Annotated in this window: 51 protein-coding genes, 3 tRNA genes and 1 other annotated feature (2 of these 55 cut by a window edge); of the genes, 30 read left to right on the forward strand and 24 right to left on the reverse strand. The window is 56.1% G+C overall.

The features are described 5' to 3' along the window. Positions 1–868: the 5' portion of a diguanylate cyclase domain-containing protein gene (locus AC6I8W_RS03095; RefSeq protein WP_497836934.1), read on the reverse strand. 227 nt of this gene lie to the left of the window's left edge; 868 of the gene's 1,095 nt are visible here — the first part of the coding sequence; the start codon lies at positions 866–868; its stop codon lies off the left edge, out of view. A gap of 231 nt (positions 869–1,099) precedes the next feature. Between AC6I8W_RS03095 and AC6I8W_RS03100 the strand changes: the two genes are divergently transcribed. Next, complete coding sequence (locus tag AC6I8W_RS03100; RefSeq protein WP_497836935.1) at positions 1,100–1,384, forward strand: DUF1435 domain-containing protein; 285 nt, start codon at positions 1,100–1,102, stop codon at positions 1,382–1,384. An 85-nt stretch (positions 1,385–1,469) separates the two neighbouring features. On the opposite strand, the gene AC6I8W_RS03105 is transcribed toward AC6I8W_RS03100, so the two are convergent. From AC6I8W_RS03105 to rsmC, 4 genes are all read right to left on the reverse strand, one after another. Beyond that, positions 1,470–1,556, reverse strand: a tRNA-Leu gene (locus AC6I8W_RS03105). Between the two features lie 28 nt (positions 1,557–1,584). Next, positions 1,585–1,671 (reverse strand) — tRNA-Leu (locus AC6I8W_RS03110). Between the two features lie 32 nt (positions 1,672–1,703). Then, positions 1,704–1,790: transfer RNA gene (locus AC6I8W_RS03115), tRNA-Leu, on the reverse strand. 142 nt (positions 1,791–1,932) lie between these two features. Beyond that, entirely contained in the window at positions 1,933–2,964 is a 1,032-nt protein-coding gene (gene rsmC, locus AC6I8W_RS03120; RefSeq protein WP_497836936.1) for a 16S rRNA (guanine(1207)-N(2))-methyltransferase RsmC, read from the reverse strand. Between the two features lie 106 nt (positions 2,965–3,070). On the opposite strand from rsmC, the gene AC6I8W_RS03125 reads away from it, so the two are divergent. The 4 genes from AC6I8W_RS03125 (at position 3,071) to yjjJ (ending at position 6,031) form a co-directional block, all read left to right on the forward strand. Next, positions 3,071–3,481, forward strand: a complete 411-nt coding sequence (locus AC6I8W_RS03125) for a DNA polymerase III subunit psi (protein WP_497836937.1) — start codon at positions 3,071–3,073, stop codon at positions 3,479–3,481. Beyond that, positions 3,453–3,893 (forward strand): ribosomal protein S18-alanine N-acetyltransferase, encoded by a 441-nt coding sequence (gene rimI, locus AC6I8W_RS03130; RefSeq protein ID WP_497836938.1) that lies wholly within the window; start codon positions 3,453–3,455, stop codon positions 3,891–3,893. The genes AC6I8W_RS03125 and rimI overlap by 29 nt, the downstream gene beginning before the upstream one ends. A gap of 20 nt (positions 3,894–3,913) precedes the next feature. Next, positions 3,914–4,597, forward strand: a complete 684-nt coding sequence (yjjG, locus tag AC6I8W_RS03135; protein ID WP_497836939.1) for a pyrimidine 5'-nucleotidase — start codon at positions 3,914–3,916, stop codon at positions 4,595–4,597. Between the two features lie 105 nt (positions 4,598–4,702). Then, on the forward strand, positions 4,703–6,031 hold the full coding sequence (gene yjjJ / locus AC6I8W_RS03140; RefSeq protein ID WP_497836940.1) for a type II toxin-antitoxin system HipA family toxin YjjJ: 1,329 nt from the start codon (positions 4,703–4,705) through the stop codon (positions 6,029–6,031). A 76-nt stretch (positions 6,032–6,107) separates the two neighbouring features. On the opposite strand, the gene AC6I8W_RS03145 is transcribed toward yjjJ, so the two are convergent. Then, positions 6,108–6,761 (reverse strand): YtjB family periplasmic protein, encoded by a 654-nt coding sequence (locus AC6I8W_RS03145; protein ID WP_497836941.1) that lies wholly within the window; start codon positions 6,759–6,761, stop codon positions 6,108–6,110. Between the two features lie 107 nt (positions 6,762–6,868). Between AC6I8W_RS03145 and serB the strand changes: the two genes are divergently transcribed. From serB to nadR, 3 genes are all read left to right on the forward strand, one after another. Continuing rightward, complete coding sequence (gene serB, locus AC6I8W_RS03150) at positions 6,869–7,846, forward strand: phosphoserine phosphatase (RefSeq protein WP_497836942.1); 978 nt, start codon at positions 6,869–6,871, stop codon at positions 7,844–7,846. Between the two features lie 13 nt (positions 7,847–7,859). Further along, on the forward strand, positions 7,860–9,242 hold the full coding sequence (gene radA, locus AC6I8W_RS03155; protein WP_480368096.1) for a DNA repair protein RadA: 1,383 nt from the start codon (positions 7,860–7,862) through the stop codon (positions 9,240–9,242). An 81-nt stretch (positions 9,243–9,323) separates the two neighbouring features. Continuing rightward, a complete protein-coding gene (gene nadR / locus AC6I8W_RS03160; protein ID WP_497836943.1) occupies positions 9,324–10,565 on the forward strand; it encodes a multifunctional transcriptional regulator/nicotinamide-nucleotide adenylyltransferase/ribosylnicotinamide kinase NadR in 1,242 nt (413 codons plus the stop codon). A gap of 61 nt (positions 10,566–10,626) precedes the next feature. On the opposite strand, the gene AC6I8W_RS03165 is transcribed toward nadR, so the two are convergent. The 3 genes from AC6I8W_RS03165 to ettA form a co-directional block, all read right to left on the reverse strand. Further along, positions 10,627–11,913, reverse strand: a complete 1,287-nt coding sequence (locus AC6I8W_RS03165; RefSeq protein ID WP_497836944.1) for an MFS transporter — start codon at positions 11,911–11,913, stop codon at positions 10,627–10,629. Next, entirely contained in the window at positions 11,906–13,060 is a 1,155-nt protein-coding gene (locus tag AC6I8W_RS03170; RefSeq protein ID WP_497836945.1) for a mandelate racemase/muconate lactonizing enzyme family protein, read from the reverse strand. Before AC6I8W_RS03170 ends, AC6I8W_RS03165 begins: the two co-directional genes overlap by 8 nt. A 365-nt stretch (positions 13,061–13,425) precedes the next feature. After that, a complete protein-coding gene (gene ettA, locus AC6I8W_RS03175; RefSeq protein WP_497836946.1) occupies positions 13,426–15,093 on the reverse strand; it encodes an energy-dependent translational throttle protein EttA in 1,668 nt (555 codons plus the stop codon). Between the two features lie 186 nt (positions 15,094–15,279). Between ettA and AC6I8W_RS03180 the strand changes: the two genes are divergently transcribed. Further along, the gene (locus AC6I8W_RS03180; protein WP_497836947.1) at positions 15,280–16,227 is read left to right on the forward strand and encodes a 2-hydroxyacid dehydrogenase; all 948 of its coding nucleotides are present in this window, start codon (positions 15,280–15,282) and stop codon (positions 16,225–16,227) included. Here AC6I8W_RS03180 and deoR read toward each other — a convergent pair. The 9 genes from deoR to atzF form a co-directional block, all read right to left on the reverse strand. Next, positions 16,224–16,988, reverse strand: coding sequence for a DNA-binding transcriptional repressor DeoR (deoR, locus tag AC6I8W_RS03185; protein WP_497836948.1), 765 nt, complete (start codon positions 16,986–16,988; stop codon positions 16,224–16,226). The two genes, AC6I8W_RS03180 and deoR, sit on opposite strands and share 4 nt — an antisense overlap. A gap of 50 nt (positions 16,989–17,038) precedes the next feature. Then, positions 17,039–17,737, reverse strand: a complete 699-nt coding sequence (gene urtE / locus AC6I8W_RS03190; RefSeq protein WP_497836949.1) for an urea ABC transporter ATP-binding subunit UrtE — start codon at positions 17,735–17,737, stop codon at positions 17,039–17,041. A gap of 1 nt (position 17,738) precedes the next feature. Then, entirely contained in the window at positions 17,739–18,530 is a 792-nt protein-coding gene (urtD, locus tag AC6I8W_RS03195) for an urea ABC transporter ATP-binding protein UrtD (RefSeq protein ID WP_497836950.1), read from the reverse strand. Beyond that, on the reverse strand, positions 18,523–19,599 hold the full coding sequence (urtC, locus tag AC6I8W_RS03200; RefSeq protein ID WP_497836951.1) for an urea ABC transporter permease subunit UrtC: 1,077 nt from the start codon (positions 19,597–19,599) through the stop codon (positions 18,523–18,525). Before urtC ends, urtD begins: the two co-directional genes overlap by 8 nt. Further along, positions 19,599–21,164: an urea ABC transporter permease subunit UrtB gene (urtB, locus tag AC6I8W_RS03205; RefSeq protein WP_497836952.1), complete on the reverse strand. Its 1,566-nt coding sequence runs from the start codon at positions 21,162–21,164 to the stop codon at positions 19,599–19,601. The genes urtC and urtB overlap by 1 nt, the downstream gene beginning before the upstream one ends. Before the next feature lie 62 nt (positions 21,165–21,226). After that, the gene (gene urtA / locus AC6I8W_RS03210) at positions 21,227–22,495 is read right to left on the reverse strand and encodes an urea ABC transporter substrate-binding protein (RefSeq protein WP_497836953.1); all 1,269 of its coding nucleotides are present in this window, start codon (positions 22,493–22,495) and stop codon (positions 21,227–21,229) included. A gap of 30 nt (positions 22,496–22,525) precedes the next feature. After that, a complete protein-coding gene (locus AC6I8W_RS03215; RefSeq protein WP_497836954.1) occupies positions 22,526–23,227 on the reverse strand; it encodes a GntR family transcriptional regulator in 702 nt (233 codons plus the stop codon). 9 nt (positions 23,228–23,236) lie between these two features. Next, positions 23,237–26,854 (reverse strand): urea carboxylase, encoded by a 3,618-nt coding sequence (gene uca / locus AC6I8W_RS03220; RefSeq protein ID WP_497836955.1) that lies wholly within the window; start codon positions 26,852–26,854, stop codon positions 23,237–23,239. A 2-nt stretch (positions 26,855–26,856) separates the two neighbouring features. Next, positions 26,857–28,653, reverse strand: coding sequence for an allophanate hydrolase (atzF, locus tag AC6I8W_RS03225; protein WP_497836956.1), 1,797 nt, complete (start codon positions 28,651–28,653; stop codon positions 26,857–26,859). A gap of 258 nt (positions 28,654–28,911) precedes the next feature. Between atzF and sltY the strand changes: the two genes are divergently transcribed. After that, positions 28,912–30,831 (forward strand): murein transglycosylase, encoded by a 1,920-nt coding sequence (sltY, locus tag AC6I8W_RS03230; protein WP_497836957.1) that lies wholly within the window; start codon positions 28,912–28,914, stop codon positions 30,829–30,831. Between the two features lie 44 nt (positions 30,832–30,875). Beyond that, positions 30,876–31,184, forward strand: coding sequence for a trp operon repressor (trpR, locus tag AC6I8W_RS03235; protein WP_013507794.1), 309 nt, complete (start codon positions 30,876–30,878; stop codon positions 31,182–31,184). On the opposite strand, the gene yjjX is transcribed toward trpR, so the two are convergent. Then, the gene (gene yjjX / locus AC6I8W_RS03240; protein ID WP_497836958.1) at positions 31,185–31,703 is read right to left on the reverse strand and encodes an inosine/xanthosine triphosphatase; all 519 of its coding nucleotides are present in this window, start codon (positions 31,701–31,703) and stop codon (positions 31,185–31,187) included. A gap of 51 nt (positions 31,704–31,754) precedes the next feature. Between yjjX and gpmB the strand changes: the two genes are divergently transcribed. Continuing rightward, positions 31,755–32,402, forward strand: coding sequence for a 2,3-diphosphoglycerate-dependent phosphoglycerate mutase GpmB (gene gpmB, locus AC6I8W_RS03245; RefSeq protein ID WP_497836959.1), 648 nt, complete (start codon positions 31,755–31,757; stop codon positions 32,400–32,402). A gap of 42 nt (positions 32,403–32,444) precedes the next feature. Here the strand turns inward: gpmB and robA are convergent, their stop codons facing one another. Beyond that, positions 32,445–33,326 (reverse strand): MDR efflux pump AcrAB transcriptional activator RobA, encoded by an 882-nt coding sequence (gene robA / locus AC6I8W_RS03250; protein ID WP_497836960.1) that lies wholly within the window; start codon positions 33,324–33,326, stop codon positions 32,445–32,447. A gap of 195 nt (positions 33,327–33,521) precedes the next feature. Here robA and creA point away from each other — a divergent pair, with 195 nt between their 5' ends. Continuing rightward, a complete protein-coding gene (gene creA, locus AC6I8W_RS03255; RefSeq protein ID WP_497836961.1) occupies positions 33,522–33,995 on the forward strand; it encodes a protein CreA in 474 nt (157 codons plus the stop codon). 125 nt (positions 33,996–34,120) lie between these two features. Here creA and arcA read toward each other — a convergent pair whose 3' ends face one another. Then, positions 34,121–34,837: a two-component system response regulator ArcA gene (gene arcA / locus AC6I8W_RS03260; RefSeq protein ID WP_013507799.1), complete on the reverse strand. Its 717-nt coding sequence runs from the start codon at positions 34,835–34,837 to the stop codon at positions 34,121–34,123. Between the two features lie 609 nt (positions 34,838–35,446). On the opposite strand from arcA, the gene AC6I8W_RS03265 reads away from it, so the two are divergent. The 5 genes from AC6I8W_RS03265 to thrC all read left to right on the forward strand — a co-directional run bounded on the left by AC6I8W_RS03265 (position 35,447) and on the right by thrC (position 41,177). Beyond that, a complete protein-coding gene (locus tag AC6I8W_RS03265) occupies positions 35,447–36,151 on the forward strand; it encodes a tRNA/rRNA methyltransferase (RefSeq protein WP_497836962.1) in 705 nt (234 codons plus the stop codon). Positions 36,152–36,337: 186 nt separating this feature from the next. Then, entirely contained in the window at positions 36,338–36,409 is a 72-nt protein-coding gene (gene thrL, locus AC6I8W_RS03270; protein ID WP_084878310.1) for a thr operon leader peptide, read from the forward strand. Further along, positions 36,345–36,466 (forward strand) — a sequence feature (Thr leader region). It overlaps the preceding gene by 65 nt. Positions 36,467–36,492: 26 nt before the next feature. Further along, the gene (thrA, locus tag AC6I8W_RS03275) at positions 36,493–38,955 is read left to right on the forward strand and encodes a bifunctional aspartate kinase/homoserine dehydrogenase I (RefSeq protein ID WP_497836963.1); all 2,463 of its coding nucleotides are present in this window, start codon (positions 36,493–36,495) and stop codon (positions 38,953–38,955) included. Between the two features lie 2 nt (positions 38,956–38,957). Beyond that, positions 38,958–39,887, forward strand: coding sequence for a homoserine kinase (thrB, locus tag AC6I8W_RS03280; RefSeq protein WP_497838096.1), 930 nt, complete (start codon positions 38,958–38,960; stop codon positions 39,885–39,887). 3 nt (positions 39,888–39,890) lie between these two features. After that, positions 39,891–41,177 carry a threonine synthase gene (gene thrC / locus AC6I8W_RS03285; RefSeq protein WP_497836964.1) on the forward strand — a complete coding sequence of 429 codons (1,287 nt, stop codon included), beginning with the start codon at positions 39,891–39,893 and terminating at the stop codon, positions 41,175–41,177. Positions 41,178–41,224: 47 nt separating this feature from the next. Here thrC and yaaA read toward each other — a convergent pair whose 3' ends face one another. Then, positions 41,225–42,001: a peroxide stress protein YaaA gene (yaaA, locus tag AC6I8W_RS03290; protein ID WP_497836965.1), complete on the reverse strand. Its 777-nt coding sequence runs from the start codon at positions 41,999–42,001 to the stop codon at positions 41,225–41,227. A gap of 336 nt (positions 42,002–42,337) precedes the next feature. On the opposite strand from yaaA, the gene tal reads away from it, so the two are divergent. The 3 genes from tal to AC6I8W_RS03305 all read left to right on the forward strand — a co-directional run bounded on the left by tal (position 42,338) and on the right by AC6I8W_RS03305 (position 45,413). Continuing rightward, positions 42,338–43,291 carry a transaldolase gene (tal, locus tag AC6I8W_RS03295; protein WP_497836966.1) on the forward strand — a complete coding sequence of 318 codons (954 nt, stop codon included), beginning with the start codon at positions 42,338–42,340 and terminating at the stop codon, positions 43,289–43,291. A 112-nt stretch (positions 43,292–43,403) separates the two neighbouring features. Next, the gene (mog, locus tag AC6I8W_RS03300; protein ID WP_497836967.1) at positions 43,404–43,991 is read left to right on the forward strand and encodes a molybdopterin adenylyltransferase; all 588 of its coding nucleotides are present in this window, start codon (positions 43,404–43,406) and stop codon (positions 43,989–43,991) included. Between the two features lie 111 nt (positions 43,992–44,102). Continuing rightward, positions 44,103–45,413 (forward strand): MFS transporter, encoded by a 1,311-nt coding sequence (locus AC6I8W_RS03305; RefSeq protein ID WP_497836968.1) that lies wholly within the window; start codon positions 44,103–44,105, stop codon positions 45,411–45,413. A 36-nt stretch (positions 45,414–45,449) separates the two neighbouring features. Here the strand turns inward: AC6I8W_RS03305 and satP are convergent, their stop codons facing one another. Continuing rightward, a complete protein-coding gene (gene satP / locus AC6I8W_RS03310; RefSeq protein ID WP_497836969.1) occupies positions 45,450–46,016 on the reverse strand; it encodes an acetate uptake transporter in 567 nt (188 codons plus the stop codon). 301 nt (positions 46,017–46,317) lie between these two features. Between satP and dnaK the strand changes: the two genes are divergently transcribed. From dnaK to nhaR, 4 genes are all read left to right on the forward strand, one after another. Then, positions 46,318–48,228 carry a molecular chaperone DnaK gene (dnaK, locus tag AC6I8W_RS03315; protein WP_480368167.1) on the forward strand — a complete coding sequence of 637 codons (1,911 nt, stop codon included), beginning with the start codon at positions 46,318–46,320 and terminating at the stop codon, positions 48,226–48,228. Between the two features lie 100 nt (positions 48,229–48,328). Continuing rightward, positions 48,329–49,471: a molecular chaperone DnaJ gene (dnaJ, locus tag AC6I8W_RS03320; RefSeq protein WP_497836970.1), complete on the forward strand. Its 1,143-nt coding sequence runs from the start codon at positions 48,329–48,331 to the stop codon at positions 49,469–49,471. A 343-nt stretch (positions 49,472–49,814) separates the two neighbouring features. Beyond that, on the forward strand, positions 49,815–50,987 hold the full coding sequence (gene nhaA / locus AC6I8W_RS03325) for a Na+/H+ antiporter NhaA (RefSeq protein ID WP_497836971.1): 1,173 nt from the start codon (positions 49,815–49,817) through the stop codon (positions 50,985–50,987). Between the two features lie 22 nt (positions 50,988–51,009). Beyond that, positions 51,010–51,912 (forward strand): transcriptional activator NhaR, encoded by a 903-nt coding sequence (gene nhaR / locus AC6I8W_RS03330; protein ID WP_497836972.1) that lies wholly within the window; start codon positions 51,010–51,012, stop codon positions 51,910–51,912. Between the two features lie 51 nt (positions 51,913–51,963). Here the strand turns inward: nhaR and rpsT are convergent, their stop codons facing one another. Next, positions 51,964–52,227, reverse strand: a complete 264-nt coding sequence (rpsT, locus tag AC6I8W_RS03335; protein ID WP_013507813.1) for a 30S ribosomal protein S20 — start codon at positions 52,225–52,227, stop codon at positions 51,964–51,966. Between the two features lie 318 nt (positions 52,228–52,545). Here rpsT and ribF point away from each other — a divergent pair, with 318 nt between their 5' ends. From ribF to ispH, 5 genes are all read left to right on the forward strand, one after another. Next, positions 52,546–53,481: a bifunctional riboflavin kinase/FAD synthetase gene (gene ribF / locus AC6I8W_RS03340; RefSeq protein WP_497836973.1), complete on the forward strand. Its 936-nt coding sequence runs from the start codon at positions 52,546–52,548 to the stop codon at positions 53,479–53,481. Between the two features lie 155 nt (positions 53,482–53,636). Beyond that, a complete protein-coding gene (gene ileS, locus AC6I8W_RS03345; protein ID WP_497836974.1) occupies positions 53,637–56,456 on the forward strand; it encodes an isoleucine--tRNA ligase in 2,820 nt (939 codons plus the stop codon). Next, complete coding sequence (lspA, locus tag AC6I8W_RS03350; RefSeq protein WP_497836975.1) at positions 56,456–56,956, forward strand: signal peptidase II; 501 nt, start codon at positions 56,456–56,458, stop codon at positions 56,954–56,956. Before ileS ends, lspA begins: the two co-directional genes overlap by 1 nt. A gap of 9 nt (positions 56,957–56,965) precedes the next feature. After that, a complete protein-coding gene (gene fkpB, locus AC6I8W_RS03355) occupies positions 56,966–57,436 on the forward strand; it encodes an FKBP-type peptidyl-prolyl cis-trans isomerase (RefSeq protein WP_480371467.1) in 471 nt (156 codons plus the stop codon). Further along, positions 57,417–57,671: the 5' end (the start) of a 4-hydroxy-3-methylbut-2-enyl diphosphate reductase gene (gene ispH, locus AC6I8W_RS03360; RefSeq protein ID WP_497836976.1), read on the forward strand. Its footprint extends 699 nt past the window's final position; 255 of the gene's 954 nt are visible here — the first part of the coding sequence; it begins with the start codon at positions 57,417–57,419; its stop codon lies beyond the right edge, outside the window. Before fkpB ends, ispH begins: the two co-directional genes overlap by 20 nt.

Raw genomic sequence — 57,671 nt, forward strand, 5'->3', positions numbered from 1 at the left:
TGCGTTCGGCCAGTTTCATGGCAATGGAGGCATTCACATTGGTCATCAGTACCAGAAATTCCTCGCCACCGTAACGCGTCACGACATCGCGTGAGCGTACAGCATCGCGGATCGCCACCGAGACCCGCGCCAGCGCCTGATCGCCCATCGCGTGGCCATAGTTGTCGTTGTAGGCCTTGAAGTGGTCGATATCCAGCAACAACACGAAGTGGCTGCCTGCGTGGTTTTCCAGAATCGTATCAAGACGGTTTTTCAACCCACGGCGGTTATATAAACCAGTCAGCGGGTCCAGCATGCTTAAATCGCTGAAACTCTCTTTCTCTTCATAGAGCTGCCGCACCAGACGCCGGGTGAAATGATCAAATCGGCGACGCATCAGATGGTGTAATGAAAAACCAATCAGCGGCAGGGTGATGGTAAACAAAATCATCATTAAATGCTGACCATCATCCAGGAGCAAAACGGTGAATACCGGTGGCGTGATGTGTAGACAGAAAGCAACTAAATAATCACTGAGCGCAATGGCACTGACGAAAAATACGCTCAACAGACTGATTATTAAAAAGCTGCCATCAAAATAGAAAACCAGATGGTATTTGTGGTTTATGTGCCATGCCCATAATGCACCGAATAACAACGCTACAGGATTTAATAGCGGTAATTTTAGTTTTGGGCTGATTAAACAAAGCGTAAGTAAAGATATGCTAAACCCTGCCACCAGTACTGCTGGCAGTGAGTGGGTGCTGGATGCCTCCCCTAAAAACGGTAACAAAGAAAATAGTGAAACAGCGACATTCAAAAACAGAAAAAGCATCAGTGAGAGCCGATATTTGCTGTGTTTCAATTCATCGTAAGATTGTAATTTCATTATTATTACTCGTAACAGCCCTGAAATATCAAAGCGCTACCCGGCCGGGATATTCTCTCTGCCAGGGTAATGAGCACATTATTGCTGTGTTATCAAAATAGTTATCGGCGGCAATTTAGCATTTTCCAGTAGTACTGTCATCCGCAGGGCTTTTACGATAAAAAAATCCGCTGCAAAATGAGAAATACTATCATATGATAATACGAATACTTATCATTTGAGGGTTGCGCGATGATCATGGCGATGTTGACTGCCTGCGGCTTATGGGGCGTGAGCTGGATTATGGGTAAACGCCTGGACAGCGGCTGGGGTGTGTTGTTGCCCTGTGCGGCGATGCCGGTCTTCGCGCTGTGGGAACCCAGTTTCAGCCAGTGGCGGTTAGTGATGATTGTGGCACTGCTACTGACTGTGGTGATGCTGTTCCATCATCGCCTGCGTCATTACCTGTTGCTGCCTTCCTGTCTGGCGTTGGCCGGGGGATTAGCGGCGGTATCGGTAAATTTTCACCTGATCTGAATAGCAGAAATAACAAAATCACGCATAAGCGTGAGCAGGGGCTTTAAACATCATGGAGAGAGCGAACGAGGAAGGATGACAACGTTGGTGCGAAGAGAGGGACTTGAACCCTCACGTCCGTAAGGACACTAACACCTGAAGCTAGCGCGTCTACCAATTCCGCCACCTTCGCATCGAGTTGTCTGTTCATATCACCGCATTGGTGCGAAGAGAGGGACTTGAACCCTCACGTCCGTAAGAACACTAACACCTGAAGCTAGCGCGTCTACCAATTCCGCCACCTTCGCATTGTGCAGTGCGATATGAACTACGTGGTTTTTGGTGCGAAGAGAGGGACTTGAACCCTCACGTCCGTAAGGACACTAACACCTGAAGCTAGCGCGTCTACCAATTCCGCCACCTTCGCATACCTGCAATACCTTAAGTATTGCTAACCACGGAGGCGCATTTTAGAGATTTTACTCAATGCGTCAACACATATTTCGCGACGGTGAAACGATTGCTGCAAAAAGCAACGTTTCTGCCGCCGCGTCAGGAAAATGGCTGAATTAACGTGCTTTCGCGCCGCGACCATAAACCGCACGGTAAACTTTAAAGCGTCCGGTTTGCGCCAGCACTTCATGGTTACCGAAGGTCTCATCCAGCACCTGGGGGTAAGGCAGGAAGGCGTTCGCGACAATGCGCAGTTCTCCGCCGCTGCTGAGATGTTTTATCGCGCCACGAATCAGCGTATGTGCCGCGTCGAGGCTGGTTTGCAGGCCATCATGGAACGGTGGGTTAGAGATGATCAGATCAAACCGTCCGGTGACATCAGAGAAGACGTTGCTGGCAAACACTTCACCTTCGAGGCCATTGGCCGCCAGCGTGGCTTTACTTGCTGCTACTGCGGCGGCATGCACATCGCACAACCACAGGCGGACTTTCGGCGAATGCTGTGCCAGCACGGTAGCCAGTACGCCGCTGCCACAGCCGATATCCAGTACTTTACCTTTGGTGTGCGGCGTCAGAGTGGAGAGCAGCAACGCGCTGCCGGCATCAAGGCCGTCACGGCTGAACACGCCTGGCTGGGTATGAATGGTGAGGCCGTCCAGCATATAACTGTCGCCAAAGGCGGCGGCATCAAAGGAAGGCTGTTGTTCCAGCTGTCCATGGTACAGGCCACAGCGACGCGCGCTGTCGATCTTCTCCAGTTTGGCCCACGACTCGACCATGCTTTCCGCACTACGTACGCCGCTGCGGTTCTCGCCCACGACAAAAATATCGCTGCCAACCGGCATCAGTGAAAGCAGGTTTTGCAGCTGGAACTGCGCTTCTGGTTTGTTTTTCGGCCAGAAGTAGACCAGGGTATCGCAACCCGCCACATCCGCAGCACTTGCAACCAGACCATACACCGCGCGCTCCGCCAGGCGACGGCTGAGGTTCTGCCAGTGATGATATTGCTGGGTATGCACGCGCGTTGATGCGGTTTCCAGCTGAGCGGGCAGGTCATCCTGCAAATCGCCAGCAAACAAAACATGGCGGGCGGTAAATTCATCACTGTGGCGCAGAATCACTTCGCTGGCCGGGGTTAAAGCAGACATGGATGGCTCCTGTTAAATCAGAGCGGGGATTATAGTGCTTTGTTGGCGCATGTTCGATGGGTTTGCTAGCATAGCGTCGCATTCTCGCAGCACAACGGGTAACAGCATGACATCAAGGCGCGACTGGCTTTTACAGCAAATGGGGATTACGCAGTATCAGCTGCGGCGTCCGCGCGTGTTGCAGGGCGAAATTGCGGTGCGGCTTACGCCGGATACCCGTCTGGTGCTGGTGGCAGAACACGCTCCGGCACTGCACGAACCGCTGGTCCGTGATGTGTTACGCACCTTAAACCTGCAACCCACGCAGGTGATGACGCTCACGCCAGAACAGCTCCAGATGCTACCGGAACAGGTGGATTGTGCGGGCTGGTTGCTGGGCGTGGCAAGCACGCATCCTTTTAATGGCGTCACTTTTGCGACGGCCACTTTCAATGAATTAATCAGTAGTGGTGCGGCGAAACGCGCCCTCTGGCAACAGATGTGTAACCATGACAGTCATCTCTTTAGTCACCCCTGAAGACCAGCCACAGCTGCTGGCAATTGAGCGTCGCAGCCATGCCTTTCCCTGGAGCGAACAGACGTTTACCAGCAATCAGGGGGAGCGTTTTTTAAATTTTCGTATTGAGGCGGACGGTCGTCTGGTCGGTTTTGCCATCACCCAGGTGGTGCTGGATGAGGCTTCACTGTTCAATATCGCGGTTGATCCTGATTTTCAGCGCCGTGGCTATGCCCGTCAGTTATTACAACATTTGATTGCTGAACTGGAGAAGCGCGAGGTGATGACGCTGTGGCTGGAAGTCCGTGCCTCCAATCTGGCGGCGATTGCCCTGTATGAACAATTAGAGTTTCACCAGGTGAGCCGCCGCCCCAATTATTACCCCACTGTCAGCGGACGAGAAGATGCCATCATCATGGCATTGACGCTGTAACGTTTTGGCTGAGGAAATCTATGTTAAACGACTGGGACTGCATTATTTTTGATGCGGATGACACGCTGTTTCACTTTGACGCCTATGCTGGTCTGCAACGCATGTTCGCCGGCTATGACGTGCAATTCACCGATCAGGATTACGCCGACTACCAGGCGATCAATAAACCGCTGTGGGTCGATTATCAGAACGGCGCGATTTCGGCGTTGCAGCTACAGACGCGCCGCTTTACTGGCTGGGGCGAGAAGCTCAGCGTGGCACCGGAAGTGCTAAACAGTGGCTTCCTCACGGCGATGGCTGAAATCTGCCTGCCTTTGCCGGGCGCTGCCAGTTTGCTGAACGCGCTGCACGGCAAGGTGAAAATTGCCATCATTACCAACGGCTTTACCGCCTTGCAGCAGGCGCGCCTCGAACGCACCGGCTTCCGTGATTATTTTGATACGCTGGTGATTTCGGAGCAGGTCGGTGTACCGAAGCCTGACCGTGCCATCTTCGATCATACGCTGGCGCTGCTCGGTAACCCGGCGCGCGAGCGCGTGTTGATGGTGGGGGATACGCCGGAATCGGATATCCTCGGCGGCATCAATGCCGGATTGAAAACCTGTTGGTTCGATCACGGTACGCGTCCGTTGCCTGAGCACATCATTCCGGACTGGCGAGTCACATCGCTGTCTGAGTTGGAAGTTTTACTGACGCAGCGTTAAAAGTATCTATTCATCACAAAGATGAGATTGCGTCTGAAGGCCCGCTGAGTGGGCCTTTTTTCATGCTAGAATCTATTCATCAATCTATTCATGCACGAGGGCGCGATGGCGGATATCACGACACAGCTGTTGGATGGCCCGCTGGGAGCCGCTGAGCTGTTGCGTCGTCTCGGCATCAGCCAGGCCACGTTATCGCGCCAGTTACGTCAGCAGGATCAGATCGTCCGCTGGGGCAAGGCGCGTGCCACGCGCTATGCCTTGCTACGTCCGTTGCGCGGTGAAAGTCGTTTTCCGCTTTATCGCGTGCTGCCGTCGGGACAGACGGTGCAGTTCGGTTGGCTGGTGCGCACCTGGCCGCAGGGCAGTTGTTTGCATCTGGATGAACAGGAGAATGGGACGTTTTACGACGGATTGCCGTGGTTCCTCAGCGATATGCGCCCGCAGGGATTTCTTGGGCGACTGTGGGGGCGAGAGAACGCGCAAGCGCTCGGGTTAACCGAAGATCTCCGTGTCTGGAGCGATGAGCAGTGCCTGATGGCATTGACGGTAACGGGTATGGACATGCCGGGCAACTGCCTGCTCGGCGCGACCGCTTATCAACGTTGGTTGCAGCAATCTGCACCGGTGCTGCTGAGCGCCGGGCAAAAAATCATGCGTTATCCGCAACTGGCGCAGCAGGTACTGAACGGCGATGAGGTGGGTTCATCGGCGGCGGGTGAGCAGCCGAAATTTCTCTGTTATGCCGAAACCGTACGCGGCAACCATCATTGCCTGGTCAAATTTACGGTTCCGCGTCAGAGCGAAAACAGCCAGCGCTGGCGTGATTTACTGCGCGCCGAACATCTGGCGCTGCGGCATCTTGCCGCTGCGGGGCTGGCGGCCGCGCACAGCCAGATTATCGAACAAGGCGGCCAGCTGTTCCTTGAAGTGCAGCGCTTCGATCGCGAAGGGGAACGGGGACGCCGTGGTATGTGCTCGTTGGAGGCGGTCAGCGCGGAATTTTTAGGGCGACAGCAGCACTGGCCGGATGCCTTGCGCGAACTGGCGCGCCAGCAACGGCTTGATGAAACCTCATTGCAGCGTGGCACGCTGCAATGGGCATTTGGTCGCCTGATCGCCAACAGCGATATGCACGCCGGGAACCTGTCATTTTTTACTGACGGGGAGCTGCTGCAACTGACCCCGGCTTACGACATGTTGCCGATGGCGCTGGCGCCGAACTCGCTCGGTCATATGCGTGATGAGGTGAATTTAACCCTGGATTTCTCGCTGCCCGGTGACGTCTGGCGCGTGGCCAGTGCGATGGCGAAAAGCTACTGGCAGACCATTGCGGTGGATGTGGCGTTTAGCGAGGGGTTCCGGCTGATTGCGCGCCAGGCGCAGTTGCAACTGGCGGCGCTGGACCTGACGCTGGAAAAGATGACGGTGAAGTGAAACCATTCGTAGCGGCGCGATTTATCGCGCGGGTGCTACTGACAGCGAGCACGGAAATGCGCGATAAATCGCGCCGCTACGGTTTACCGTTTTCCGTCTCTTCTTCTTTATCCTCTTTCACCGGCGTGCTGGCGGTAAGCAGGAACGGCGATTGCTGCCAGCGGGTGCGGCGATCACGCAACAGGGTACGCGTCAGGATGATGCCAATTGCCAGCGCCAGCAACATCATCAGACGCAGAATATTGGTGGTGTTATCCACCTGGCGCGATTCAGTGACCAGCACATGGGTGTCCAGCGTGACACGCAAAAAGCCCAGCGGGCCATCTTTACCGTTGAGCGGCTGTACAATCTGATGGTTGAAGTAGCTACCGGCACGTTTGCCATCCAGCGCCAGCCGGTCACGGACATCAATGCTTTCGCCGCTGTGTGCCACCAGGCTGCCATCATCGGCGTAGACGGAAGCATCCAGAATGCGGCTGTTGTCGGTGAGCTGATGTAGCACCGCCTCAATCTGCGTGCGATTATCGTCGCTGTTGTCCATCAAGGGTTGCAGGCTGAACGCCACCTGTTTAGTCAGGGTACGGGCCAGCTCCTCCACCTGTTCAGAGCGCGCCATTTGGTGCCCGAGACTAAACCAGGAAGCTCCCTGCATCAGCACGACTAACAGGGCCAGCGAGATAAGAACAATCACCGTGCGGTGCAGGCGAAATTTCAGTGCGGTTTTAACCATCAGAAACCCGTGTGACATAACAGCAGAAAGGCTGGCAATTATGTTGCCAGAACCGGCGCAGACAAGGTAGCCTCTTGCGTGGTTTTGTTGTCCCTACAGGAGCTGTAATGCCAAATCGTCTTACCTGGTGCGATCTGCCCGCCGATGTATCCCTTTGGCCGGGTCTACCCCTTTCCCTCAGCGGTGATGAAGTGATGCCGCTGGATTACCGTGCCGGTCGGACTGGCTGGTTGCTGTATGGGCGCGGGCTTGATAAACAAAAGCTGACCGACTATCAGCATCAGCTGGGGGCGGCGATGGTGATCGTTAGCGCCTGGAATGTGGACGAGTATCAGGTGATTCGTCTGGCAGGCTCGCTGACGCCACGAGCCAGCAAACTGGCGCACGATGCCGGTTTTGATGTGGCACCGCTCGGCAAGATCCCACATCTGAAAACCCCAGGTCTGCTGGTGATGGATATGGATTCCACGGCGATTCAGATCGAATGTATCGATGAAATCGCCAAACTGGCAGGCAGCGGCGAGCGAGTGGCGGAAGTGACCGAACGTGCGATGCGCGGCGAACTGGATTTTAAAGCCAGTCTGCGCGAGCGTGTTGGTACGCTGACCGGGGCCGATGCCAATATTCTCAAGCAGGTGCGTGATACGCTGCCATTGATGCCGGGCCTGACCACGTTGGTACAGAAGTTACAGGCGCTGGGCTGGCAGGTGGCGATCGCCTCGGGTGGCTTTACCTATTACGCTGATTATCTGCGCGACACCTTGCATCTTGCTGCGGCCGTCGCCAACGAACTGGAAATCCGTGACGGCAAACTGACCGGCCAGGTGCTGGGACAGATTGTCGATGCGCAATTTAAAGCGGATACCCTGAACAATCTGGCGCAGCGTTTTGCCATTGCGCCGGAGCAGACGGTGGCGATTGGCGACGGCGCGAATGACCTGCCGATGATTAAAACCGCCGGACTGGGTATCGCCTATCATGCTAAACCCAAAGTGAATGAGCAGACGGAAGTCATCATCCGTCACGCTGACCTGATGGGGGTGTTCTGCATCCTGAGCGGCAGCCTGATTCACGAAGAACGTTAATTAAGGAACAGATTTGGCCAAAGCGGCAAAACGCGCTTTCGTTTGTAATGAATGCGGCGCTGACTATCCGCGCTGGCAGGGGCAATGCAGCGCCTGCCATGCCTGGAATACCATCACCGAGGTGCGCATTGCTGCCTCGCCTGCCGCTGCGCGCAACGAACGCCTGAGTGGCTATGCCGGTAGTGCTGGCACCAGCCGGGTGCAGAAGCTGTCGGAAATTAGCCTTGAGGCGTTGCCGCGTTTCTCCACCAGTTTTAAAGAGTTTGACCGCGTGCTCGGCGGCGGCGTGGTACCCGGTAGTGCCATTTTGATTGGCGGCAACCCGGGGGCCGGGAAATCGACGCTACTGTTGCAGGTGATGTGTAAGCTGGCGGAAGGGATGAAAACCCTGTATGTCACTGGTGAAGAATCCTTGCAACAGGTGGCGATGCGCGCCCATCGTCTGGGATTACCCACCGAAAACCTGAATATGTTGTCGGAAACCAGCATCGAACAGATCTGTCTGATCGCCGAGCAGGAACAGCCGAAACTGATGGTGATCGACTCGATCCAGGTGATGCATATGGCGGAGATCCAATCTTCGCCGGGCAGTGTCGCGCAGGTGCGTGAAACGGCGGCTTACCTGACACGCTTCGCGAAAACGCGTGGCGTGGCGATTGTGATGGTAGGGCATGTCACCAAGGATGGCTCGCTGGCCGGACCGAAAGTGCTGGAGCATTGCATCGATTGTTCCGTGCTGCTGGATGGCGACGCCGATTCACGTTTCCGTACCCTGCGCAGCCATAAAAACCGCTTTGGCGCGGTGAACGAGCTGGGCGTGTTCGCCATGACCGAACAGGGGATGCGCGAAGTCAGCAACCCCTCCGCCATCTTCCTGTCACGCGGTGATGAGATCACTTCGGGCAGCTCGGTAATGGTGGTGTGGGAAGGTACGCGTCCACTGTTGGTAGAGATTCAGGCGCTGGTGGACCATTCGATGATGGGTAATCCACGTCGTGTCGCCGTTGGCCTGGAGCAGAACCGCCTGGCGATCCTGCTGGCGGTGCTGCATCGCCACGGCGGTTTGCAGATGGCGGATCAGGATGTGTTCGTCAACGTGGTCGGTGGCGTAAAAGTCACAGAAACCAGCGCCGATCTTGCGTTGCTGCTGGCGATGGTCTCCAGTTTACGCGATCGTCCCCTGCCGCAGGATCTGGTGATCTTTGGCGAAGTCGGGCTGGCCGGTGAAATTCGGCCGGTGCCCAGTGGCCAGGAACGTATTTCTGAAGCCGCCAAGCATGGCTTTAAGCGGGCGATTGTGCCCGCAGGCAATGCACCGAAGAAACCGCTTGAAGGGATGAAGGTGTATAGCGCGAAGAAGCTGGCAGATGCACTGGCGATTCTGGACGAGCTGTAATCCGGCATATTTCACCTAAAAAGCGCGCGATAAATCGCGGCGCTACGACATGTGCACATTATTTTATGCAGGAGGCACGCAGTGTCATCATTTGACTACCTGAAAACCGCCATTCGCCAGCAGGGCCATACGCTGCAACAGGTGGCGGATGCCAGCGGGATGACCAAGGGCTATTTAAGCCAGTTGCTGAATGCTAAAATCAAAAGCCCCAGCGCCGTCAAACTGGAAGCGTTGCATCGTTTTCTGGGGCTGGAGTTTCCGCGTCGCGAGAAGACTGTCGGCGTGATATTCGGTAAGTTCTATCCGTTGCATACCGGGCACATTTATCTGATTCAGCGCGCCTGTAGCCAGGTGGATGAACTGCATATCATCATGGGCCATGACGATCCACGCGATCGTGAATTGTTTGAAAACAGCGCCATGTCGCAACAGCCGACCATCAGCGATCGCCTGCGCTGGTTGTTGCAAACCTTCAAATACCAAAAAAATATCCGTATCCACTCCTTCAATGAAGAGGGGATCGAACCTTATCCGCACGGCTGGGATGTGTGGAGCGAAGGGGTGAAAACCTTTCTGGCGCAGCAGGGCATTGAAGCAGATTGCGTCTACACCAGCGAAGCGCCGGATGCGCCGATGTATCAGCAGCATCTGGGTATTGAAGCGGTGGTGCTGGATCCCAATCGATCCTTTATGAGCATCAGCGGCGCGCAGATTCGCCAGGATCCGTTCCGCTATTGGGAATATATTCCTACCGAAGTGAAGCCGTTCTTTGTGCGTACTGTGGCGGTCCTCGGTGGCGAGTCGAGCGGTAAATCGACACTGGTGAATAAGTTGGCGAATATCTTCAACACCACCAGTGCGTGGGAATATGGCCGCGATTATGTGTTCTCTCACCTCGGTGGCGACGAGATCGCGCTGCAATATTCGGACTATGACAAAATTGCCCTTGGGCAGGCGCAGTACATCGATTTTGCCGTTAAGTACGCCAACAAAGTGGCCTTTATCGATACCGATTTCATCACCACCCAGGCGTTCTGCCTCAAGTATGAGGGGCGGGAACACCCGTTTGTGCAGGCGTTGATTGATGAATACCGTTTCGATCTGGTGATTTTGCTGGAGAACAACGTGCCGTGGGTAGCGGATGGGCTACGCAGCCTCGGCAGTTCAGTGGATCGGCGCGAGTTCCAGTCGTTACTGATCACCATGCTGCGTGAGAACAATATCGACTTCGTGCATGTGAAAGAGGATGACTACGACACGCGCTTCCTGCGCTGTGTCGAACTGGTCAAACAGATGCTGGGGAATGGCGCCAAAACGGGCTAAAGCCGGTACCGTAGCGGCGCGATTTATCGCGCAATAAATCACGCCGCTACGTATTTCCGCCTTAATGCGTCGCCAGGGCGCGTAGCGTATTAACCCCTTTCTGCCGCACCAGCAGCGCCAGCAATAACATACCCGCCAGCGCCAGCACGCTCGCCAGCACAAATGCGGTGTGATAACCGCCACCATACTGGATCAGGAAGCCGGTAATCCCCGGTGACAGAATGCCCGCCAGATTTGCCAGCAGATGGACAAAACCGCCCGCCGTACCGATACGCCCTGCCGGGACAATATCCTGCAACAGCGACCAGCAGGCCTGCGGTGTCATATAGGCGAACACGCTCGCCAGGGTTATCAGCGTGACGGCTGCTGCCAGGCTTTGACTCCAGGCGGTCAGCAGCACGCACAACGCGGCGACGGCCAACCCGACAAAAATCACCAGCTTGCGTGACAGCAGGAAGTTCTGCGTGCGGCGATACAGCATGTCGCACACCACGCCACCACCGAGAAAGCCGACAGTGGCACCGAGCCACGGCAGAATACCGATGATACTCATGCTTTTGATATCCAGATGCTGGAAGTCGGTCAGGTAGCTCGGCAGCCAGGAAAGGAAGAAATACTGGATATAGTTGAAGCAGAAGAAGGCACTGGCGACGCCCAGCACCGGCAGGGAGAAGACGTAGCGCCACAGCGAGTGCTGATCTTGCTGGGGGGTACTGGCCGTCTGACTGGCCGGACGTTGCTGCATAATCAGCTGGCTTTCCTCGCGGCTGACGCGCGGATGTTGCTCCGGCTTATCGCGGAACAGCAACAGCCAACTGGCGACCCAGACAAAGCCCAACGCGGCAATCACCACAAAGGCGATACGCCAGCCAAAATTCAGGCCCACTAAACCGACAATCGGTGCGGCAATGGCTGCTCCTAACGGCTGCCCGGCATTGGTAAAACCGACCGCCCGACCTACTTCCTGACGCGGGAACCAGTTGGCAATCGATTTGTTGGTGGTAGTACCCATTGGCCCTTCGCCGATGCCAAACAGCATACGCACAATCAACAGATGCCCAAAACCGGTGACCAGCGCGGTTGCGCCGCAGAACAGCGACCAGATGGTGGCTGCCCAGGCATAGACGCGACGTGGACCAAAGCGGTCAGCCCCCCAGCCGCCGAGAAAACAAAACAGGCAATAACCGATAAAGAAGCAGCTGAACAGGATGCCCATTTGCGCATCATCAATGCCGAGATCTTTTTTCACCAGCGGTGCCATCACCGACAGCGCCGCGCGATCGAGATAGTTGAGCATACCCGCGCAGAACAGCAGCAGGGCAATGACCACACGATAATTTTTAAACATGATGCACTCCCTGTTGATCAATCCGTTGATGGGTGATCCGATACTCGCGCAGCACTTGCTCGTCGGGTTGATAACCGAGGCCAGGACGATCGCTCAGGGTAAAGTTCACGTCGTGGGGTAGATCGGGGTAAAGATCGACTTCAAAGTCGATCCACGGGATCTCCATTTTCACGCTATCCGGCAGCAGTGCGACCAGATGCGCAGTGGCCAGCATTCCCGCACCGTAATAAAAGCAGTGCGGCACCACGCGTACGCGATATTGCTGCGCCAGTGTGAACACATGCAGGGCGGCGGTGATGCCGCCGACTTTGCTGACGCTGGGTTGCACCACATCGACCGCGCCGCTTTCCAGCAGATTGACGAAACCGAAATCGCCATCGACATTTTCACCGGCGGCCAGTGGCACGCCGACGCGACGCAGTTGCGACAGGCCGTCAAAATCATCCGGTGGCCAGATCGGCTCTTCCAGCCAACCCAGCTCCAGCGAGCGCAGTTCATGAGCTTGCTGGCTCGCCTGCTCACGTGTCCACGGGCAGTTGACGTCCACCATCAGTTGTACCCCGGCAGGCAGCGCGGCACGCGCAGCGGCAATGGCGGGTACGGCGGTTTCATGCAGTTTCAGGGTGCGAAATCCCTGCTGATGGGCGCGCAGCACTTGAGCGGCCACTTCTTCGGGATCATTGGCGTAGCTCACCAGGCTGGCATAGCGCTCGACCTGCTGACGCCTTGCCCCCAGTAGCTGCCATAGCGGTTGCTGGCGTTGCTGACCGAGCAAGTCCCACAAGGCGATATCGATAGCGGAGAGGGCGTAGCGCACCGGGCCGCTGCGGCCAAACGCATGCAGCGCCTGCTCGGCGCTTTGCATTAATGCGGCGATCGCCTTTGAGCTGTCGGGGAGTGCCTGTTGCAGGAAAAACGGGGCGACCAGGCTGCACAGTGCCTGCTCGGTAACCGGGTTCGCCAGATGTCCAAAGGCTTCACCCCAGCCCACCAGGCCGCTGTCGCTGGTGACTTTTATCAGCAGGGTTTCCATCCGGCTCAACGACGGCGAGGCCGCGTTAAAAGTGGTTTCCTGCTCCGCTGGTGGACGTCGATGCGCATCAAATGGGATCGCAATACGCATCACTTCGATCGTAGTTATCTTCATGCCATAGACCTCAAAAGGGTGCGCCCGGCGCGAGTAGTTATGAAAAATGCCGGGACTGATAGGGATACATCGGGTCAATAGCGAGTATAAAAAGCAGACAAAGCGGGAACATCGGGCAACAGCCCAGGAGTGAATGCGGATTCAGGCGGGTTTTTGTGCTGATTAACGGCACGTGGTGCAGGGGATCACAAATATGAGGTAAAAAACCATAAATGCGCGATAAATCGTGCCGCTACGGGATGGGCAGATGTCATCACTGCGCGATAAATCGCGCCGCTACGGGATGGGCAAATGTCTGTAGCGGCGCGATTTATCGCGCAAAAAAAGCGCCGGTTAAGGCGCCTTTTATTATCGCGTCAGCGAAATTACTTCGCCATACGTTTGTACTTGATACGCTTCGGCTCCAGAGCCTCCGCGCCAAGAGTACGTTTTTTGTACTCTTCGTATTCGGTGAAGTTACCTTCGAAGAACTCCACTTTACCCTCATCCTGATAGTCGATGATGTGAGTGGCGATACGGTCGAGGAACCAACGGTCATGCGAGATAACCATCGCACAGCCAGGGAATTCCAGCAGGGCGTTTTCCAGCGCGCGCAGGGTTTCGATGTCGAGGTCGTTGGTCGGTTCATCGAGCAGCAGCAGGTTGCCGCCGACCTGCAACAATTTCGCCAGATGCAGACGACCGCGCTCACCACCAGACAGCTCGCCAACGCGTTTGCCCTGGTCGGTGCCTTTGAAGTTAAAGCGACCAACGTAAGCGCGGCTTGGCATTTCGGTGTTGCCGATACGCATGATGTCCTGGCCGCCGGAGACTTCTTCCCACACGGTTTTGCTGCCATCCATCGCATCACGGAACTGATCGACTGATGCCAGTTTCACGGTTTCGCCCAGCTCGATGGTGCCGGAGTCCGGCTGCTCCTGACCTGACATCATACGGAACAGGGTAGATTTACCCGCGCCGTTCGGTCCGATAATCCCGACAATCGCGCCTTTCGGCAGCGAGAAGGAGAGATCGTCAATCAGCACGCGGTCGCCGTAGGATTTACGCAGATTGTTAACTTCCAACACTTTGTCACCGAGGCGTGCGCCTGGCGGAATAAACAGTTCGTTGGTTTCGTTACGTTTCTGGTATTCGGTGTTGTTCAGTTCTTCGAAGCGTGCCAGACGGGCTTTGCCCTTCGACTGACGGCCTTTTGCGCCCTGACGCACCCACTCCAGCTCTTTCTCAATGGACTTGCGACGTGCCGCTTCGGCAGACGCTTCCTGCGCCAGACGCTGATCTTTTTGCTCCAGCCAGGAAGAGTAGTTGCCTTCCCACGGAATACCCTCGCCACGGTCCAGTTCCAGAATCCAGCCCGCGACGTTATCGAGGAAGTAACGGTCATGGGTGATCGCCACGACGGTACCTTCGAAGTCGTGCAGGAAACGCTCCAGCCAGGCCACGGATTCTGCATCCAGGTGGTTGGTGGGTTCGTCGAGCAGCAACATGTCTGGCTTTTCCAGCAGCAGACGGCACAGCGCAACGCGGCGGCGTTCACCACCGGACAGGTTAGCAATTTTGGCATCCCACTCTGGCAGACGCATGGCATCGGCCGCACGGTTCAACTGGGTTTCCAGGTTGTGACCATCATGGGCCTGGATGACTTCTTCCAGACGGCCCTGCTCAGCGGCCAGTTTGTCGAAATCGGCATCCGGGTCTGCGTACAGCGCATAGACTTCGTCCAGACGCTTCAGCGCACCGACCACTTCGGACACCGCTTCCTCAACGGATTCACGCACGGTGTGTTCCGGGTTGAGCTTGGGTTCCTGCGGCAGGTAGCCGACTTTAATCCCCGGCTGTGGGCGGGCTTCCCCTTCGATATCTTTATCGATACCGGCCATGATACGCAGCAGGGTTGATTTACCCGCACCGTTCAGGCCGAGAACACCAATTTTGGCCCCAGGGAAAAAGCTAAGAGAGATATTCTTCAGAATATGACGCTTCGGCGGAACTACTTTGCCGACGCGATGCATGCTATAGACGAATTGAGCCACGTTGTAATGAGCCTCTTGGTCTGTGGAGGTGGACGTCAGATGCTGAAGTTTAGCCGTTTTCCCGAGCCAATCACAGCGACACGGCGGTGAAACTTCTGGAGCTGGCTCGATAAACGGATAACTGTTTGATTCTCGCGCAGCCATCGGACTATGCTGGCTTTTTGCCTTAAAACGGGAGGAGGTGCGATGAGAGTGCTGATTGCTGCGGATGAACATGCCTGGGGCGGCTTAATACCGTCGATTCGTCAGATGTTACCCGATGTGGAGTTTGTCGCGTCAGCGGGCCATGCGGCCGAGAGCCTCGCCGGGTTTGATGCCCTGGTGCCCGGCATGTGCCGGGTCGATGCGCGGCTGCTGGCGACCGCCGATCGCCTGAAGCTGATTCAGCAGGCGGGTGTCGGGCTGGAAGGTGTCGATATCGACGCCGCAAAGCAGGCCGGTATCATGGTGGCAAATGTCCCCTCCGATCACTCCGGCAACGCCGATTCAGTCGCTGAACTGGGCATCTGGATGATGATTGGCCTGGCGCGCCGTCAGCAGGAAATCGCGCAATGCCTGGTGCAGCAGCGACTTGGACAGCCGATCGGCATGGGGTTGATGGGCAAAACCGTCGGTCTGGTCGGGTTGGGCGGCATCGGTAAAGCGCTGGCGAAACGCCTCGCACCCTTTGGTATGCGGATGATTGGGGTGAAACGGGAAGCGGATGCAGCGTTTGCCCGTGAGCATCAGCTTGACTGGGTGGGCGGTATCAGCCAGTTGCCACAACTGTTGGCGCAGTCCGATTTTGTGGTGTTGAGTCTGCCGCACAACGCGGAAACCCATCAGATCATCGATGCGGCGGCACTGGCGCAGATGAAGCCCAGCGGTTTCCTGGTAAACCTGGGTCGTGGCGGCCTGATCGACAAAGCGGCGTTTCTCGCGGCGCTGGAGAATCAAACCCTGGCCGGTGCCGGGTTAGATGTCTTCTGGCAGGAGCCGCCCGATCCCAACGATGCGGTGTTTCAGCATAACGTGATTGCCACGCCGCATATTGGTGGCGTCACCGATATCTCACTGGCCGGGAATATCAAAGGCGTATGCGATAACCTGCGCCGTCTGCGTGATGGCGAGGCGGTGATTGATCGCTGGGCCTAACCGCAGCACAGCTTAACCTCTGCCGCCTGCATCACCTCCAACAATGCAGGCGGCGGCGGGCTGTCGCTCACCAGAATATCGAATAACGAGAAATCACCAATGCGGGCGGGCAGCACCTTGCCGTATTTGCTGCTGTCACCCACCATGATGCACGTCTGCGCCCGCTGCAACGCCAGGTGTTTAATGGGTAACTCATTCAGGTTGTAGCAGGTGGCTCCCTGACGCACATCCATGCCTGCGGCAGAGATAAAGGCTTTGGTTGGGCAGAGTGCATCGAGCACCGTCGCCTGTTCCAGCGGTGTAAATACCGCGTTGTCGGCATGAAACTCCCCACCGGATAAAATCACCCGGCAGTTCGGTTTCTCTTTCAGCGCCAGAAAGGTATTGATAGCGCTGCAAATCGCGGTGAATGGCAGCTCGTCATCGATGGCATCAATCACCAACGGCAGCGTAGTGCCACAATCAAAAAACACCGTGTCGTTGGCCTCTATCAGCGTCGCGGCATGCTGCGCCAGCTGCTGCTTTTTACTGACGTTGAGATTTTGCTGGTCGCTGACAAAGTAATGCGCGATGTTCTGACGTGGATCGCGCATGATGTAGCCACCCAGCAGCACCACGCCGTTCGCTGGCTCGGTCAAATCACGGCGGATGGTCATTTCTGACACACCCAGCAGTTGCGCCGCTTCCTTCAGATGCAGTTTATCGGTGCGTTTCAGCGCCAGTGCCAGGCGGGTGATACGATCAAAGCGGCGGGTTTCCATCTCTCGGTTTTTCCTGGAAAAAACATGCGCCATGTTAACCAGAAATCACCTCAGATCGCCACCAATCCGCGCACCCCATCCGCTTCCATCGTCTCTCCACGTCCACGCTGCACGATTTCACCGCGTGACATCACCAGATAGTTATCGGCCAACTCGGCAGCGAAGTCGTAAAATTGCTCCACCAACAGGATCGCCATATCACCGCGCTGTGCCAACTGGCGGATCACCGCGCCGATCTCTTTGATCACCGAGGGCTGGATCCCTTCGGTGGGTTCATCGAGGATCAGTAACTGCGGTTTGCAGGCGAGGGCGCGGCCAATCGCCAGTTGCTGCTGTTGACCGCCGGACAGATCGCCACCGCGCCGTGCTTTCATCTCCTTCAGCACCGGAAACAGCTGATAAATTTCCTCCGGCACCGTTTTTGCCTGGGCACCGGAGAAGCGCGCCAGTCCCATCAACAGATTCTCTTCCACCGTCAGGCGCGGGAAAATTTCGCGTCCCTGGGGGACGTAAGCAATGCCAGATTGCACCCGTTGATGTGGCTTGCGGCTGTTGATCACCTTATCCTGCCAACGGATCTCGCCGGATTTGGCCGGTATCAACCCCATCAGGCACTTCAGCAGCGTGGTTTTGCCCACGCCGTTACGTCCCAACAGGCAGGTGATTTCGCCGGGTTTGGTTTCAAACGACAAGCCGCGCAGGATGTGGCTGCCGCCATAATATTGATTCAGATCCGATACCTGTAACATCTCAGCGCCCCAGATAAACGTCGATTACCCGATCGTCGGCCTGTACTTCGCGCAACGATCCCTCGGCCAGCACCTGGCCCTGATGTAGCACTGTCACATGGTCGGCAATGGTTTCGACAAACCCCATATCATGTTCCACCACCATCAGCGAATGCTTACCGGCGAGGCTGCGGAACAGTTCGGCGGTGTACTCGGTTTCGGCATCGGTCATGCCTGCTGCTGGTTCATCCAGCAACAACAGGTGCGGGTCCTGCACCAGCAACATGCCAATCTCCAGAAACTGCTTTTGCCCGTGCGATAGCAGACCAGCTTTGCGCTGGCGTTCGCCGCCCAGACGCAGCAACTTCAGTACCTCATTGATGCGATCCTGCTGCTCACCGCTGAGACGGGCGCGCAGACTGGCCCACACCGATTTGTCATTTTTCAGAGCGATTTCGAGATTTTCGAACACCGTCAGTGCTTCAAACACCGTCGGTTTCTGGAACTTGCGGCCAATCCCGGCGCGGGCGATCTCCACCGGAGACAGGGCGGTCAGATCGGTGTCCTGGTCGTACATCACCCGACCATTGTCCGGGCGGGTTTTGCCGGTGATCACATCCATCAGCGTGGTTTTACCCGCGCCATTAGGACCGATGACGCAACGCAATTCGCCAACGCCAATCTGCAACGACAAGTCGGTCAGCGCGCGAAAACCGTCAAAAGACACGTTAATATTTTCCAGCAGGAGCACCGGATCACGTTGATCGCGATGGCGATCCGCCGGATGCGGTTGGGTAAACAGTTGTTCAGTCATCTTTCCTCCGGCGCAGCAGGCCAATTACGCCACGCGGCAGGAACAGCGTAACGAGGATAAACATCAGCCCCAGGAAGAACAGCCAGTATTCCGGGAAGGCGACGGTGAACCAGCTTTTCGCGCCGTTAACAATCGCCGCGCCGAGCAAGGGACCAATCAGGGTGCCACGCCCCCCCAGCGCCACCCAGATAGCGGCTTCGATGGAGTTGGTGGGGGACATTTCGCTCGGGTTGATGATGCCCACCTGCGGGACGTAGAGCGCACCCGCCAGCCCACACAGCACGGCGGAAAGAGTCCAGACAAACAGCTTAAAACCGCGTGGATCGTAGCCGATGAACATCAGGCGGTTTTCCGCATCGCGCACTGCGGTCAGCACCCGGCCAAACTTGCTGCGCGCCAGGGCAAAACCAACGCCGATGCTGACCAGCAGCAGCAACACGGTGGCGACAAACAACCCGATGCGCGTGCCGGTGGCGGTGACATTGAAGCCGAGCAGGGTGGTGAAGCCGGTAAAGCCGTTGTTACCGCCAAAGCCGGTTTCGTTGCGGAAAAACAGCAACATGCCAGCGTAGGTCAGCGCCTGGGTCATGATCGAGAAGTAGACACCTTTGATCTTCGAACGGAAGGCGAAGAAACCGAACACCAACGCCAACAGGCCGGGCACCAACACAATCAGGCACAGCGCCCAGGCGAAGTGTTGCGTACCGGCCCAAAACCACGGCAGTTCATTCCACGACAGAAATGACATAAATGCGGGCAGCCCCTCACCAGAGGCCTGACGCATCAGGTACATCCCCATGCCATAACCACCGAGGGCGAAGAACAGACCGTGACCGAGCGACAGCAGCCCGGCATAGCCCCACACCAGATCGAGTGCCACCGCGACGATGGCATAACAGAGGATCTTGCCGACCAACGTCAGCGTATAGGTCGAGAGCGCCAGCGGATGGCTGGCAGGTAGCAGCGCAAAGAACGGCATAATCAACAGCAGCAGCGCGATGATCACGCCAAGGCTGAGGGTCAGGCGCGGCGCTTTGCGCGCGACGGTTAAGGTTAGCGGCTGGCTCATCACTCAATCACCCTCCCTTTGAACGCAAACAGGCCCTGGGGACGTTTCTGAATAAACAGCACAATCAACACCAGGATCAGGATCTTGCCGAGTACCGCGCCAATCTGCGGTTCCAGCACCTTGTTGAGGATACCAAGCCCAAAGGCAGCCACTACCGTGCCTGCCAACTGACCGACACCGCCCAGTACCACCACGAGGAAGGAGTCGATGATGTAGCCCTGACCGAGTTCCGGGCCGACATTGCCCAGCTGTGACAAGGCCACGCCACCCAGCCCGGCGATACCGGAGCCGAGGCCAAACGCCAGCATATCGATGCGTCCGGTAGGCACGCCGCAACAATCCGCCATGGCGCGGTTTTGCGTCACGGCGCGCACGCTGAGGCCGAGGCGGGTTTTGTTCAGCAGCAGCCAGGTCAGACCCAGCACGGCAAACACGAACACAATGACCGCGATACGGTTATACGGCAGCACGAGGTTTGGCAGCACCTGCATGCCACCGGAGAGCCAGTCCGGGTTGGCGACTTCAAGGTTCTGCGCGCCAAACAGCATCCGCACCAACTGGATCAGCATCAGGCTGATGCCCCAGGTCGCGAGCAGAGTCTCCAGTGGGCGACCGTACAGATGGCGAATGATGGTGCGTTCCAGTACCATCCCCATCACGGCGGTGACGAGGAAGGCCACCGGCAGCGCCAGTAGCGGATACCACGCCAGCCATTGCGGCGCGAACTGTTGAAACAGGCTTTGTACCAGCCAGGTGGCGTACGCGCCCAGCATCAGCATTTCGCCGTGTGCCATATTGATCACGCCGAGCAGACCGTAGGTGATTGCCAGCCCGAGCGCCGCCAGCAGCAGGATCGATCCCAGCGACAGGCCGGTAAAGGCCTGACCGAGCAGGTCGCCCCACATCAGACGATGTTTGATATTTTTCAGGCTGTCAGTGGCGGCGGTGCGTACCTGAGCATCGGGTTCATTCGCCGCTTGCGTCAGGCGTTGCAGACTGGCCTGCATATTAGGATCGCTGGATTCTCCCAGCAGTTTTACCGCTTGCAGGCGCACCTGCGCATCCGGGCTGGTGAGTTGCAGGTTGGCGGCAGCCATCGCCAGCGTGGCGTGCACCTTGCTGTCTTTTTCGCTGGCGAGGCGTTGTTCAATCAGCGGTAACTGGTCGGCGGCCCCGTCGTTTTGCAGCTGCTGTGCGGCACGCAGGCGAATGGCCGGATCGTCACTGACCAACTGATGCGCGGCGAGCGCACTGGCGATCAACACACGCAGCCGGTTGTTCATAAAGAGTTTTTTGGTTTCGCCCGTTGGCTGCTGCGCGCTGTCGAGCGGCTGGAATTTATCGTCCTGTTTACTGAACGGTTGCTTGTTCTCATCAATGACCACGCTTTCATTACGCAGTGCCTCCAGCAGCGGCAGGCGGCTGGCCTGCGGTGCGGCGGCCCATTGTTGCAGCAGCGTGGCTTGTTGCGTGCGGCTGGCGGCGGCGAAATCTGCGCCATCGCCCGCCTGGGCCAGCCAGGGCAGGAGCAACAGCAGACAGCAGAGATAGCGGCGAATTGTCATGGTTCTGGCCCTGTGGTTGCGGGGATGTTGCCAGGTCGCCATTGATGGCGACCTGGTCTTATTTATTGGGTTGATTTCACCGGATGATCAGGCTTCTTATCGTTACCGGCGATATACGGGCTCCACGGCTGAGCGCGGATCGGTTTGTCGGTCTGCCACACCACGTTGAACTGACCGTTTTCTTCGACTTCACCGATCATCACCGGCTTATGCAGATGGTGGTTGGTTTTGTCCATGGTCAGGGTGAAACCATCTGGCGCTTTAAAGGTTTGTCCGGCCATGGCCGCACGCACTTTATCCACATCAGTGGTGCCCGCTTTCTCGACCGCCTGCGCCCACATATGAATGCCGACATAGGTCGCTTCCATCGGGTCATTGGTCACCACGGTGTTGGCGTTCGGCAGGTTATGCGCTTTGGCATAGGCGCGGTAATCAGCAACAAACTTGGCGTTAGTCGGGTTATCCACTGACTCAAAGTAGTTCCACGCCGCTAACTGACCGACCAGCGGTTTGGTATCAATACCGCGCAGTTCTTCCTCGCCCACCGAGAAGGCGATCACCGGAATATCGGTGGCTTTAATGCCCTGGTTCGCCAGCTCTTTGTAGAACGGCACGTTGGAGTCGCCGTTGATGGTGGAGATCACCGCAGTTTTGCCACCCGCAGAGAATTTCTTGATATTGGAGACGATGGTCTGGTAATCGCTGTAACCAAACGGCGTATACACTTCCTGGATATCTTTGTCCTGTACCCCTTTCGAATGCAGGAAGGCACGCAGGATCTTGTTGGTGGTGCGCGGGTAGACGTAGTCGGTGCCCAGCAGGAAGAAGCGTTTAGCGCTGCCGCCGTCTTCGCTCATCAGATATTCCACCGCTGGAATCGCCTGTTGGTTCGGTGCCGCGCCGGTGTAGAACACGTTCGGCGACATCTCTTCGCCTTCGTACTGCACCGGGTAGAACAGCAGGCCGTTCAACTCTTCGAACACCGGCAGTACCGATTTACGCGATACTGAAGTCCAGCAGCCAAACACCACCGCGACTTTGTCTTGCGTCAGCAGCTGACGGGCTTTCTCGGCAAACAGCGGCCAGTTGGAGGCTGGGTCAACTACCACCGGTTCCAGCTTTTTGCCCAACACGCCACCTTTGGCGTTAATTTCATCAATAGTCATCAGCGCAACATCTTTTAACGGCGTCTCCGAAATGGCCATGGTGCCGGAGAGCGAATGCATGATCCCCACTTTGATGGTATCGGCAGCCTGAGCACCAAAGGCAAAGCCCATGCTGACGACGGTAGCGGAGAGAGCGAAAGCCTTAAGCAACGAACGTCTTTTCATCGTTTAAACCCCTAAATGTGTAATGTGTTTTTATTCAATGGGTTGGAGCCTGGCCTGCTGTAACATGTGTAACGTGATTTTTCTGACCTCTGCTTTGCTGACGGCGATATGGTCGGTCAGAATGCGCTGTGCCTCCTCGGTATGTTGCTGAAATATCGCCCGTAAAATCTGAGCGTGCTCGCGGTACGTGGCATCGACCCGGTCGTCACGCGTAAAGTCGAGACGACGGATGATGCGAATCTTTTCGGTCAGCTCGGCGTGTACACGGGCCATTTCCCGGTTGCCGGTGGCGCTGACCAGCGCCATATGAAAGGCTTCGTCGTGCAACGACACGGTTTTGCCGTCTTCCAGACGTGGGTTATCGATCCAGAAGATTTTCAGCTCGGTCAGGGTTTCCGCGCACTGCAACGGCGGTAGCGCGCAGAGACGGCGCACCGCCTCGCGTTCCAGCACGGTGCGAAAGTCGTACAACTCTTCGAAGTACTCGAAGTTGAACGGCTTGACCTGCCAGCCGCTGCGAAACCACACTTCGACATAGCCTTCCCGCTCCAGCCAGAACAGCGCCTGACGCACCGGCGTGCGGCTGACCTCCATCCGTTCGGCGATTTCGCTTTCGCTGAAGCGGTCACCGGGCATCAGGCGAAACTCGAAAATATCGTTCTTCAGCGCCTGGTAGACTTTCTCTGCCAGTGCTTCCGGACGACCTTTGCTGCGTTGCGGGCTGGTACTCATGGGCATTCCTTATTCCAGCCACAGCAGGGTGTCGCCCGGACTCACCGGACGTCCTGCCTGGCAGGCGATACGTTTCACACGACCCGCCTCGGGGGAGACAATCGCCAACTCCATCTTCATCGCTTCGACGATGATCAGTGTCTGGCCGGCTTCCACCTCATCACCCGGTTGCACCAGCACTTTCCAGATGTTGCCGTTCATATCGGCGCTCACCGCCAGGGCGGTGTCGTCTTCTTCCGTCACCACCAACGTCTCTTCCGTAGTCAGTGGGGCGTTCTGCTCCTCCTGCGCCCATAGCGTCACTTCCTGCTCAAAGGCGGCAGCCTGACGGTCGCGGAACTCAGCGATCGAGGCGGCGTTTTCACTCAGGAATTGCTGGTGTGCGGCGAAGTCGAACAACGTCTCCTCAATGCGGATATGCGCGCGGCCTTCGCGGAAGTCGTCACGCAACTGCGTCAGTTCTTCTTCGCTCACCGGGTAGAAGCGCACCTGATCGAAGAAGTGCAGCAGCCAGGGTTCGTCGGCAGCGAATTGATCGTTTTTCAGGAATTTGTTCCAGATGGGCAGCGTGTGACCGACCAACTGATAGCCGCCGGGGGAGTCCATGCCGTAGATACACATGTACATGCCGCCAATCCCTACCGTGCCTTCGGCGGTAAAGGTACGCGCCGGGCTGTATTTTGAACTCAGCAGACGATGGCGCGGATCGATCGGCACCGCGCAGGGTGCGCCGAGATAGACATCGCCCAGACCGAGGATCAGGTAGCTGGCATTGAAAAGGGTGTCGCGCACCGCTTCACGACTCTCCAGGCCATTAATACGCTGGATAAAGTCGACGTTGTTCGGCAGCCACGGCGCGGTGGCGCGCACGGTTTCCTGATAGCGTTCCACTGCACCGAGGGTGGCGCTGTCTTCAAACGCCATCGGCATCCAGACGACGCGTGACGGTACTTTCAACTGGCTGACATCGCCGAGTCCGGCTTCCAGCTCCAGCAGCAATGCCATCAGCTGTGGCTGGCTGAGGATCAGGCTGTCGTAGCGCACCTGCAACGAGCGTACGCCGGGCGACAACTCTTCTACCCCGGGCACCGCGCGTTCACGCAGCGCTTGCATCAGCAGATGCACGCGCAAACGTAACGCCAGATCCAGCACGTTGTCGCCGTACTCAATCAGCACGTATTTGTCACCGGCCTGGCGATAGGCGACTGCCGGAGTGCTGGCGGTGGCGGGCAGGGCGGCCAGCAGCGTCGCCGAGCCGATGTCACTGGCGGCCAGCGACGGTACCGCAAAGGCGGGCGCATGGGCCGATCGCAGGGTCGCGATGCTGTGCGCCTGAGCTTTCTCCAGTGCCACCGCTTCGTCAGCGCTGATGGGGTGGAAACGAATACTGTCGCCCGGTTTCACCTGACCGACCTTCCACAGCTCCGCTTTGGCGATAGTGACCGGGCAGACGAAGCCGCCGAGGCTTGGGCCGTCATGGGTGAGGATCACCGGGAAGTCGCCAGTGAAGTTCACCGCGCCGATGGCGTATTCGCAGTCGTGGACGTTGGAAGGATGTAACCCGGCTTCGCCGCCGTTGGCGCGCGTCCAGCTCGGTTTAGGTCCCACCAGACGCACACCGAGACGGTTGGAGTTGTAATGTACCTGCCAGTCGCTGGCGAAAAATTCGTCGATAGCGGCCTGGGTGAAGAAGTCCGGTGCGCCGTGCGGTCCATACAACACGCCGATACGCCATTCGGTACCGTAGTGCGGCACCAGCGCGTGATCGAGCGCCTGTGGTTCGCTGACCGGGGCGGGGGTGGTGCAGGCCGCCAGTCCAGGTTGGGAAATCGGCAGCATATCGGCAACGCGCAGGGTGCGTCCGGCATGGCCGCCAAACTGGCCGAGTGAAAAGGTGGAGCGGCTACCGAGATACTCCGGCACATCAAAACCGTTGCGTACTGCCAGATAGGTGCGGCAGCCGCTGTGGGCGCGACCCAGTGTCAGGGTCTGTCCCGCCTCGACCTTGACCGGTTGCCAGTAGCTGACCGGCTCGCCATCGAGATCCGCCGGGCAATCGGCACCGGTTAGCGCAATCACCGCGTCGCTGTGAAAACGCAACGTTGGGCCTTGCAGGGTGAACTCCAGCCCGGCCGCGGCTTCGTGGTTGCCGACAATGCGGTTGGCGAGACGGAAGGCGAAATCATCCATTGGGCCGGACGGCGGCACACCGATATCCCAGTAGCCAAGGCGGCCCGGAAAATCCTGAATGCTGCTGAAGGTGCCGGGTTGCAGCACTTCAATCACGCTGGCTGTCGGGGTGAAACTGTCGAGGTAACGCGTCCAGACCTTGCCGCTGCGGAAAGCTTCGGTGGCAACGATTTGACGCAGATAATCCAGGTTGCTGGCGATGCCATGCAGCTGGGTAGCGTCCAGCGCCTGCTGCATTTTCGCCAGCGCGGCGTCACGGGTGTCAGCATGAACGATCAGTTTGGCGACCATCGGATCGTAATACGCGGAGACTTCGGTGCCGGTCGCGATCCAGCCATCGACGCGCACATCATCCGGGAAGCTGACGCCGGTCAGGACGCCAGGGCTGGGCTGGAAGTTTTTCAGCGGATCTTCCGCGTACAGACGCACTTCAATCGATGCGCCTTGTGGTGCCTGCTGCATCCGCGCCCAGTCGAGGCTATCGCCCGCCGCCACTTTCAACATGCACTCCACCAGGTCGAGACCCGTGACGCATTCGGTCACCGGGTGCTCCACCTGCAGGCGTGTGTTCACTTCGAGGAAATAAAACGCGTCTTGTTCGGCGTCGTAGATATATTCCACGGTGCCCGCGCTGCGGTAGCTGACCAGCTCGCCAAGACGCACCGCCGAGGCCAGCAGCGCTTCACGCGTGGCCTGCGGCAGATTGGGTGCCGGGGTCTCTTCCACGACTTTCTGATTACGACGTTGCAGCGAACAGTCGCGTTCGCCAAGGGCGATGACCTTGCCGCTGCCGTCACCAAAAATCTGCACTTCAACGTGACGGGCACGATCGATGCAGCGCTCCAGAAACACGCCTGCGTCACTGAAAAATTGTTCACCGAGACGGCGCACGCTTTCCCAGGCGTTGCGCAGTGCCTCCGCGTCGGCGCAACGTGTCAGGCCGATACCACCACCACCTGCGGTGCTTTTCAGCATCACCGGATAGCCAATGTGATCGGCGGCGGTCAGCGCTTCTTCCAGTGAACTCAGCAACGCGGTGCCGGGCGTCATTGGCACGCCAGCACTGGCCGCCAGCTCACGGGCGCGGTGCTTGAGGCCAAACTCGCCAATCTGTTGTGCGGTGGGACCAACAAAGGCGATACCGGCTTCTTCACAGGCAGCGGCAAATGGCAGGCTCTCGGAGAGAAAGCCGTAGCCCGGCCAGATAGCTTCTGCGCCGGTCTCTTTGGCGGCAGCGAGGATTTTGTCGATTCTCAGGTAGCTGTCGCTGGCTTTATCGCCGCCAAGGGCAATCGCCACATCAGCTTCTTTCACATGGCGCGCGTTACGGTCGGCGTCGGAGTACACCGCCACACTTTTCACGCCCAGACGTTTGAGGGTACGGATAGCGCGGCAGGCGATCTCGCCACGGTTAGCAATCAGAACGGTGCTGAACATGATTATTTACTCCCCTGGGATGCCAGCCAGTTGCGCCAGCCGCCAAATTCGGTGATCTCCAGTGCCTGCTTCAGCACCATCGGTTCACAGATGAAACCTTTCACCACTCGGCCATCAGCTAACGTCAGCGAGCCGATGCCGAGTGGCGCCGGGATTTCCGCTACAAACTCGCCAAAGCGCGCCAGCGGGATATCCCACAGTTCGACGGTGATCGCCGCCCCTTGTTCATCGCGCAGCAGGCCCGGTTTTTTGATTGGGCCATCCAGCAGCGCAAACAATCGGTAGTGGCTGGCGGTGGTGGTCTCCTCCACCAGCACTGCCTGACGGGTAGTGAGCTGGAAGTTGAGCGGCATGCCGGTTAGGTGCGCACCCACTACCGCCACACGAACGTGGTCGGCAGAAGGTGGCAGTGTGCGATGCTGTGTCGGTTGCACTTTGCCGGTGGCTCCAAGCGGTAAGGCCAACTGCTGTTGCCAGCGCAGGCCAAACTCCACCAGCGCCCGGTCATGCCAGGCAGGGGCGATCAGGGTGATGCCCGCAGGCAGGCCATCGGCCCGGAACGGCCCAGGCAGTGCCAGTGCGCTGAGATCGGCCAGATTGGTGAAATTGGTGTAGGTGCCGAACTGCGAGTTGTAACGCACCGGCTCCTGCTGCATCTCTTCAATGGTGTGGATGGTGGGGGAGGTCGGCACCACCAGCGCATCAAACTGCGCCAGCGTTTGCTGGATTTGGCGTGTCAGTTCCGCGCGCAGATATTCCGCTTTGAAGGCATCGACTGCGCTGTAATCCAGGCCGCTTTTAACGATGCCATAGACCACCGGGTCCATCTCTTCCGGGCGGTTGATCATCTCGCCCACCGCCACGGTGCGCTCCGTCACCCACGGGCCGTAGTACAGCTGCTCGGCCAGTTGCTGGAACGGGGTGAAATCGATGGGGTGCAGCGTGGCACCGCTGGCGAGCAGGCGCTCCAGCGCGTTATCCCAGGCCGCTTCGGCGTGTGCGTCATCGAAGAATTCAGGATTGGCCGGAATAGCAAAGTCAGGGTGAGCCTTGATGCTGGCTGGCGCGGTATGCGGATTGCTGCGTGAATAGGCATCCCCGGCGTCATAACCGCCAGCCGCGACTCCGACGGCAAAGGCGTCTTCTACCGTCAGGGCAAACACCGAGATGGTGTCGTTCAGGCGACAGGCGGGCAGCAAGCCACTGGCCGAGAACCAGCCTTTGGTGGGTTTCAGGCCCACCACATTATTAAAACCAGCCGGTACGCGACCGGAACCGGCGGTGTCGGTGCCGAGCGAGAAGCCCACCAGACCACGTGCCAGTACCGACGCCGAGCCGGAGCTGGAGCCGCCGCTGACATAGTCTGGATTGAAGGTGTTGCGCACCGCGCCATAGGGTGAGCGGGTGCCGACCAGGCCAGTGGCGTATTGGTCAAGGTTGGTTTTGCCAATCACCACCGCACCGGCGGCTTTCAGTTGGGCGACAACAAAGGCATCGGCGCTGGCGGTGTAAGTCAGCGCCGGGCAAGCGGCGGTGGTAGGCCAACCCGCGACATCGATATTGTCTTTGACGGCAAAAGGGACGCCAAACAGCGGCAGCGCAGTCGGGTTACGCAGATAGCTGGCTAATAACGGTTCAATCTGTGCCTGTAGCTGTGCTGGGGTGGCGAGATACAGCCACGCGTTATCCTGGTGATCAATAGCGGCGAGGTGTGCTTCCAGCAGGGCCGTAATCTGCTGCGGTTCCTGTTGGTAACGCTGTTGCCAATCCTGAAGCGTGAAACCAAAAGTCGATGCCATGAGTGAATTCCAACTGGTATACAAGATGGAATTCAACAGAGCAAAGGCCGTGCCATGTTTGTAACAGAATGATTATATGGAATTCGTCCTTGTACGATAAGTTTTTGTGATGAATAAGTGCACAATGGCGGCGCAGCATCTGGTCGATAGCGGTGCGCGATCGTAAATTTTATGAAGAACATGGTAAGAGTGGGTTGGCCTGGTTAGCATGAAGGAGTCTGGCATGCAGCTGGATCGCAGCACCAAGAGGAGAGTGAAGTGGATAAGTGGCGTAACTGGATTTTAGGGATCTGCCTGGTCAGTGCGGCCAGCAGCGTGTGGGCCGATTCGCTCGACCAGCAACGACAGCGTTATGCCCAGATAAAACAAGCCTGGGATAACAAGCAGATGGACACCGTGGCACAGCTGATGCCAACGCTACAGGATTACCCGCTCTATCCTTATCTGCAATACCGTATGCTGGCGCAGGATCTCGAGCAGGAAACGCCGCTGGCGGTGAAGAACTTTATTCAACAATATCCGACGTTACCCCCTGCACGCGCGCTCTCCACCCGCTTTGTTAATGTGCTGGCCCACCGCCAGGCGTGGCAGGAACTGTTGAGCTTCAGCCCGGAAGCACCGCAACCGGTGCAGGCGCGTTGTAACTGGTACTACGCCAAATGGGCCACCGGTCAGCAGCAGGTGGCGTTTGATGGTGCAAAAGCCATCTGGTTGCGTGGCACATCACTGCCCAATGATTGCGACCAGTTGTTCTCGGTGTGGCAATCCGCCGGACAGCTTTCGCCGATCACCATCCTTGAACGCATTCGTCTGGCGATGAAAGAGGGCAACGACAGCCTGGTCAATTACCTGGCGAAGATGTTACCGGCGGACTATCAAACCATTGCTACGGCAGTGATGGCGTTGCAGCAGAATCCGCAAACTGTCACCAGTTTTGCCAGCAGTGTCGGTCCGACCGATTTTACCCGTCAGGCGACCAATTTTGCCTTCGCCCGGGTAGCGCGCCAGGATGCCGAAAATGCCCGGTTGATGCTGCCGGGGTTGGTGCAGTCGCAGAAGATGGGGCCGGAAGATGAGCAGGCGCTGAAAGAGATCGTTGCCTGGCGCTTGATGGGTAACGACGTCACCTCTGATCAGGCGCGTTGGCGCGATAACGTTGTCATGAACAGTGAATCCACCACCCTGATTGAGCGGCGGGTACGACTGGCGCTGGGCAACAACGACCGTCGTGGACTGAATACCTGGATTGCCCGTCTGCCGGTGGAGGCCAAAGAGAAAGATGAGTGGCAATACTGGCAGGCCGATCTGCTGATTGCGCAAGGACGTAAAGATGAAGCTGACCCGATCCTGCGTAAGTTGATGCAGGGGCGTGGTTTCTATCCGATGGTGGCGGCGCAGCGGTTGGGTGTCGAGTATCCGTTACAGGTTAATAAGGCACCAGCCCCGGATAGCAATCTGGTGCAGGGCCCTGAGCTGGCAAGGGTGCGCGAGCTGATGTACTGGGGGCTGGATAACCTGGCGCGCAGCGAGTGGGCCAATTTAATTTCCAGTAAAACCCGTGAGCAGCAGCAGATGTTGGCACGTTACGCCAATGAGCAGGATTGGTGGGACCTGAGCGTTCAGGCCACTATCACCGCCAAAATGTGGGATAGCCTGAAAGAGCGTTTCCCGCTGGCATGGCGCAATTTGTATCAGCAGTACACCGAGGGTAAAGGGATTCCGCAAAGTTATGCGATGGCGATTTCGCGCCAGGAGAGTGCGTGGAACCCGAAAGCACGATCGCCGGTGGGGGCCAGCGGGTTGATGCAGGTGATGCCCGCCACCGCCACCCATACCGTGAAGATGTACAACATTCCCGGTTATGTGAACAGCGGTCAGTTGCTTGATCCCCAAACCAATATCCAGATTGGCACGCAATATCTGGAGTACGTGTATCAGCAGTTTGAGCAGAACCGTATCTTCGCCTCAGCGGCTTATAACGCCGGGCCGTCACGGGTACGCAGCTGGCTGAATAACAGTGGGGGGCGCCTGGATGCGGTGGCCTTTATCGAGACCATCCCGTTCTCGGAAACCCGTGGCTACGTGAAGAACGTGCTGGCGTATGATGCCTACTATCGCTACTTCATGGGACAACCCGATAAGATTCTGGCAGATAGCGAGTGGAATCGCCGCTACTGACTGTGCTATGCTTCCGTACTCGTTAATGAGTACGGAAGCCCTTCATGAGCCAACCCCTTTCTTCCCAGCCTGTTGAAGATAACTGGCTGCGCTTTGTTGACCTGATGCAAAATGCCTTCGCCGATGGTGTCGCCTTGCCGTTGCTGCAATTAATGATGACCCCGGACGAACGGGAATCTTTTGGCACGCGTCTGCGCATCATTGAAGAGTTGATGAACGGAGAGATGAGTCAGCGTGAGCTGAAGAATGAGTTGGGTGTTGGCATTGCCACCATCACCCGTGGCTCCAACAGCCTGAAAGAAGCACCGCCAGAGCTGAAACGCTGGCTGGAAGCGCGTCTGGGACGCGCCTGATTACTGCTGGTACAACGGATGGGTGAACGGACACAGCGCCAGAATCAGCGCTTGATGGTAGACGCTGGAGCGCGTCAGTAGTCCGTGGGTAAACGCGCCAATCGCGCCGCCTTTATGTTTGATGTTTTCCACGCCGGTTAAGCGCGCCATCTCATCACCCAGTTCGTGACCGGCGGCTAACCCCGCCATCACCACCGCGGGCAGCGTAAAACTGGCGGAGCGCGATTCGCCGCGCTGCTGTGCATTTTCCACCACCATCCATGCGAAGGCGCAATCCCCCTCGATGCCTGCTTCAATCGCCACCCAGAAATCGGCATCGGTCATTTTGGCGCGCGCATTGATAACGCGCTGACGTGCGCCAGTTCGCGTTTCGACATCCGTCAGCGGCTGAGCTGCAACGCCGCTCTCGACCTCGACCCCCTCAATATGGCAGGATCCTTCGCCGAAAACGTCGTTGAACGCTTGTGCAATCGCGCGGATTTTTGCCGGATTGATGGTGGCTGCGACAACATGGTACATAATTGTTTGAACCCTCAAGGCAAATTTGTCGCAGTATAACGGAAATTAAGCATGCTACAGGTCTATCTTGTTCGTCACGGTGAAACGGTTTGGAATGCGGCCCGACGCATTCAGGGGCAGTCCGACAGTCCGCTGACGGAAAAAGGTGAGCAACAGGCCCATCAGGTGGGCGAGCGCGTTAAATCGCTGGGCATTACCCACGTGATTGCCAGCGATTTAGGACGTACCCGGCGTACCGCAGAGATTATCGCCGATGCGTGTGGTTGCGCGGTCACCCTCGATGCGCGTCTGCGCGAGCTGAATATGGGGGTGCTGGAGCAGCGCCCGATTGAAGGGCTGACGCCGGAAGAAGAGAGCTGGCGTAAGACGCTGGTGGATGGCACCGAAAATGGTCGCATTCCTGGTGGTGAGTCGATGGCAGAGATGGCGGCGCGGATGCATGCGGCGTTAAATGACTGTCTCGGATTGCCGGCGGGCAGCCGCCCGTTGATTGTCAGCCACGGTATGGCGCTTGGCGTGCTGGTCAGTACCATTCTTGGCTTACCGGCACATGCGGAGCGTCGTCTGCGCCTGCGTAACTGTTCCATCTCCCGCGTTGATCATCAGCAGAGCGCCTGGCTGGCAGCGGGGTGGGTCGTGGAGACCGCCGGGGATGTGTCGCATCTGGATGCACCGGCGTTGGATGAATTGCAACGCTGAAGCGGAATATAAAAATGCCGTCATTACGACGGCATTTTACTGTTAGCGATCCTGTACTGGACGTATCGGAATCAGATATTCGCAGCGAATCTCGGTTGGCGGCTCGCTACGCTTCTTGCCACCGTGGGTGAAGAAACGTTCGATATCCTGTCCCTGACGACGCACCAGGCCCAACGTAGGCATACAAGTCCCGTACAGCAGCAGAATAAATTCCTGCAACGCGGTGCGCGGTCCGTTATAGGTGAACTGCACATAATCACCGGCTTCCAGAATCACGCTCTGGTTGGATTGCATGCTTTTCGCCAACTGATCGGCAGGCACCGCCGTGGTGTAGAGAATCTCCTGCTCATCATCTTTTTCATGGCTGGCGCGTACCTGATGTAGCCCATACAGCACCGGCGGCACGGTATCGGTTTCCAGCAGGAACTGTTTCCAGAAATGCACACGCATTTCGTCACGGAAACTGGAGATTTGCTCCAGCGTACAGCTGTAGCTTTGCGTCTGCCCCACCAGCACCGTTTCCGGCAGCGTGACAAACTGCGGCTCGGGCATATGGTTGTCTTCCAGACGGATCGGGGGGCGGATTCCGAAGGAGTTCCAGTCTGACGAACGACGATACCAGGCGGGCGTCTGATTAAACTGCTTTTTAAACGCACGGGTAAAGGTCTGCTGGGAATCGAAACGGTATTGCAGGGCGATGTCGAGTATCGGGCGGCTGGTCAGGCGTAACGCCACCGCGGCCTTAGACAGCCGGCGAGCGCGGATATAAGCGCCGATCGCGTGGCCTGTCACGTCCTTAAACATGCGCTGCAGATGCCATTTGGAATAACCCGCTTTCAGGGCGACATTATCCAGTGAAAGGGGTTGATCCAGATGGCTCTCCAGCCAGACAAGCAAATCGCGAATGATACCGGCTTGGTCCATAAAACATCCTCATAATTCTCTGGTGGCGCAACTTATGAAGTCGTCGAATAATAGCACGAAATGCAAAAAGGCGAGAGGGCGGTTTTGTAAGTCGACTGTGCTACATCAATGCGGGTTGTTACCCATTTGGTTTGGTTCTGTTATCGATTGCCAGTACATTACATTCTCATCTATTCCGTTTGCAATGGTAACTCCATGACAATAGCTCGCCTTCTTATAGTCACCCTGGCAACATATGCCTTCGCGGGATCCCTCCAGGCCGAGGAGATCGGCTCAGTTGACACGGTTTTCAAGATGTTTGGCCCCGATCATAAGATCGTGGTGGAAGCCTTCGATGACCCCGATGTAAAAAATGTAACCTGTTATATCAGCCGGGCAAAAACCGGTGGGATCAAGGGCGGATTGGGCCTGGCGGAGGATACTTCCGACGCGGCGATTTCCTGCCAACAGGTAGGACCGGTTGCGTTGAGCGATAAAATTGCGCAAGGCAAAGCGCAGGGGGATGTGGTGTTCCAGAAGCGCACATCGCTGGTTTTTAAGAAGCTGCAAGTTGTACGCTTTTATGATCAAAAGCGCAACGCGCTGGTCTATCTGGCTTACTCAGATAAAGTGGTGGAAGGCTCGCCGAAAAACGCCTTGAGCGCCGTACCGCTGATGCCCTGGCATTAACGACAGGCGATATACCTATTCGTAGCGGCGCGATTTATCGCGCTATTTTGACCTCCATGGTGCCAAATAACGCGCGATAAATCGCGCCGCTACAGAATAGACAGTTAGCCGATGTTTCGTGCGGATTAGTCCTGTAACTCACCGCAGAAGCGATAACCTTCGCCGTGAATGGTGGCGATAATTTCTGGCGTATCCGGCGTAGATTCGAAATGCTTACGGATGCGGCGGATGGTGACATCCACGGTGCGGTCATGCGGCTTCAGCTCACGACCGGTCATCTTTTTCAGCAAATCAGCACGGGTCTGAATTTTGCCTGGGTTTTCGCAGAAGTGCAGCATGGCGCGGAATTCACTGCGCGGCAGTTTGTACTGCTCACCGTTCGGGCTGATCAGTGAGCGGCTATTGATATCCAGCTCCCAGCCGTTGAAACGATAGCTTTCTACCTGACGACGTTCTTCATTCGGCATCGCCAGATTCATGGTACGCGACAACAGGTTACGCGCACGGATAGTCAGCTCACGCGGATTGAAGGGCTTGGTGATGTAATCATCCGCGCCAATTTCCAGACCAAGGATTTTGTCCACTTCATTATCACGGCCGGTGAGGAACATCAGTGCCACGTTCGCCTGCTCACGCAGTTCGCGCGCCAGCAACAAGCCGTTTTTCCCCGGCAGGTTGATGTCCATAATCACCAGATTGACGTCATTTTCCGTCAGAACCTGATGCATTTCGGCGCCGTCGGTGGCTTCATAGACCATGTAACCTTCCGCCTCAAAAATGCTTTTGAGGGTGTTACGCGTGACCAGTTCGTCTTCAACGATAAGAATGTGCGGGGTCTGCATGTTTCGCTACCTAAAATTTGCCAACAAATCGAAAACAGGGCGTACGGCGGTTGCACTTACTGTTCATCATAACAGCATGCCGTTCGCAACCGGTGTACGAAATAATCTTCGGAATACACCATCCATCTACGTCAACTTCAGTGTCAGCTCAGCCAGTCAGGATGAATATTTGCGTGCCCCGTGGGTATCGGACTGGCGCTTATCCTAACCGTATTAACAGCAACCTAACAGCACCAACAACAACCGATAAGCATAAAAACAACGCTTCGTTGACTTATATCAAATGCAAGTGTAGCACGTTAACACTTTTATGAAAAACTTCTCCAGGAATGCCAGCTTAGCTCACAAAAAGCAGCATTTTTGCTACATTCCGGCTGCATAATAGCAAAACATAAACTTGCCGGAAATTATATTTCAATAAGATGATATCTAATGGTTTTATATTAAAATGGTCCGGAAATTTAGCTTTAATGCGTTAATTTATGCTACTTACCGCTTTTATTCCGTTTTAACATCCTTAACATCTTATTTTCTTATATCCGCATGGTTGGTATTTTCCGGTGTGCATGCCAACATACGCTGAGTTGTTAACAGTTCGATGGAAAAATCATGCATTTCCCCCTCATTCTTGTCTCTCCCGCCCGACCAGAAAATATCGGTGCCGCCGCCCGTGCCATGAAAACCATGGGGTTTAGTGAATTGCGGATTGTCGCCAGTGATGCCTGGCAGGATCCGGCTGCCCGGCGTGTGGCGCACGGCGCAGGTGAAATTCTGGATAGCGTAAAAACTTATGACACCCTGAGCGAGGCGCTCCGGGATGTGGACTTCTCGGTCGCCACCACCGCGCGTAGCCGGGCGAAGTTCCGTTACTACGCCACGCCTGCGCAGGTGGAAACCATTTTGCAGGAGAAGCGTCAGTGGCTGAAGCGGATTGCGCTGGTGTTTGGTCGCGAGGACAGTGGATTGACGAATGAGGAGCTGGAACAGGTGGATCTGCTGACCGGCATCCCGATGGCGAATGACTATCCCTCACTCAACCTCGGTCAGGCGGTGATGGTGTATTGCTACCAACTTTCTGCGCTCAATCAGGTGGTGGCCCAGCCCGCAGCGGTGGCGGATGGTCAGCAGTTGCAGGCCCTGCGGGCGCGTTTTCAGCACTTGCTGGTCCGGCTGGAGGTGGACGATGATGCCAAGATGGCGGACTGGATCGATCAACGTATTGGTTTGCTGGAGCAGCGCGACAGCGCCATGCTGCATCGTCTGCTGCACGACGTAGAAAAAAAACTTATAGATAATAACTCGGGTAAATCCTGACTTTGCAGTGACTGATCGGGGGTTGTGGCTATTTGCTGAACGATCCCGATACCATTTTCCAGGCAAGGCGCAGCTCTGCGTAGTGGCGAAAAATTCGTCTTAGGACAAATTCGTTGACTTAACGTGCGCTTTGCTTTAATTCTGGAAGGCAGACGGACAATCAAGACAGACAGAAAAAAAATCTCAATGCGTACAATCAGCCTGAACACCACCATTATTATTACCACCACCATTACCACAGGTAACGGTGCGGGCTGACGCATACAGGAAAAACAAAAAAAAAGCCCGCACCTAAACAGTGCGGGCTTTTTTTTCGGCATAAATTCAGGAGAGCTTTAACCATGCGAGTGCTGAAATTCGGCGGGACCTCGGTAGCCAATGCGGAACGTTTTCTCCGCGTGGCAGACATTCTGGAAAGCAATGCGCAACAGGGACAGGTTGCAACCGTACTCTCTGCGCCAGCGAAAATTACCAATCATCTGGTGGCGATGATTGAGAAAACCATTAGCGGGCAGGATGCACTGCCGAATATCAGCGATGCCGAACGTATTTTTGCTGAGCTGTTGCAGGGGCTGGCCGAGGCACAGCCGGGCTTCGATTATGACGGGCTGAAAACGCGCGTTGACCTCGAATTCGCCCAACTGAAGCAAGTGCTGCATGGCATCAGCCTGCTGGGACAATGCCCGGATGCGGTCAATGCCGCCATCATCTGCCGTGGTGAGAAGCTGTCCATCGCCATCATGGAAGCGCTGCTTCAGGCGCGTGGTCATAAAGTGACGGTCATCGACCCGGTAGAAAAACTGCTGGCTGTGGGCCACTATCTTGAATCGACCGTTGATATCGCGGAATCGACTCGCCGTATCGCTGCCAGCCAGATCCCTGCTGATCATATGATCCTGATGGCCGGTTTCACTGCCGGTAACGAACGCGGTGAACTGGTGGTGCTGGGCCGTAACGGTTCTGACTACTCGGCAGCGGTGCTGGCAGCCTGTCTGCGTGCCGACTGTTGTGAAATCTGGACTGACGTCGACGGGGTTTATACTTGTGACCCGCGTCAGGTGCCGGATGCGCGCCTGCTGAAGTCGATGTCCTATCAAGAGGCGATGGAGCTGTCGTACTTTGGTGCCAAAGTGCTTCATCCCCGTACCATCGCCCCGATTGCCCAGTTCCAGATTCCCTGCCTGATCAAAAACACCGCTAACCCGCAAGCGCCCGGCACCTTAATTGGTGGCGAAGGTGAGCACGATGAAAACCCGGTGAAAGGCATCACCAACCTTAACAACATGGCGATGTTTAACGTCTCCGGCCCGGGGATGAAAGGCATGGTCGGTATGGCGGCGCGCGTGTTTGCTGCGATGTCCCGTACCGGTATCTCGGTGGTGTTAATCACCCAATCTTCTTCCGAGTACAGCATCAGCTTCTGCGTACCACAGAACGAGCTGGCCCGCGCCCGTCGCGTGCTGGAAGATGAATTCTATCTCGAACTGAAAGATGGCCTGCTGGATCCGCTGGAAGTGGTGGAGCAACTGGCGATTATCTCGGTGGTCGGTGACGGTATGCGCACCCTGCGCGGCATCTCTGCCAAATTCTTCTCCGCGCTGGCGCGCGCCAATATCAATATCGTGGCGATTGCCCAGGGTTCCTCTGAGCGCTCCATCTCTGCCGTGGTGAGCAACGATGAAGTCACTACCGGCGTGCGCGTGGTGCATCAGATGCTGTTTGCCACCGATCAGGTGATTGAAGTGTTCGTGGTGGGTGTAGGCGGCGTTGGCGCGGCCCTGCTGGAGCAGCTCCATCGTCAGCAGGCGTGGCTGAAGCAGAAGCATATTGATCTGCGCGTGTGCGGTATCGCCAACTCACGTGCGCTGCTGACTAACGTACATGGCATCGATCTCAGCAACTGGAAAGCGGCGCTGGCGGAAGCCAAAGAGCCGTTCAATCTCGGTCGCCTGATTCGTCTGGTAAAAGAGTACCACTTGCTGAATCCGGTGATTGTCGATTGTACCTCCAGCCAGGCGGTAGCCGATCAGTACGCGGATTTCCTCGCGGACGGTTTCCATGTGGTGACGCCGAACAAAAAGGCCAACACCTCATCGTGGAATTACTACCAGCAGATGCGTGCGGCAGCGGAGAGATCGCGCCGTAAGTTCCTGTATGACACCAACGTTGGTGCCGGTCTGCCGGTGATCGAGAACCTGCAAAATCTGCTGAATGCCGGTGATGAGCTGATCAAATTCTCCGGTATTCTTTCTGGCTCGTTGTCGTTTATTTTCGGCAAGCTGGACGAAGGTGTCTCCCTGTCTGAAGCCACCAAAATGGCACGGGAAATGGGCTTTACCGAGCCGGACCCGCGTGATGACCTGTCGGGCACCGATGTGGCGCGTAAACTGCTGATTCTGGCGCGTGAGGCGGGCCATCAGCTGGAGCTGAGCGATATTGAGATCGAACCGCTGCTGCCCGCCAGCCTGACAGAGATTGCCGATGTTGAGCAATTTATGGCGCGTCTGCCGGAACTGGACAACGCCTTTGCGGCGCGCGTTGCCAAAGCGCGTGACGAAGGTAAAGTATTACGCTTCGTCGGTGCCATCGAAGAGGGTGGTGTCTGCAAGGTGAAAATTGATGCGGTGGACAGTAACGATCCACTGTTTAAAGTCAAAAATGGCGAAAACGCCCTGGCGTTTTATAGCCGTTATTATCAGCCGATCCCGCTGGTTCTGCGTGGATACGGTGCCGGGAATGATGTGACCGCAGCTGGCGTGTTTGCCGATCTGCTGCGCACGCTGTCGTGGAAGTTGGGAGTTTGATGATGGTAAAAATTTATGCACCGGCCTCGATAGGTAACGTCAGCGTCGGCTTTGATGTGCTCGGCGCGGCGGTCTCGCCGGTGGATGGCACTCTGTTGGGTGATTGTGTGTCGGTTGAAGCGGCCGACAGCTTTAGCCTGGTGAACCAGGGGCGCTTTGTCAGCAAACTGCCGACCAATCCGCAGGAAAACATTGTTTATCAGTGCTGGCAGCGTTTTTGTGAGGCGATCGGCAAAGAAGTGCCGGTGGCGATGACGCTGGAAAAAAACATGCCGATCGGCTCGGGGCTGGGTTCCAGTGCCTGCTCGGTGGTCGCTGGCCTGATGGCGATGAACGAATTTTGTGGTAAGCCGCTGAATGATACTGAACTGCTGGCGCTGATGGGCGAGCTGGAAGGGCGCATCTCCGGTAGCGTGCATTACGACAACGTTGCGCCGTGCTTCCTCGGCGGTGTGCAGCTGATGATTGAAGAGAACGGTATTATCAGCCAGTCGGTGCCGTCGTTTGACGAGTGGCTGTGGGTGATGGCCTATCCGGGCATCAAGGTCTCTACCGCAGAAGCGCGCGCGATTTTGCCTGCGCAATATCGTAAACAGGACATCATCAAACACGGTCGTTTGCTGGGCGGTTTTATCCATGCCTGTCATACTCAGCAGCCAGAGTTAGCCGCGAAGCTGATGCAGGATGTGGTGGCTGAGCCGTATCGCACCAAACTGCTGCCGGGCTTTGCGGAAGCGCGTCAGGCCGCCGCCGATATTGGTGCGCTGGCCTGCGGTATTTCGGGTTCCGGCCCGACACTTTTCGCCGTTTGCAACGAGATGGCAACGGCACAGCGGATGGCTGACTGGTTGAGCCAGCACTATCTGCAAAATGAAGAAGGTTTCGTCCATATCTGCCGTCTTGATACGGCTGGCGCACGTAAATTGGGATAACGCATGAAACTCTACAACCTTAAGGATCATAACGAGCAGGTGAGCTTTGCTCAGGCCGTGAAGCAGGGCCTCGGCTCACAACAGGGGCTGTTTTTCCCGCTCGAACTACCGGAGTTTGAACTGACCGACATCGACGCGATGCTGGAGATGGATTTTGTCAGCCGCAGCAGCAAAATTCTCTCGGCCTATATCGGTGACGAAATTGCCGCCCATCAGCTGGCCGAGCGGGTGAAAACCGCGTTTGCTTTCCCGGCTCCGGTGGCAAAAGTGAGCGATGATGTCGCCTGCCTCGAACTGTTTCATGGCCCGACGCTGGCATTTAAAGATTTCGGCGGCCGTTTTATGGCGCAGATGCTTTCGTATGTCAGCGGTGCCGACGAGAAAATCACCATTCTGACCGCCACTTCAGGCGATACCGGCGCGGCAGTAGCCCATGCGTTTTACGGCATGGAAAACGTACGCGTGGTGATCCTCTATCCGCAGGGCAAAATCAGCCCGTTGCAGGAAAAACTGTTCTGCACCCTGGGCGGCAACATCGAAACTATCGCCATCGAAGGCGATTTTGATGCCTGCCAGGCGCTGGTAAAACATGCCTTTGATGATGAAGAACTCAAGAAGGCCATCGGCCTGAACTCCGCCAACTCCATCAACATCAGCCGCCTGCTGGCGCAGATTTGCTACTACTTCGAAGCTGTAGCACAGCTGCCGCAGGAAAAACGTAATCAGCTGGTGGTGTCGGTGCCGAGCGGCAACTTTGGTGACCTGACCGCAGGTCTGCTGGCAAAATCACTTGGCCTGCCGATCAAGCGCTTTATCGCAGCGACCAATGCCAACGATACCGTGCCGCGTTTCCTCGCCAAGGGTGAATGGACGCCGCATGCCACCGTGGCCACGCTGTCCAACGCCATGGACGTCAGCCAGCCGAACAACTGGCCGCGCGTGGAAGAGTTGTTCCGCCGCAAAACCTGGCGTCTGGGTGATCTGGCCTATGGTGCGGTGAGCGACGAGACCACCAAAGCCACCATGCGTGAATTGGCGGAAATCGGTTATCTCTCTGAACCGCATGCGGCGATTGCTTATCGTCTGTTGCGCGATCAATTGCAGGAAGGTGAGTACGGCTTGTTCCTTGGCACCGCGCATCCGGCGAAGTTCAAGGAGAGCGTGGAAGCGATTCTGGAGCAGACGCTGCCGCTGCCGGAAGCACTGGCTGAGCGTGCTGACCTGCCGCTGCTGTCGCATGAGATGAAAGCGGATTTCGCCGCGCTGCGTGCATTCTTGCTGACGAAATAATGAAAAATGGCTGGCAATTTGCCAGCCATTTTTTTATCCGTTACGGACTATTTTTGTTCGTGACGCTTAAACACCAGTTCGTTATCGCTGCTCTCAGCCGCCGCAAAGAAATAGCCATCCACATCGAATTTCTTCAACTGCTCCGGTTTGGTCAGGCGGTGTTGAATCACATAACGGCTCATCAGGCCACGCGCTTTCTTGGCATAGAAACTGATCACTTTAAACTTACCGTTCTTCTCATCAAGGAACACCGGCTTAATCAGGCGTCCAGCCAGTTTTTTCGGCTTGATGGCTTTGAAATATTCATCCGACGCCAGGTTGATCAACACCTCATCGCCTTGTTCCGCCAGCGCAGCATTCAGCTTCTCCGTCAGCAGATCGCCCCAGAAGCCGTAGAGATCTTTTGCCGCCGGGTTTGCCAGTTTGATCCCCATCTCCAGGCGGTAGGGCTGCATCAAATCGAGCGGACGTAGCAAACCATATAAACCCGAAAGCATGCGCAGATGCTGCTGGGCAAAGGCAAAATCTTTCTCACTGAAGGTTTCCGCCTGCAAACCGGTGTAGACATCCCCTTTGAACGCCAGAATCGCCTGGCGCGCATTTTCCAGCGTGAAGGGCGGCTGCCAGTCGTTGAAACGATCGGCATTCAGATGCGCCAGTTTATCGCTGATGCCCATCAGTGAAGCGATCTGTGCCGGTGACAGGTCGCGGGCGACATCAATCAGCTGTTGTGACTTTTCTAACAGCGCTGGTTGAGTAAAGGTTTGCGTCGCCAGCGGGCTTTCATAATCCAGCGTTTTGGCTGGCGAGATGACCATCAGCATTGTTTCGTCCTCGGTTGACCCGCGCTTCCCCCGTCATACTTCAAGCTGCAGGTGCGTTGGCTGCGCGTGTTCACCCCAGTCACTTACTAAAGTAAGCTCCTGGGATTCACACACTTGCCGCCTTCCTGCAACTTGAATTATTTAGGGGGGTTATCAGGGTATTAACGGAAAATTTGTTCGGCGAGTGTAGCAAAAAAGCGTGACGGATCGGCAAATCGTTCCCATTTGTCCGTGCTATCGGAAAGGGCACGCCGCGGCCTTGCACCGTGGTTACCGCGTGATATTATCGCAACAGCCTTTTTCACCCTGACAGTCAACCTAAGAGAAAAGAGAACCATGACGGACAAACTTACTTCCTTGCGTCAACTGACTACTGTGGTCGCCGACACCGGCGATATCGCGGCCATGAAGCTATATCAACCGCAAGATGCCACCACCAACCCTTCTTTGATCCTCAATGCCGCTCAAATTCCTGAATACCGCAAACTGATTGACGAAGCCATTAGCTGGGCACGTCAGCAGAGCAGCAACAAAGAAGCGCAGTTACAGCTGGTTTCTGACAAGCTGGCCGTCAACATTGGTCTGGAAATTCTCAAACTGATTCCGGGACGCATCTCGACTGAAGTGGATGCACGCCTGTCTTACGACACCGAAGCGAGCATCGCGAAAGCCCGCAGCCTGATCAAACTGTATAACGATGCTGGCATCAGCAACGATCGCATCCTGATCAAACTGGCTTCCACCTGGCAGGGTATCCGTGCCGCAGAGCAGCTGGAAAAAGAAGGCATCAACTGTAACCTGACCCTGCTGTTCTCCTTCGCCCAGGCACGTGCTTGTGCCGAAGCGGGTGTGTTCCTGATCTCTCCGTTTGTTGGCCGTATCCTCGACTGGTACAAAAACAACACTGACAAGAAAGAGTACGCTGCGCACGAAGATCCGGGCGTGGTTTCTGTTTCTGAGATCTACAGCTACTACAAACAACACGGTTACGAAACCGTGGTGATGGGTGCCAGCTTCCGTAACGTTGGTGAAATCATCGAGCTGGCCGGTTGTGACCGTCTGACCATCTCCCCGAACCTACTGAAAGAGCTGGCTGAGAGCGAAGGCGCTGTTGAGCGCAAACTGAGCTACAGCGGTGAAGTGAAAGCGCGTCCGGCGAAAATGACCGAAGCCGAGTTCCTGTGGCAGCACAACCAGGACCCAATGGCCGTCACCAAGCTGGCTGAAGGCATCCGCAACTTTGCCATCGACCAGGGCAAACTTGAGAAGATGATCGCTGAACTGCTGTAAGTGATTAAACCGTGGCGGCACAGGCTGTCTGCCACGGTTTTAAGGTTTTCTCTCCCTTTCGCTTTGTATTATTCTTCTCTTTATCCCCCTCATGCATCACAGCGATAACTCTATGGATACATTACGTATTGGATTGATTTCCGTTTCCGATCGTGCGGCGAACGGCATTTATCAGGATCAGGGCATTCCAGCACTGGAAAGTTGGCTTGGCAGCGCATTGACCACACCGTTCACCATCGAGACCCGGCTGGTGCCGGATGAACAGCCAATGATCGAGCAGGCGATTTGTGAACTGGTGGATGAACTGTTCTGCCATCTGGTGTTGACCACTGGCGGTACTGGCCCAGCGCGGCGTGATGTGACGCCGGATGCCACCCTCGCGGTCGCTGACCGTGAGATGCCAGGTTTTGGTGAACAGATGCGTCAGATAAGCCTGCAATTTGTGCCGACGGCGATCCTGTCGCGCCAGGTTGGGGTGATTCGTAAACAGTCGCTGATCCTCAATCTGCCCGGCCAGCCGAAATCGATCAAAGAGACGCTGGAAGGACTAAAAGGGGATGATGGTGCAGTCAAAGTGCCGGGAATCTTTGCGGCTGTACCATATTGTTTACAGTTGCTTGACGGGCCCTATGTCGAAACAGACCCGGCGGTGGTAGCAGCATTTCGGCCAAAAAGCGCGAGACGTGAGACAAATGTCTGAATATCGCCGTTTTCAGGCATAAAATTCAGACGTACTGGTGTGGCAAAAAATTGACGGTATAGTAAGCGTAACTTTACAATTAGATTTTTTGCCTCTGGATACCGCTACGTTATGGATTCGCTCGCAACTCGACGTCTCAACCGCCAGGATTATAAAACCCTGTCGCTGGCTGCCCTTGGTGGGGCGCTGGAATTTTACGATTTCATCATCTTTGTGTTCTTCGCTGCGGTGATCGGCGAACTGTTTTTCCCGGCGGATATGCCTGAATGGCTGCGTCAGGTGCAGACCTTCGCCATCTTTGCTGCGGGTTATCTGGCACGTCCGCTCGGTGGCATCATCATGGCGCACTTCGGTGACAAGGTGGGGCGCAAGAAGATGTTCAGCCTGAGCATCCTGCTGATGGCACTGCCGACGCTGGCGATGGGCGCGCTGCCGACCTATGCCAGCATTGGTATTGCAGCACCGCTGTTGATGCTGCTGCTGCGCGTGTTGCAGGGCGCGGCCATTGGTGGCGAAGTGCCGGGCGCATGGGTGTTTGTAGCGGAACACGTGCCAGAAAAACGCGTGGGTTTTGCTTGTGGCACCTTAACCGCAGGTTTAACCGCCGGGATTCTGCTGGGTTCGCTGGTGGCGACCATTATCAATACCACGATGGCTCCGTCGTCGATTGCCGCTCATGGCTGGCGCATCCCGTTCTTCCTTGGTGGCGTGTTTGGCTTGCTGGCGATGTATCTGCGCCGCTGGCTGCATGAAACACCGGTGTTTCAGCAAATGCAGCAGCGTAAAGCGCTGGCCGATAAGTTGCCGCTGCAAACGATTCTGACTCAGCACAAACGTGGCATTGTGATCTCCATGCTACTTACCTGGTTGCTCTCTGCCTGCATTGTGGTGGTGATTCTGATGGCGCCGACGCTGATGCAAAAACAGCATGCGATTCCGGCGGCACTGAGCTTGCAAGCCAACAGTTTTGCCACGGTGATGTTGCTGTTTGGCTGTGTGATTGCGGGCTGGTTGGTGGATCGCTTCGGTGCGGCGCGCATGCTGCTGGTCGGTTCGTTGCTGTTGGCTATCGGTAGCTGGAACTTCTTCCATCAGCTCGGCAGTACGCCGGAGATGTTGTTTGTCTGGTATGGCCTGGCAGGACTGAGTGTCGGCGTGGTGGGGGTGGTGCCGTTTGTCATGGTCCGTGCCTTCCCGGCAGCAGTACGTTTCACCGGTATCTCCTTCTCGTATAACGTTGCTTACGCCATTTTTGGCGGCCTGACGCCGATTAGCGTGACGTTGATTATGCGTCTGACACCCATGGCACCCGCCTGGTATGTGCTGGCGCTGGCGGTGATCGGGTTCTGCGTGGGGATCTGGTTGTGGCGTGATAACCGGCAGGAAAGCGTGCAGTTTGAGGCATCAATGCACTCGTCATAAATCATAACGCGGAGCCAGCAGGCTCCGCGTTGCTGTTCAGTGCGGTTGACCAATCGGCAGCACGGTGCGGCCCCATTGTTCATTCAGCACTTCGCCCATCGCCAGATAGATGGCACTACCGCCACAGATCAGGCCGACCCAACCGGCAATCCGCACCAGCATCGCGTTATCCAGCAGATGCCCAATCGCCAGCAAAGCAAACAGCACCGTCAGGCTGGCAAACACGAATTGCAGCATGGTCGGGCCGGTGAGGGTGCCGAAGAAGAGAAACAGCGTGAACACGCCCCATAAACCCAGGTAAGCGCCGAGAAAATGGCTGTCAGCAGCTTCCGACAGCCCCATTTTGGGCAGCAACAGAATCGCCACCAATGTCAGCCAGAAGCTACCGTAAGAGGCAAACGCCGTCAGGCCGAAGGTGTTGCCTTTCTTAAATTCCAGCAGACCGGCAAAAATTTGCGCGAGGCCGCCATAAAAGATGCCCATCGCCAGAATGATGGTGTCCATCGCGAAGAGTCCGGTGTTGTGTAAATTGAGCAGAATGGTGGTCATGCCAAAGCCCATTAAGCCCAGTGGCGCAGGGTTCGCCAGAGTGTTAGTACGCATAGTTCCTCAAAGGTCAGTCTCAATATCTGAATGTTGTGTTGGCCCGTCAACCTGCAATGGGTGGAGGGGGCGCTGCATAATAATCATCCAGCTACCCGGCATCTTTGATCTGAGTGGGGAGAGATAATTAAAATATTTTTAGTTTTAACCCTTGATGCGCTTCGAAGCGGCCCCATTTAGTTCTCATCGAGTGTTGTGGCGCAGGAAAAAAAGCCTGTTCAGGCAGTTGAAAGCGGTCAAATTGCCCGCATCTCTGCTTCACAACCCAATTTGGCAAAGAATTTAAGTGGGAGACGTTTAGATGGGTAAGATTATTGGTATTGACTTGGGTACAACCAACTCTTGTGTTGCGATTATGGACGGCACCAAAGCACGCGTGCTGGAAAATGCCGAAGGTGATCGTACCACGCCTTCAATTATTGCTTATACACAGGATGGCGAAACTCTGGTCGGTCAACCGGCTAAACGTCAGGCGGTGACTAACCCGCAGAACACCCTGTTCGCGATTAAGCGCCTGATCGGTCGTCGTTTCCAGGATGAAGAAGTGCAGCGTGATATCAAAATCATGCCGTACAAAATCACCGCAGCTGACAACGGTGATGCCTGGCTGGAAGTGAAAGGCCAGAAAATGGCGCCGCCGCAGATCTCTGCTGAAGTGCTGAAAAAAATGAAGAAAACCGCGGAAGATTTCCTCGGTGAGCCAGTGACTGAAGCGGTTATCACCGTTCCGGCTTACTTCAATGATGCGCAGCGCCAGGCAACTAAAGATGCTGGCCGTATCGCAGGTCTGGAAGTCAAACGTATCATTAACGAACCGACTGCTGCGGCGCTGGCTTATGGTCTCGACAAAGGTCAGGGCAACCGCACCATCGCGGTATATGACCTGGGCGGCGGTACGTTTGATATCTCCATCATCGAAATCGATGAAGTAGATGGCGAGAAAACCTTTGAAGTTCTGGCAACCAACGGTGATACCCACCTCGGTGGCGAAGACTTCGACAGCCGTCTGATCAACTACCTCGTTGCGGAGTTCAAGAAAGATCAGGGCATCGATCTGCACAACGATCCGCTGGCGATGCAGCGTCTGAAAGAAGCGGCAGAGAAAGCGAAAATCGAGTTGTCTTCTGCCCAGCAGACCGACGTTAACCTGCCGTACATCACGGCTGATGCGACCGGTCCTAAGCACCTGAACATCAAAGTGACCCGTGCGAAACTGGAATCACTGGTTGAAGACCTGGTCGCGCGTTCTATCGAGCCGCTGAAAGTCGCGCTGCAAGATGCAGGCCTGTCGGTTTCTGACATCAACGACGTGATCCTGGTGGGTGGTCAGACGCGTATGCCGCTGGTTCAGGCTAAAGTGACTGAATTCTTTGGCAAAGAACCGCGTAAAGACGTGAACCCGGACGAAGCGGTTGCCGTGGGTGCTGCGGTACAGGGCGGCGTGCTGGGTGGTGACGTGAAAGACGTCCTGCTGCTGGACGTTACCCCGCTGTCACTGGGTATCGAAACCATGGGTAGCGTGATGACTTCGCTGATCAGCAAGAACACCACTATCCCGACCAAACACAGCCAGGTGTTCTCAACAGCTGAAGATAACCAGTCTGCCGTGACCATTCACGTGCTGCAGGGTGAGCGTAAACGTGCCAGCGATAACAAATCACTGGGCCAGTTTAACCTCGACGGTATCCAGGCAGCTCCGCGCGGTATGCCGCAGATTGAAGTGACTTTCGACATCGATGCCGACGGTATCCTGCACGTATCAGCGAAAGACAAAAACAGCGGTAAAGAGCAGAAGATCACCATCAAAGCCTCTTCGGGTCTGAACGAAGAAGAGATCGCCAAAATGGTACGTGACGCTGAAGCGAACGCCGAAGCTGACCGTAAATTCGAAGAGCTGGTGCAGACGCGTAACCAGGGCGATCAGATTGCGCACAGCACCCGTAAACAGCTGGATGAAGCTGGTGACAAACTGTCTGCCGATGACAAAGCACCGATTGAATCTGCGCTGAACGATCTGAACACCGCGCTGAAAGGCGAAGACAAAGCTGACATCGAAGCGAAGATGCAGGCACTGATGCAGGTTTCCAGCAAACTGATGGAAATGGCACAGCAGCAGGCTCAGGCGGGCGCAGCAGACGCTGGCGACGCTTCTGCGAAGAAAGATGACGACGTTGTCGACGCTGAATTCGAAGAAGTTAAAGATAAAAAATAATTGCCCCTGACCGGGCGCGACGGCTGGCCTGACAGCCGTTGAAACCAGCACGGGCGTAGGAGATCTCTCCACGCCCGTGCGATCATGTTAAGGGCAGAAGATGGCGAAGAGTGATTTTTACGAGATCTTAGGCGTCTCTAAATCGGCAGATGAGCGCGAAATCAAAAAGGCGTATAAGCGCCTGGCGATGAAATATCACCCGGACCGTAATCCGGACGATAAAGAAGCCGAAGCGAAATTCAAAGAGGTTAAGGAAGCCTACGAAATTCTGACCGACGCGCAGAAGCGTGCGGCCTACGATCAATACGGTCATGCTGCGTTTGAGCAGGGCGGCATGGGTGGTGGTGGATTTGGCGGCGGCGGCTTCGGTGGCGGTGCTGATTTCAGCGATATCTTTGGCGACGTATTTGGCGATATTTTTGGTGGTGGTCGCCGTCAGCGCGCTGCCCGTGGCGCCGATTTACGCTACAACATGGACCTGACGCTGGAAGAAGCGGTACGCGGCGTGACCAAAGAGATCCGCATTCCAACCCTGGAAGAGTGTGATGTCTGCCACGGCAGCGGCGCGAAAGCCGGTACTCAACCGCAAACCTGTCCAACCTGTCATGGTGCGGGTCAGGTACAGATGCGCCAGGGCTTCTTCACCGTGCAGCAGGCGTGTCCGACCTGTCACGGACGTGGCTCGGTGATCAAAGATCCGTGCAACGCCTGTCATGGCCACGGCCGTGTGGAACGCTCGAAAACCCTGTCAGTGAAAATCCCGGCAGGTGTCGATACCGGCGACCGTATCCGTCTGAGCGGAGAAGGGGAAGCGGGTGAGCATGGCGCACCGGCGGGCGATCTCTACGTTCAGGTGTCAGTGAAAAAACACCCGATCTTCGAGCGTGAAGAGAACAACCTGTACTGCGAAGTGCCAATCAACTTTGCGATGGCCGCACTGGGTGGCGAGATTGAAGTGCCGACACTGGATGGCCGTGTGAAGCTGAAAGTACCGTCAGAAACGCAAACCGGCAAGCTGTTCCGCATGCGTGGTAAAGGTGTCAAATCGGTACGTGGTGGTGCCGTAGGAGACTTGCTGTGCCGCGTGGTGGTGGAAACCCCGGTGAGCCTGAACGACAAACAGAAAGCGCTGCTGCGTGAACTGGAAGAGAGTTTTGGCGGCCCGAGTGGTGAGAAAAACAGCCCGCGTTCGAAGAGTTTCTTCGACGGGGTGAAGAAGTTTTTTGACGATTTAACCCGCTAAGTCTTCGCGACTAAACTGAAAGCCAGCGCTGCGTCGCTGGCTTTTTTATGGTCTGCTTGCGACCAATCATTCGGTTTTTTCGAACCCGACCTAATAAATAATCTGTTTTTTTCGATCTAATATTGTCGCTAAGCTAACTAATGATTGTCAGCTAAGCGAAAGCAGATGCTTCGCCAATCAGCACAAATTCGTAGCGGCGCGATTCATCGCGCTCTTTCCAGGCATTGGCATGTTCTGTCAGACCCGCGCGATGAATCGCGCCGCTACAGATTGTGCTTAACTGAACAGCATTCGTTCAGCTAACCGCCTTTTCATTATTCGCTCTGCGACAAGGAATCTGGACGTGAATATCCGATTGAAAAAACTTCTGAATAACGATGCCACCAGCGGCGTGGTGCTGATCATTGCGGCGGCCATCGCCTTGCTGCTCGCCAACACTCTCAGCACCCAGCAAGGTTATCATGACCTGCTTAACATCCCGGTCGAGTTCCGTTTTGGCTCACTGGATATCAGCAAAAATCTGCTGCTTTGGATCAATGATGCGCTGATGGCGGTATTCTTCCTGATGGTCGGTCTGGAAGTGAAACGCGAGATGGTGATGGGCGCGCTGGCACGCCGCGATCAGGCGGTTTTCCCGCTGATTGCTGCTGTCGGTGGCATGGTGGTGCCGGGATTGTTGTTCCTGCTGTTTAACGCCGGAGATGCAGCCACACGCAGCGGATGGGCGATCCCCACGGCAACCGATATTGCCTTTGCGCTGGGGATTCTGGCGCTGCTGGGAAGCCGTGTACCGCCAGCACTGAAGATCTTCCTGATGGCGTTGGCGATCATCGACGATCTGGGCGCTATCGTGATTATCGCGCTGTTCTACACCAGCGATCTGTCGATGGTATCGCTGGGGGTAGCGGCTGGCGCGATTGTGGTGCTGGGCATCATGAATTTGCTGAATGTGCGCAACACCGGCCTTTATTTGTTGGTAGGGCTGGTGCTGTGGACGGCGGTATTGAAATCAGGCGTACATGCCACGTTGGCTGGTGTGGTGGTAGGCTTCCTGATCCCGCTGGAGAAGAAAAATGGGCACTCCCCGGCTATCCACCTGGAGCATGCGCTGCATCCGTGGGTGCGTTGGCTGATTCTGCCGTTGTTTGCTTTTGCCAATGCGGGCGTGCCGCTGGCTGGGGTGACGCCAGGCAGCCTGTTTTCGCTGTTGCCGCTCGGTATCATGCTGGGCCTGTTTGTCGGCAAACCATTAGGCATCACCTTGTTCTGTTGGCTCAGCGTCAAAACCGGGCTGGCAAAGTTGCCGGATAACACCTCGTTGCGGGATATTGCCGCCGTTGGCGTGCTGTGTGGGATTGGCTTTACCATGTCGATCTTTATCGCCTCGCTGGCCTACGGCGAAGCCGCGCCTGAGCTGATCACGCTGGCGAAACTGGGCATTTTATTGGGATCGATAATCTCCGCAGTGGTGGGATATGTGCTGCTGTGGCGGCGTCTGCCGCGTCAGACGGCATAATCCGGCACCGGGGAGAGCGCAGATGTCACATATCAACTACAACCATCTGTATTACTTCTGGCACGTGTGCCGTGAGGGATCGATAGTCGGTGCGGCTGAGGCGTTGTTCCTGACGCCACAAACTATCACCGGGCAGATCAAGGCATTGGAAGAGCGCCTGCAAGGCAAGTTGTTTCGTCGTCAGGGACGGGGTCTGGTGCCGACTGAGTTGGGGCAATTGGTGTTTCGCTATGCCGACCGCATGTTTATGCTCAGCCAGGAGATGCTGGATATCGTCAACTATCGCAAAGAGTCGAACCTGTTGTTTGATGTCGGCATCGCGGACGCGCTTTCCAAACAGCTGGTGAGTCAGGTGCTGGAGGCGGCCGTGGTAGCGGATGAGAAGATTCATCTGCGCTGTTTTGAGTCGACGCATGAGATGCTGCTGGAGCAATTGAGCCAGCATAAGCTGGATATGATTGTCTCTGACTGCCCGATTGATTCAACGCAGCAGGAGGGACTGTTTTCGGTGAAGCTGGGCGAGTGCCCGGTGAGTTTCTGGTGCTATGCGCCGTGGCCGGAACTGGCTTTCCCCGCTTGCCTGGAGCAGCGTCGTTTGCTGATCCCCGGTCGCCGATCGATGCTGGGACGTAAGCTGTTGAACTGGATCCACAGTCAGGGATTGCAGGTCGAGATTCTCGGTGAGTTTGATGATGCCGCGCTGATGAAAGCATTTGGCGCGCAACACAACGCGATTTTCGTGGCACCCACCTTGTATGGTGAGGCGATCTACCGTGATGACGCCATTCGGGAAATAGGCCGTCTGGATACGGTGATGGAGGAGTATCACGTGATTTTTGCCGAGCGCATGATCCAGCATCCGGCGGTACAACGCATTTGCCATCGCGACTTCAGCGCATTGTTCAGCGGTAAACCGCAGGCATAAAAAAACCGGCTTAGCGCCGGTTCTTTCACAAAGCGATTAACAGACGGGCGATTAAGCCAGTTTGTTGATCTGTGCAGTCAGGTTTGCTTTATGACGTGCAGCTTTGTTTTTGTGGATCAGACCTTTAGCAGCCTGACGGTCCACGATCGGTTGCATTTCGTTGAATGCGTTCTGCGCAGCAGCTTTGTCGCCTGTTGCGATAGCCGCGTATACTTTCTTGATGAAAGTACGCATCATAGAACGGTTGCTCGCGTTATGCTTGCGACGTTTCTCAGATGTTACGGCGCGTTTCTTAGCTGATTTGATATTAGCCAAGGTCCAACTCCCAAATGTGTTCTATATGGACAAATCAAAGGCCGAGGACTATGCCTTTTGCGCCTTCTTTTGTCAATGGATTTGTGCAAATAAGCGCCGTTTTACAAACGACACCCGGTTACGTAATTGATGGCGCAAGATTCTACCAGCAACACCGCGCTGAATACAGTATTTCGCAACAAAATTCTTCAGAACCCCGCTAAGCCCCTGCTTGCACGAGCAATAAGCGGCAACAGAAGCAGGAAAGGCACGCAGACGGGTTAACCTGAACGCTATTCAAGGGTATAATCCGCCGATTTCCACCGGTTTGAGTCAGCCATGAAGTTTATCCGCGGTATTTATAATATCACCCAGCAGCATCGCGGCTGCGTCCTGACCATTGGTAATTTTGACGGTTTTCATCGCGGCCATCAGGCATTGATGGCAGAACTGGTCGAAGAGGGACGAAAGCGCCAGCTTCCGGTGATCGTGATGCTGTTCGAACCGCAGCCGCTGGAGCTGTTTGCGGGCGATAAAGCCCCGGCTCGCCTGATGCGTCTGCGTGAAAAGTTGAAGTACCTGAAGCAGGCTGGCGTTGATGCGGTGCTGTGTGTCCGCTTTGATCGCCGCTTTGCCGCCCATTCGGCGCAGAGTTTCATCTCTGAATTGCTGGTGGAGAAGCTGAACGTTAAATTCCTCGCTGTCGGCGATGATTTCCGCTTTGGTGCTGGTCGCCAGGGGGATTTCCTGTTATTACAGAAAGCCGGTGTGGAATATGACTTTGATGTCATCAGCACCCAGACATTTTGTGATGGTGGCAAACGCATCAGCAGTACCGCGGTGCGGCAGGCGCTGGCGCAGGATGATTTTGTCCAGGCGCAGGCATTGATGGGCCATCCCTTCAGTATTTCAGGCCGCGTGGTGCACGGTGATGCCCTGGGCCGTACCATTGGTTTTCCCACCGCCAACCTCCCTTTACGCCGCACGGTAACGCCGGTGAAAGGCGTGTTTGCGGTTGAAGTACTGGGCTTGGGTGAACATCCTATCCCTGGCGTTGCCAACATTGGTACGCGCCCGACGGTAAAAGGTCTGCGTCAGCAGCTTGAAGTTCACCTGCTTGACACACATATGAATCTTTATGGACGCCACATTGATGTGGTACTGAAACAGAAGATTCGCGACGAACAGCGTTTCGCCTCGCTGGATGCGCTGAAAGAACAAATAGCGAAAGATGTGGTGACGGCCCGACAATTTTTTGGGCGATACCCTACATAATTCGCGTTGCAGGAAGGCGGCAAGAGAATGAATCCTCAGGAGCTTACATCAGTAAGTGACTGGGGTGAATGAGCGCAGCCAACGCGCCTGTAACGTGAAGTATGACGGGTATAAAAACACCGGCTTAATGACCGATATATGGAACCGAGAATCTGATGAGTGACTATAAATCTACCCTGAATTTGCCGGAAACGGGGTTCCCGATGCGTGGCGATCTGGCCAAACGCGAACCGGGAATGCTGCAACGTTGGTATGATGACAACCTGTACGGCATCATCCGCGAAGCCAAAAAAGGGAAAAAAACCTTTATTCTGCATGATGGCCCTCCCTACGCGAACGGCAGCATTCATATTGGTCACTCCGTTAACAAGATTCTGAAAGACATTATCGTTAAGTCGAAAGGCATGGCGGGCTTTGATTCGCCTTACGTTCCGGGCTGGGATTGCCATGGTCTGCCGATCGAACACAAAGTTGAGCAGATGATTGGTAAGCCGGGCGAGAAAGTCAGCGCGGCGGAATTCCGTGCAGCCTGCCGTCAATACGCGGCGGAGCAAGTGGAAGGGCAGAAAAAAGACTTTATCCGTCTTGGCGTGCTGGGCGATTGGGATCGTCCGTACCTGACCATGAACTTCCAGACTGAAGCCAACATCATCCGTGCGCTGGGTAAAATCATCGGCAACGGCCACCTGCATAAAGGCGCGAAGCCGGTGCACTGGTGTCTGGACTGCCGCTCGGCGCTGGCGGAAGCCGAAGTCGAATATTACGACAAAACCTCGCCGTCCATCGACGTGATGTTCAATGCGTTGGATGCGGATGCAGTGCGCGCTAAATTTGGCGTCACAGCCTCTGAAGGCCCGGTGTCTCTGGTCATCTGGACCACTACCCCGTGGACCATGCCAGCCAACCGCGGTATTTCTCTGCATCCTGAGTTTGAATACCAGCTGGTGCAAATCGAAGGCCGTAGCCTGATCCTCGCCAAAGACCTGGTGGAAAGCGTGATGAAACGCGCGGGCATCAGCGACTGGCGTGTGCTGGGTGAATGCAAAGGTGCAGCGCTGGAGCTGCAACTGTTCCAGCATCCTTTCCTGGAAAACATCCAGTCAAAAGTGGTGTTGGGCGAACACGTTACCCTCGAAGCCGGTACCGGTGCAGTGCATACCGCGCCAGGTCACGGCCCGGATGACTATGTTATCGGTCAGAAATACGGTCTGGAAACCGCTAACCCGGTTGGCCCGGATGGCACCTACCTGCCAGGCACTTATCCGACGCTGGATGGCGTCAACGTATTCAAAGCTAACGATATGATCGTTGAGCTGCTGAAACAGAAAGGCGCGCTGCTGCACGTAGAAAAACTGCTGCACAGCTACCCGCACTGCTGGCGTCATAAAACACCGATCATCTTCCGTGCCACCCCGCAGTGGTTTATCAGCATGGATCAGAAAGGTCTGCGTGCCCAGTCGCTGAAAGAGATCAAAGGCGTGCAGTGGATCCCGGATTGGGGCCAGGCGCGTATCGAAGCGATGGTCGCTAACCGCCCGGACTGGTGTATCTCCCGTCAGCGCACCTGGGGTGTGCCGATGGCGCTGTTCGTGCATAACGAGACCGAACAACTGCACCCGGATACGCTGGAGCTGATGGAAAAAGTGGCGCAGCGTGTGGAGCAGGACGGTATTCAGGCGTGGTGGGATCTTGACGCACGCGAGCTGATGGGTGACGACGCTGACAACTATACCAAAGTGCCGGATACGCTGGATGTGTGGTTCGATTCCGGATCAACCAGCTATGCCGTGGTGGATGCGCGCCCGGAATTTGAAGGTCATAGCCCGGATATGTATCTGGAAGGCTCGGATCAGCATCGCGGCTGGTTTATGTCCTCGCTGATGATCTCCACGGCGATGAAAGGTAAAGCACCGTATCGCCAGGTACTGACGCACGGTTTCACCGTGGATGGCCAGGGCCGCAAGATGTCGAAATCCATCGGCAACACCGTGGCACCACAAGACGTGATGGACAAGCTGGGTGCTGACATTCTGCGTCTGTGGGTGGCATCAACCGACTACTCCGGCGAAATGGCGGTGTCCGATGAAATTCTGAAGCGTTCTGCGGATGCTTATCGTCGTATCCGTAACACCGCGCGCTTCCTGCTGGCTAACCTGAGCGGCTTTAACCCGGTAACCGATAAAGTCAGCCCGGAAGAGATGGTGGTGTTGGACCGTTGGGCCGTTGGCCGTGCGCTGGACGCACAGGCAGATATCGTAGCCTCCTATGCCAACTACGATTTCCATGAAGTGATTCAGCGTCTGATGCAGTTCTGCTCGGTAGAGATGGGGTCGTTCTATCTCGACATCATTAAAGACCGTCAGTACACCGCCAAAGGCGACAGCCTGGCGCGTCGCAGCTGCCAGACAGCACTGTGGCATATCGTTGAAGCGTTGGTGCGCTGGATGGCACCGATTATGTCCTTCACTGCGGACGAAATCTGGGGCTACCTGCCAGGCGAACGTGCACAATACGTGTTCACCGAAGAGTGGTACGACGGCCTGTTTGGTCTGGCCGACGACGAAGCGCTGAACGATGCCTATTGGGCTGAGCTGCTGAAAGTGCGCGGCGAAGTCAACAAGGTGATTGAGCAGGCTCGTAGCGATAAACGTATCGGTGGCGCGCTGGAAGCGACGGTGACCCTGTATGCGGATGCGGAGCTGGCGGCGAAATTGCAGGCGCTGGGTAACGAACTGCGCTTTGTGCTGCTGACGTCAGGCGCCACCGTAGCGGATTACGCTACAGCGAGTGATGAAGCGCAGCAGAGTGAATTGCTGAAAGGTCTGAAAATCGCGCTGCATAAAGCAGAAGGCGAGAAATGTCCGCGCTGCTGGCATTACACTACCGACGTCGGTCAGAACCCGGAACATGCGGCGGTCTGCGGACGTTGTTACACCAACGTGGCCGGTAACGGCGAAGAGCGTAAGTTTGCCTGATGAGTAAAGCAATTTTCTCAACCGGATTGCGCTGGCTGTGGCTGGTGCTGGTAGTGATTGTGGTCGATTTCGTCAGTAAGCAGTGGATCATGAACAACATGATGCTGCACGAAACGCGGCCACTGATGCCGTTCCTGAACCTGTTCTACGCGCACAACTATGGCGCGGCGTTCAGTTTCCTGGCGGATAAAGGCGGCTGGCAGCGCTGGTTCTTTGCCGGTATCGCCATCGCGATTGTGGTGGCGCTGCTGGTGATGATGTACCGCAATCCGGCCCGCAACAAATTAACCAACATTGCCTATGCGCTGATTATCGGCGGGGCATTAGGTAACCTGTTTGATCGCGCGTATCACGGTTTTGTGGTCGACTTTATCGACTTCTATATCGGTGACTGGCACTTCGCGACCTTTAATATCGCTGACTGCGGCATCTGTATAGGTGCTGCGCTGGTGGTGCTGGAGGGCTTTTTAAGCCCGAAAGGCAAACAGGTTAAAGATTAAGGGTAAATGATGACAGACTCTGTACAGCGCGACAGCGCGTTGCTGGTGCATTTTACGCTGAAGCTGGAAGATGGTTCGACAGCGGAATCGACGCGCGCCAACGGCAAACCCGCGCTGTTTCGTCTGGGCGATGGCAGCCTGTCGGCGGCGCTGGAGCAGGAACTGCTGGGACGTAAAGTGGGCGACAAGCACAGCTTTACCCTGGCACCGGAAGATGCCTTTGGCGGCATCAGCCCAGACCTGATCCAATACTTCTCGCGTCGTGATTTTATCGATGCGGGCGAGCCGGAAGTCGGTGCCATTATGCTGTTCAGCGGCATGGGTGGCAGCGAAATGCCGGGCGTGATCCGTGAAGTCTCTGGTGATTCGATCACCGTCGATTTCAACCATCCGCTGGCGGGTCAGCACATTCAGTTTGAGATTGAAGTGTTGGAGATCGATCCGGTGCTGGAGGCAAGTGATGCAAATCCTGTTAGCTAACCCACGTGGTTTCTGCGCGGGTGTGGATCGCGCCATCAGCATCGTTGAACGCGCGCTGGAGATGTACGGCGCACCGATCTATGTGCGCCATGAAGTGGTACATAACCGCTACGTGGTGAGCAGCCTGCGCGAGCGTGGTGCCATCTTTATTGAAGAGATCAGCGAAGTGCCGGATGACGCTATCCTGATCTTCTCGGCGCACGGGGTATCTCAGGCGGTACGTGCTGAAGCAAAG

This window comes from Pantoea sp. X-Soil-TKNS-1211 (assembly GCF_059730495.1).

Bases quoted from the DNA above. Each gene is read 5' to 3' on its own strand.
- AC6I8W_RS03100 (WP_497836935.1), top strand. From the start codon at position 1,100: ATGATCATGGCGATGTTGACTGCCTGCGGCTTATGGGGCGTGAGCTGG.
- rsmC (WP_497836936.1), bottom strand. From the start codon at position 2,964: ATGTCTGCTTTAACCCCGGCCAGCGAAGTGATTCTGCGCCACAGTGAT.
- AC6I8W_RS03125 (WP_497836937.1), top strand. From the start codon at position 3,071: ATGACATCAAGGCGCGACTGGCTTTTACAGCAAATGGGGATTACGCAG.
- rimI (WP_497836938.1), top strand. From the start codon at position 3,453: ATGACAGTCATCTCTTTAGTCACCCCTGAAGACCAGCCACAGCTGCTG.
- yjjG (WP_497836939.1), top strand. From the start codon at position 3,914: ATGTTAAACGACTGGGACTGCATTATTTTTGATGCGGATGACACGCTG.
- yjjJ (WP_497836940.1), top strand. From the start codon at position 4,703: ATGGCGGATATCACGACACAGCTGTTGGATGGCCCGCTGGGAGCCGCT.
- AC6I8W_RS03145 (WP_497836941.1), bottom strand. From the start codon at position 6,761: ATGGTTAAAACCGCACTGAAATTTCGCCTGCACCGCACGGTGATTGTT.
- serB (WP_497836942.1), top strand. From the start codon at position 6,869: ATGCCAAATCGTCTTACCTGGTGCGATCTGCCCGCCGATGTATCCCTT.
- AC6I8W_RS03165 (WP_497836944.1), bottom strand. From the start codon at position 11,913: ATGTTTAAAAATTATCGTGTGGTCATTGCCCTGCTGCTGTTCTGCGCG.
- AC6I8W_RS03170 (WP_497836945.1), bottom strand. From the start codon at position 13,060: ATGAAGATAACTACGATCGAAGTGATGCGTATTGCGATCCCATTTGAT.
- AC6I8W_RS03180 (WP_497836947.1), top strand. From the start codon at position 15,280: ATGAGAGTGCTGATTGCTGCGGATGAACATGCCTGGGGCGGCTTAATA.
- deoR (WP_497836948.1), bottom strand. From the start codon at position 16,988: ATGGAAACCCGCCGCTTTGATCGTATCACCCGCCTGGCACTGGCGCTG.
- urtE (WP_497836949.1), bottom strand. From the start codon at position 17,737: ATGTTACAGGTATCGGATCTGAATCAATATTATGGCGGCAGCCACATC.
- urtD (WP_497836950.1), bottom strand. From the start codon at position 18,530: ATGACTGAACAACTGTTTACCCAACCGCATCCGGCGGATCGCCATCGC.
- urtC (WP_497836951.1), bottom strand. From the start codon at position 19,599: ATGAGCCAGCCGCTAACCTTAACCGTCGCGCGCAAAGCGCCGCGCCTG.
- urtB (WP_497836952.1), bottom strand. From the start codon at position 21,164: ATGACAATTCGCCGCTATCTCTGCTGTCTGCTGTTGCTCCTGCCCTGG.
- urtA (WP_497836953.1), bottom strand. From the start codon at position 22,495: ATGAAAAGACGTTCGTTGCTTAAGGCTTTCGCTCTCTCCGCTACCGTC.
- AC6I8W_RS03215 (WP_497836954.1), bottom strand. From the start codon at position 23,227: ATGAGTACCAGCCCGCAACGCAGCAAAGGTCGTCCGGAAGCACTGGCA.
- uca (WP_497836955.1), bottom strand. From the start codon at position 26,854: ATGTTCAGCACCGTTCTGATTGCTAACCGTGGCGAGATCGCCTGCCGC.
- atzF (WP_497836956.1), bottom strand. From the start codon at position 28,653: ATGGCATCGACTTTTGGTTTCACGCTTCAGGATTGGCAACAGCGTTAC.
- trpR (WP_013507794.1), top strand. From the start codon at position 30,876: ATGAGCCAACCCCTTTCTTCCCAGCCTGTTGAAGATAACTGGCTGCGC.
- yjjX (WP_497836958.1), bottom strand. From the start codon at position 31,703: ATGTACCATGTTGTCGCAGCCACCATCAATCCGGCAAAAATCCGCGCG.
- gpmB (WP_497836959.1), top strand. From the start codon at position 31,755: ATGCTACAGGTCTATCTTGTTCGTCACGGTGAAACGGTTTGGAATGCG.
- robA (WP_497836960.1), bottom strand. From the start codon at position 33,326: ATGGACCAAGCCGGTATCATTCGCGATTTGCTTGTCTGGCTGGAGAGC.
- creA (WP_497836961.1), top strand. From the start codon at position 33,522: ATGACAATAGCTCGCCTTCTTATAGTCACCCTGGCAACATATGCCTTC.
- arcA (WP_013507799.1), bottom strand. From the start codon at position 34,837: ATGCAGACCCCGCACATTCTTATCGTTGAAGACGAACTGGTCACGCGT.
- AC6I8W_RS03265 (WP_497836962.1), top strand. From the start codon at position 35,447: ATGCATTTCCCCCTCATTCTTGTCTCTCCCGCCCGACCAGAAAATATC.
- thrA (WP_497836963.1), top strand. From the start codon at position 36,493: ATGCGAGTGCTGAAATTCGGCGGGACCTCGGTAGCCAATGCGGAACGT.
- thrB (WP_497838096.1), top strand. From the start codon at position 38,958: ATGGTAAAAATTTATGCACCGGCCTCGATAGGTAACGTCAGCGTCGGC.
- thrC (WP_497836964.1), top strand. From the start codon at position 39,891: ATGAAACTCTACAACCTTAAGGATCATAACGAGCAGGTGAGCTTTGCT.
- yaaA (WP_497836965.1), bottom strand. From the start codon at position 42,001: ATGCTGATGGTCATCTCGCCAGCCAAAACGCTGGATTATGAAAGCCCG.
- tal (WP_497836966.1), top strand. From the start codon at position 42,338: ATGACGGACAAACTTACTTCCTTGCGTCAACTGACTACTGTGGTCGCC.
- mog (WP_497836967.1), top strand. From the start codon at position 43,404: ATGGATACATTACGTATTGGATTGATTTCCGTTTCCGATCGTGCGGCG.
- AC6I8W_RS03305 (WP_497836968.1), top strand. From the start codon at position 44,103: ATGGATTCGCTCGCAACTCGACGTCTCAACCGCCAGGATTATAAAACC.
- satP (WP_497836969.1), bottom strand. From the start codon at position 46,016: ATGCGTACTAACACTCTGGCGAACCCTGCGCCACTGGGCTTAATGGGC.
- dnaK (WP_480368167.1), top strand. From the start codon at position 46,318: ATGGGTAAGATTATTGGTATTGACTTGGGTACAACCAACTCTTGTGTT.
- dnaJ (WP_497836970.1), top strand. From the start codon at position 48,329: ATGGCGAAGAGTGATTTTTACGAGATCTTAGGCGTCTCTAAATCGGCA.
- nhaR (WP_497836972.1), top strand. From the start codon at position 51,010: ATGTCACATATCAACTACAACCATCTGTATTACTTCTGGCACGTGTGC.
- ribF (WP_497836973.1), top strand. From the start codon at position 52,546: ATGAAGTTTATCCGCGGTATTTATAATATCACCCAGCAGCATCGCGGC.
- ileS (WP_497836974.1), top strand. From the start codon at position 53,637: ATGAGTGACTATAAATCTACCCTGAATTTGCCGGAAACGGGGTTCCCG.
- lspA (WP_497836975.1), top strand. From the start codon at position 56,456: ATGAGTAAAGCAATTTTCTCAACCGGATTGCGCTGGCTGTGGCTGGTG.
- fkpB (WP_480371467.1), top strand. From the start codon at position 56,966: ATGACAGACTCTGTACAGCGCGACAGCGCGTTGCTGGTGCATTTTACG.